Genomic DNA, 56,836 nt, shown 5'->3' on the forward strand with positions numbered 1-56,836 from the left:
GGCGTAGGCCTTGTCCTCGTCGGCCTGCAGCATTTTCTCGCCGATCAGCACGAACAGCAGATTGTTCAGCTGCGGCGAGACCTGGATGCTCATCGACGCCGTTCCGATCCGTCACGGCCGGTGCCCACCGTGGGCATGCTTCCCGTCGGCCGTTCGACCGGGCAACGACCCGAGCGGGCAACCGCGACGAGCGCCACCGCGGGGACGGAGGCCGAAGGGCCGGAACAGTCGGAAGACGCGTGTGCTGGGAACATGGCGGAGTGATCGTCCGCCACATCGGCGACGCGCAGACCAATAAAGATCAACGGATCGATGACGCGAACCGAGCGGTTGACTTCTCGGGCGCGGGCCGTCGACGCCTGGCCTTTCACGTCAGTGACTCGCTCCATCGCTGCCGCTGCCGCTGCCGCCGCTGCCGCTGCCGCAGGCGCGAAGCAGCCGTGGAATACTCGACAGGGCGCCTTCGCGGGCGGGAGCCGGAATCATCCCCGGGGCCGATGCGGGCCCGACGAGGGTGGCGGCGCCCGGCCGGTACCTCGGCGGGTGGCCATGGTTCGCAAGACGGAAGGGCTGGGGCGGCTGCGGAAATGCTGAGACACGTCACCGCCACCCGCTACGTCGAACCCCTGCACTCCGGCGGCTCCGTCCCCGCCGTCGTCGAGGCCGACGACCTCGGAACGTACGTCGTCAAGTTCACCGGCTCCGCCCAGGGCCGCAAGGCGCTGGTCGCCGAGGTGATCGTCGGGGAGCTGGCGCGGGCGCTGGGGCTGCGCTTCCCCGAACTGGTGCTGGTCGACTTCGACCCGGCGATCGCGGAGAGCGAGCCGCACCAGGAGGTCCGCGAACTCCACCGGGTCAGCGCCGGCGTCAACCTCGGCATGGACCATCTGCCGGGTGCCGCGGACTTCACCCCCGAGGCCGCCCGCACCTTCCCGGTCGATCCGCTGGAGGCCGGGCGGATCGTCTGGTTCGACGCCCTCACCGCCAACGTCGACCGTACGGTGCACAGCTCCAACCTGATGATCTGGCCCACCCTGGGCACCGTACCGCCGCGGCTGTGGCTCATCGACCACGGCGCCGCCCTCGTCTTCCACCACCGCTGGGAGAGCGCCGATCCCGGCAAGGCGTACGACTTCCGCCACCACGCGCTGGGCCGCTACGCCCCCGACGTACGGGCCGCCGACGCGGAACTCGCGCCCCGGGTGACCGAGCGGCTGCTGCGCGAGATCACCGCCGAGGTCCCGGACGCCTGGCTGGCCGCCGAGGAGGGCTTCGCCGGCCCCGACGAGGCGCGCCGGGCCTACGTGGACCACCTCCACGCGCGCGTACGGGCGTCCGCCGCCTGGCTCCCCACCGACTTCCCCACCCGGGAGGAACTCGCCGCCGAGGACGCCCGACGCGCGGCCCGTACCCGGCAGGGCCGGCCGGACTGGCTCAAGCGGGTCCCCGACCTGCACGGCAAACCGGCGGCGGCACAGGACTGGTCGGTACACCTCAAGGGAAGCGGCGGATGACGGACGACGTACGGCGCGTGGAGATCGAGTACTGCACCCAGTGCCGCTGGCTGCCCCGGGCGGCCTGGCTGGCGCAGGAACTGCTGACCACCTTCGAGGCCGAGCTGGACGAGCTGGCCCTCAAGCCCGGCACCGGCGGCGTCTTCGTGGTCCGGGCGAACGACGAGGTGGTGTGGGACCGCCGGGAACACGGCTTCCCGGAGCCCACCGCCGTCAAGCGGGCCGTACGCGACCGAGTGGCCCCGGGCAAGACCCTGGGCCACTCGGAGCGCACGGCGTGAGCCTCAGCCCTTGAGCTGCTCGTACGCCGGCAGGGTCAGGAAGTCGGCGTAGTCGTCGTCGAGGGAGACGGTCAGCAGCAGGTCGTGGGCCTGCTGCCAGTTGCCGGACGTGAACGCGTCCTCGCCGATCTCGGCGCGGACGGCGGCCAGTTCCTCGGCGGCGACCTTGCGGGCCAGCTCCGCGGTGACCCGTTCACCGTTGTCGAGGACGACACCGGCGTTGATCCACTGCCAGATCTGGGAGCGGGAGATCTCGGCGGTGGCCGCGTCCTCCATCAGGTTGAAGATGGCGACCGCGCCGAGACCGCGCAGCCACGCCTCGATGTAGCGGATGCCGACCTGGACGGCGTTGACCAGGCCCGCGTACGTCGGCTTGGCGTCCAGCGAGTCGATGGCGATCAGGTCGGCGGCCTTGACGTCGACGTCCTCGCGCAGCCGGTCCTTCTGGTTCGGCTTGTCGCCGAGGACCTTGTCGAAGGACTCCATGGCGATCGGCACCAGGTCGGGGTGGGCGACCCAGGAACCGTCGAAACCGTCGCCGGCCTCCCGGTCCTTGTCGGCGCGGACCTTCTCGAAGGCGACCTTGTTGACCTCGGCGTCCCGGCGGGACGGGATGAACGCCGCCATGCCGCCGATCGCGTGCGCGCCCCGCTTGTGGCAGGTGCGGACGAGGAGTTCGGTGTACGCCCGCATGAACGGGGCGGTCATCGTCACCGCGTTGCGGTCCGGGAGGACAAACCTCTCGCCGCCGTCACGGAAGTTCTTGACGATGGAGAAGAGGTAGTCCCAGCGGCCGGCGTTCAGGCCGGAGGCGTGGTCGCGCAGCTCGTAGAGGATCTCCTCCATCTCGTACGCGGCCGTGATCGTCTCGATCAGGACGGTGGCGCGGACGGTGCCCTGCGGGATGCCGACGTAGTCCTGGGCGAAGACGAAGACCTCGTTCCAGAGGCGGGCCTCCAGGTGGGACTCCGTCTTGGGGAGGTAGAAGTACGGGCCCTTGCCGAGGTCGATCAGCCGCTGGGCGTTGTGGAAGAAGTAGAGGCCGAAGTCGACCAGGGCGCCGGGGACCGGGGTGCCGTCGAGCCGCAGGTGGCGCTCGTCGAGGTGCCAGCCGCGGGGGCGCATGACGACCGTGGCGAGTTCCTCGTCGGCCTTCAGGGCGTAGGACTTGCCCGACCTCGCGTCCGTGAAGTCGATGTTCCGGGTGTAGGCGTCGATCAGGTTGAGCTGGCCGAGGACGACGTTCTCCCAGGTCGGGGCCGAGGCGTCCTCGAAGTCGGCGAGCCAGACCCGGGCGCCGGAGTTGAGCGCGTTGATGGTCATCTTGCGGTCGGTGGGACCGGTGATCTCCACCCGGCGGTCGTTCAGCGCGGCCGGGGCCGGGGCCACCCGCCAGGAGTCGTCCGCGCGGATGGCGGCGGTCTCGGGGAGGAAGTCGAGCGTGGAGGTGCGGGCGATCTCGGCGCGGCGCTCCGCGCGGCGGGCGAGGAGCTCGTCGCGGCGGGGCGTGAACCGCCGGTGCAGCTCGGCCACGAAGGCGAGCGCCGCGTCGGTGAGGACCTCCTCCTGCCGGGGCAGGGGCTCGGCGTCGACGATGGCCAGCGGGGACGGCGCTGGTGCGGACATGAGCTGTCACTTCCTTCAGCGGGCGGCAAGCTTCTGATCTGTGGATAGTAGTTTCCTCATGGTGGAAGTTCAATATTTTGTTGATGTCGAGACACCGCTGCGACGCGTTCACCGGACGCGTTCACCGGACGTGTTCACCTGACGTGTTTCACCGGACGCGTTCACCGGACGTGTTCACCTGACGTGTTTCACCGGACGTGGTCACTCCAGGTGGACGAGGTCCGCCTCGGTGTCGATGTCGTAGGGCCGCGCCACGTCCGCGCACTCGACGAGCGTCAACTCCCGCGCGTGCGCCTTCAGATAGGCGCGTGCCCCCCGGTCCCCGGTGGCAGTCGCGGTGATGCCCGCCCAGTGCGCCGCGCCGAGGAGCACGGGATGCCCGCGTACGCCGTCGTAGGCGGCCGAGACCAGTGACGTCTCGTCCCGGAAGGCGGCGCGGACCCGGGCCAGCGCCTCGGCGCCGATGCCGGGCTGGTCCACCAGGCAGACGAGCGCGGCCCGCGCGCCCGTACCGGCCAGGGAGTCCAGTCCGGCGCGCAGTGAACCGCCCATGCCCTGTTCCCAGTCCGGGTTGTCCACCAGGACGCACCCGTCCAGAGCCGCCCGCGCGCGTACGGTCTCCGCGCGCGCCCCCAGAACCACGTGCACGCGGGCGCAGCCGCCCGCGCGCAGGGCGAGTACTGCATGCTCGGCCAGTGGCCGGCCGCGGTGTTCCAGCAGTGCCTTGGGGCGTCCGCCCAGCCGCCGCCCGCCGCCCGCCGCCAGCAGCAGGCCGGTGACCTGCTCTTCGTACGTCTCCATGCGTCCTGCATACCGGAGTTCGGCGCACGGTGCCCCGGTGAGCGGGGGGTTTCGGGACACTGAATTTCGGCCCCCGCTGTGGCGTGCGCGTACCGGGTGGCGTTTACTGACCCGCATCCCCTCGGCGCCCGACCAGCGCCGTCGGGGGCCAGGGGAGAACGGGATCGCGTGACGGCGCACAACGGGGTGCGAGGGGGAGGGGCTGTGTTGCGTAGCGTGGGGCAGAAGCGAGTGGCCGACGGCGACGAGGACGTGCGGGTCAAGGAACTGCGGACCGCGGTGGCCCGGCTGCGCCGGCGGCTCGCCGCGTTGCCCGCGGAGTTTCCCGACCGGGGCGTCGCCGAGGAGGAGTTGGCCGACCTGGCCGCGATGGCGGCCGCCGGGGTGCCGGAGGTGCCGCGGCTGCGCCGCTCCCTGCTGCTGCTCGCCGGCGCGATCGGCTCGGTCAGCGCCTTGTCGGCCGGCCTGACGGAGGTCCGTCACGCCGTGGAACTCTTCGGGGAGCCGTCGCGACCGTAGCCGGATGACCGCGCGGTCGTAGCCGGGTGGCCGCGACCGTAGCCGGACGGCCGCGCGACCGTAGCCGGATGGCCGCGCGGTCGTAGCCGGACGGCCGCGGTCGGGCCGGCGCGGCGTCAGGCGGCCGAGCCGCCGCCCGAGGCCAGCAGCGTCTGGGAGAGTTCCGCCGCCACCTGCCGCAGTACCGGCACGATCGTGGCGGTCGCCGCCTCGGTGACGCGGCCGGCCGGTCCGGAGATCGAGATGGCCGCGGCGGTGGGGGAGTCGGGCACCGGGACGGCCAGGCAGCGCACGCCGATCTCCTGCTCGTTGTCGTCGATCGCGTACCCCTGGCGCCGCACCTCCTCCAGTGCCGCCAGGAAACCGTCCGGCGTGGTGATCGTCTTCTCGGTGGCGGCGGGCATCCCGGTGCGGGCCAGCAGCGCCCGCACCTCCTCCGGCGGGAAACCGGCGAGCAGCGCCTTGCCCACGCCGGTGGAGTGCGGCAGCACCCGCCGGCCCACCTCGGTGAACATCCGCATCGAGTGCTTGGACGGCACCTGCGCCACGTAGACGATCTCGTCCCCGTCCAGCAGCGCCATGTTCGCCGTCTCGCCGGTCTCCTCGACCAGGCGGGCCAGGTGCGGACGCGCCCACGTGCCCAGCAGCCGGGACGCCGACTCGCCCAGGCGGATCAGGCGCGGGCCGAGCGCGTAGCGGCGGTTGGGCTGCTGACGGACGTAGCCGCAGGCGACCAGGGTGCGCATCAGCCGGTGGATGGTGGGCAGCGGCAGCCCGCTGCTCGCGGACAGCTCGCTCAGGCCGACCTCGCCGCCCGCGTCCGCCATCCGTTCCAGCAGGTCGAAGGCGCGCTCCAGGGACTGGACGCCGCCGCTCGACGTGGATTTGGCGGAGTCGGTGGTGCTGGCGCTGGACGACGGCACGGCACGTTCCTTTCGGGGCGGACGGGAGGGCAGAAGCCTACCCGGCGGCCGGTTGACTCCCCGCTCGTACGTAGCTACGTTCTGCTTGCCGAAAGTATATTTCCACTTTGTGGAAACATCCAGGGGTGTCCGTCGTGCGGGCGGTCCGACCGGGAGCGCCTTTCGGTGGCCGGGGGTGCCTCTTGACGCTGGGGAGGCGGAGGGGGAAGCTCCTTCAACAGTTCGTTGAAGTGTGTTCCATGGCGAAAGAGAGGGGTTCGGGTGTCCGAAGCCGAACTGGTGCTGCGCTCCACGCGGGTCGTCACCCCGGAGGGAACACGCGCCGCGTCGATCCTGGTGACCGACGGCACGATCACCGCCGTCCTGCCGTACGACGCCCCCGTCCCGTCCGGCGCCCGCCTGGAGGACGTCGGCGACCACGTCGTCCTGCCCGGCCTGGTCGACACCCACGTGCACGTCAACGACCCCGGCCGCACCGAGTGGGAGGGCTTCTGGACCGCCACCCGCGCCGCCGCGGCCGGCGGCATCACCACCCTCGTCGACATGCCGCTCAACTCCCTGCCGCCCACCACCACCGTCGGCCACCTGCGCGTCAAGCGGCAGGTCGCCGCCGACAAGGCCCACGTCGATGTCGGCTTCTGGGGCGGCGCCCTGCCCGACAACGTCGAGGACCTGCGCCCGCTGCACGAGGCCGGGGTCTTCGGCTTCAAGGCGTTCCTGTCCCCGTCGGGCGTGGACGAGTTCCCCCACCTCGACCAGGAGCAGCTCGCCCGGTCCCTGGCCGAGATCGCCTCCTTCGACGGCCTGCTGATCGTGCACGCCGAGGACCCCGACCACCTGGCCGCCGCCCCGCAGCAGGGCGGCCCGCACTACCGCCACTTCCTCGCCAGCCGCCCGCGCGACGCCGAGAACAGCGCCATCGCGGCCCTGATCGCCCAGGCGAAACGGTTCGACGCCCGGGTGCACGTCCTGCACCTGTCCTCCGGCGACGCGCTGCCGCTGATAGCCGAGGCCAGGGCCGAGGGGGTCCGGCTCACCGTCGAGACCTGCCCCCACTACCTGACCCTCACCGCCGAGGAAGTCCCGGACGGCGCCAGCGAGTTCAAGTGCTGCCCGCCCATCCGCGAGGCCGCCAACCAGGACCTGCTCTGGCAGGCGCTGGCCGACGGCACCGTCGACTGCGTCGTCACCGACCACTCGCCGTCCACCGCCGACCTGAAGACCGACGACTTCGCCACTGCCTGGGGCGGCATCTCCGGCCTCCAGCTCAGCCTGCCGGCGATGTGGACCGCCGCCCGCGCCCGCGGCCACTCGCTGGAGGACGTCGTGCGCTGGATGTCCGCGGGTACGGCCGCCCTGGCCGGCCTCGACCGCAAGGGCGCCGTCGAGGCGGGCCGCGACGCCGACTTCGCCGTCCTCGCCCCCGACGAGACGTTCACCGTCGACCCGGCCGCCCTCCAGCACCGCAACCGCGTCACCGCGTACGCGGGCCGGACCCTGTACGGCGTCGTCAAGTCCACCTGGCTGCGCGGACAGCGCGTGATGGCCGACGGCGCGTTCACCGCACCGATGGGACGGCTCCTCACCCGGACCCGCTGACCACCGCTGACCACCGCTGACCACCACGGACCGCCATGGGCCGCCATGGGCCGCCATGGACCGCCACGGCACCACTGACGACCACGGCACCACCGACGACCACGGCACCACCGACGACCACCACGTCCGCACACCGCCCGACGACGAAAGGCAGAACTGATCACTGTGACGGCGACCTCGATGTTCACCGGTGACGCGAACCCCTACGCGGGCGGTGACCCGTACGCGGACTACCGCAGCGCGGATCTCCCCTTCACCCACCACGCCGACCTCGCCGACCGGCGGCTCGGCGGCGGGGTCGTCGCCGCCAACGACGAGTTCTTCGCCCAGCGGGAGAACCTGCTGGTGCCCGGACGGGCCGAGTTCGACCCCGAGCACTTCGGGCACAAGGGCAAGGTCATGGACGGCTGGGAGACCCGCCGGCGCCGCGGCGTCTCGGCCGGCCACCCCTGGCCCGCCGACGACGACCACGACTGGGCGCTGGTCCGCCTCGGCGCCCCGGGCGTGATCCGCGGCATCGTCGTCGACACCGCGCACTTCCGCGGCAACCACCCGCAGGCGGTGTCCGTCGAGGGCACCTCGCTGCCCGGCTCCCCGTCCCCCGAGGAGCTCCTCGCCGACGACGTCAAGTGGACGACCCTCGTCCCGCGCACCCCCGTCGGCGGCCACGCGGCCAACGGCTTCGCGGTCGACGTCGAGCAGCGCTTCACGCACCTGAGGGTGAAGCAGCACCCCGACGGCGGCATCGCCCGCCTGCGCGTCCACGGCGAGGTCGTCCCGGACCCGGCGTGGCTCGCCGCCCTCGGCACCTTCGACGTGGTCGCCCTGGAGAACGGCGGCCGGGTCGAGGACGCCTCCGACCGCTTCTACTCGCCGGCCACCCACACCATCCAGCCGGGCCGCTCCCGCAAGATGGACGACGGCTGGGAGACCCGGCGCCGCCGCGACCGGGGCAACGACTGGATCACCTACCGCCTGGCCGACCGCTCCCGCGTCCGCGCGGCCGAGATCGACACGGCGTACCTGAAGGGCAACGCGGCCGGCTGGGCCTCGCTCTCCGTCAAGGACGGCGAGGGCGGCGAGTGGCGCGAGATCCTGCCCCGCACCCGCCTCCAGCCCGACACCAACCACCGCTTCGTCCTCCCCGAGGAGGCCGTCGGCACGCACGCGCGCGTGGACATCTTCCCCGACGGCGGCATCTCCCGCCTGCGCCTGTTCGGCGCCCTCACGGAGGACGGCGCGGCCCGGCTGGCCGCCCGCCACCAGGAACTGGGCGGCTGACCGGGCCGCACGACAGCGCGGCCGGGCGGGCCGGAACGTGTCCGTCCGCCCGACCGCGCCCGCCCCGTGAGGGACGCCGCCGGGCAGCGATGAGTCGCGCGGCCGGGCGGAGTCTGCCCTGATGACAGTGGAACCGCCGCGCGCGAAAGGCAGGCACCCGTCATGGGCAAGCTCGTCCTCACCACCTTCGTCACCCTCGACGGCGTCTACCAGGGCCCCGGCGGCCCCCAGGAGGACACCAGCGGCGGTTTCGGCCAGGGCGGCTGGGCCGTCCCGTTCGACGACGAGGACACCGACCGGTTCATCCACGAGGTCTACGGCCGCGTCGGCGCCTTCCTCCTCGGACGCCGTACGTACGACATCTTCGCCGCGTACTGGCCGAGGGTCACCGACCCCGCCGACCCGATCGCCTCGAAGCTGAACGGACTGCCGAAGTACGTCGCCTCCACCACCCTCACCGACCCCGGGTGGGCCGGTACCACCGTGCTCGGCGCCGACCTCGCCGCGGAGGTCACCGCGGCCAAGGAACGCACGGACGGCGAGATCCTGCTGCACGGCAGCGGCGTCCTCACCCGCTCCCTGTTCGCGCTCGGCCTCGTCGACACCCTCCACCTGCTGACCTACCCCGTCGTCCTGGGCGCCGGGCGACGCCTGTTCGAGGAGGGCGGCGTGCCGACCGCCTTCCGGCACACCGGCGGGCGGATCACGGCGAAGGGCATCGCCATCCAGTCGTACGAGCCGGCGGGCAGCCCCGAGTACGGCACGTACGAGCTGCCGGTGAACGGGTGACGCGGGCGCCGGGCGTATGCCCGGTGCCGGACGCGGGCCGGCCGTGTGAACGGGTTAACCCCGTGAAAACTCATCGGGCGTGACGGGAGAAATCTCCGTCCTTGTCATTGACATGCCATCGTCTACGCGCGTCATCATGGTGGACATGCGATTCCCCCCACACGCCGCCCGCATCGGCGCGGCCGCCGCAGCCCTGACCGCCCTGCTCGTGGGCGGCACCGTCTCCGCGACCACCGCCACCGCCGCCCCCGCGGCGGTCGGCAGCATCTGCTACAGCGACCTGCCGTCCCAGGCGCACGACACCCTCGACCTGATCGAACAGGGCGGCCCCTACCCGTTCACGCAGGACGGGACCGTCTTCCAGAACCGCGAGGGCATCCTGCCCAGCCAGTCCACCGGCTACTACCACGAGTACACGGTGATCACCCCCGGCTCCTCCACGCGCGGCGCCCGCCGCATCGTCACCGGTGAGGAGTACCAGGAGGACTACTACACCGCCGACCACTACGCCTCGTTCGACCTGGTCGATTACGGCTGCTGATCACCGGGTGCCGCGTCCGCCGTCGGCCGCGGCGCACAGGGCGAAGCCCAGTACGAGCAGGGCGACGTTCACGTAGATCCCGTAGCCGTCGAGGAAACCGATCCGCCGCACAAGGCCGATGCGCCAGTCGGTGAACTCGTGCAGCAGACCGGCCGTTCCCTGGAGGACGGCCAGGAATCCCAGTAGTTCCAGCACCTTCTTCATGCCGACAGACCCTCGCCCCGCGGACCCCCCACCCACATCGGCCGCGGGGCGAGACCATGCCGACGGAAGTACCGGCCGCCGGCCGTCCGGACCGACGAAAGTTCCCCGTCGCCGACGAAAGTCTCCCGTCGTGCGACTCAGGTAGGAGATGCGGTCCGCGGGGCGGTGGCGGTGGCCCGCGATGCGTACATTCGTCGTCCGTGACAGTCGGACAGAGCACGCCGTACCCGGCCCGCCAGGAGCGGCGCTGGCTGCTGCCGTCCGCTCTGGCGGAGCAGCTGGACCCGGACCCCGCGCGGCCCGGCGGGCGGCCCCGGCGGACCGCCCGCGACTGGTGCGTCGACTTCGCCTGCTTCCTGCTCGCCGTCGTCATCGGCCTGCTTGCGGCGGACACCCTGGAGAACGAGCCGGGCCTCTCGCCCGCGGCGCAGGCCGCCGACCAGCTCGTCGGCGCCCTCGCCTGCGCCGCCGTCTGGCTGCGGCGCCGCCGGCCGGTCGGGCTCGCCGTCGCCCTGGTTCCGGTCTCGCTGGTCTCCGCCACCGCGGGCGGCGCCGTCCTGGCGTCCCTCTTCACCCTCGCCGTGCACCGGCCCTTCCGGTACGTGGCCTGGACCGGCGGCGCTTTCATCGCGCTCCAGCCGCTCTACTACCGTCTGCGCCCGGACCCCGAACTCTCCTACGCCGGCGCCGTCCTGTTCGGTTTCCTGCTCACCGCCGCGGCGGTGGGCTGGGGCATGCTCGCCCGGTCCAAACGGCAGCTCCTGGTCAGCCTGCGGGACCGGGCCCGGCGTGCCGAGACGGAGGCCCGGCTGCGGGCCGAGCAGGCGCAGCGGCTGGCCCGCGAGGCCATCGCCCGCGAGATGCACGATGTCCTCGCCCACCGGCTCACCCTGCTCAGCGTGCACGCGGGGGCGCTGGAGTTCCGGCCGGACGCGCCCCGCGAGGAGGTGGCGCGGGCGGCGGGCGTCATCCGGGAGAGCGCCCACGAGGCCCTCCAGGACCTGCGGGAGATCATCGGCGTACTGCGGACCGGCGACTCCGACGACGCCGGCCGGCCCCAGCCGACCCTCGCGGCACTCGACGAACTGGTCACCGAGTCCCGGGAGGCCGGCATGAAGGTCACCCTCGCCGGACGGATCGCCGAGCCCGCCGCCGTCCCCGCCTCCGTGGGCCGCACCGCCTACCGCATCGCCCAGGAGGCCCTGACCAACGCCCGCAAACACGCCCCCGGCACGGACGTGTCCGTCTCCGTCACCGGCGCGCCGGGCGACGGACTCACCGTGACCGTGCGCAACGCCCCGCCCGGCCGCGACGTGCCCCCCGTCCCCGGCTCCGGGCAGGGCCTGATCGGCCTCACCGAACGCGCCACCCTCACCGGCGGCACCCTCCGCCACGGCCCCACGGCGGACGGCGGGTTCGAGGTACGGGGATGGCTGCCGTGGGGATGACGCGGAGGTGACGCGGGGAGCGCCCGGCCCCGCCGGAGCGTGATTACGTGACTCCCATGACTGCTGCCACCATCCGACTCCTCCTCGTCGACGACGACCCCTTGGTGCGGGCCGGGCTGTCGCTGATGATGGGCGGCGCCGACGACATCACGGTCGTCGGAGAGGCCGCCGACGGCGCCGAGGCCGAGGCGCTGGCCGACCGCACCCGCCCGGACGTCGTCCTCATGGACATCCGGATGCCGGGGACGGACGGCCTGACCGCCACCGAGCGGCTGCGCGGGCGCGCGCACGCTCCGCAGGTCGTGGTACTCACCACCTTCCACGCCGACGAGCAGGTGCTGCGGGCGCTGCGCGCGGGAGCCGCGGGGTTCGTCCTGAAGGACACCCCGCCCGCCGAGATCGTCGACGCCGTGCGCAAGGTCGCCGCGGGCGACCCCGTCCTGTCGCCCGCCGTGACCCGCCGGCTGATGGCACACGCGGCCGACACCGCCGCCGCCGACCGGCGCTCCCGCGCCCGTGCCCGCGTCGCCGCGCTGGCCGACCGCGAACGCGAGGTCGCCGTGGCGGTCGGCCGGGGCCTGGCCAACGCCGAGATCGCGGCCGCGCTCTTCATGAGCGTCGCCACCGTCAAGGCCCACGTCTCCCGCGCCCTCGCCAAGCTGCGCCTCGACAACCGCGTGCAGCTGGCGCTGCTGGTCCACGACGCGGGACTCCTGGACGGCCCGGAGGACGGCGCGTACTGACCACCGCCCGCCCGCCCGCCCGCCCGCCTGCCCGCCTGCCTGCCGGCCCCGGCACTATGACACGATGTCCGGACAACCGGACAACCTGACTACACGACTTCCCGTCAACAGCTCACAGAGCTACGCTCGCCCCGTGCCCAAACCAGAAGGTGACCCGACCGTGACGCTCGACCTCGGTGTGGACCGGACCAGTCCGGTGCCGCTGTACTTCCAGCTGTCGCAGCAGCTGGAGGCGGCCATCGAGCGCGGCGCCCTGACCCCGGGCAGTCTGCTGGGCAACGAGATCGAGCTGGCCGCCCGGCTCGGACTGTCCCGGCCCACGGTCCGCCAGGCCATCCAGTCGCTGGTCGACAAGGGCCTGCTGGTACGCCGCCGCGGCGTCGGCACCCAGGTCGTCCACAGCCGGGTCAAGCGCCCCCTGGAGCTGAGCAGCCTCTACGACGACCTGGCGGCGGCGGGACAGCACCCCGGTACGAAGGTCCTGGTCAACGACATCGTCCCGGCGACCGCCGAGATCGGCGCCGCGCTTGGGGTGGCCGCGGGGAGCGAGGTCCACCGCGTGGAGCGGCTGCGGCTGACCCACGGCGAGCCGATGGCGTACCTGTGCAACTACCTGCCGCTCGGCCTCCTCGACCTGGACACCGGCCGGCTGGAGGCGACCGGTCTGTACCGTCTGATGCGCGGCGCCGGCATCACCCTGCACAGCGCCCGCCAGTCCATCGGCGCCCGTGCCGCCACCGCCGCCGAGGCCGAGCGGCTCGGCGAGGACGAGGGCGCCCCGCTGCTCACCATGGAGCGCGCCACGTACGACGACGGCGGCCGCGCGGTCGAGTACGGCACCCACACCTACCGGCCGTCCCGCTACTCGTTCGAGTTCCAGCTCCTCGTCCGGTCCTGAGCCGCCGGGCCGCTACCGGCCCCCCGTGCGCCGCGCCCGGTGCCCGTGCCCGACAATAGGGCGTTTGGGTCGGTGAGGTCGCCGGCCCTCACGTAGGACAGAACCACCACAGACCACCGCAAGACAGCACACAGCAAGAAGGGCACCGCCTCGTGGCACGGTTTCGGACCTGGACAGGCATCGCGCTGGCAGGGGCACTGTCACTCTCCCTCGCCGGCTGCAGCAGCACCGGCGGCAAGCGCGCCGAGGACGCCCGCAAGGCCGCCGCGGCCCAGGGGAAGGCGGCGGTGAGCACGCCCCGCTGGACCGTCGCGATGATCACCCACTCGGGCGACGGCGACACCTTCTGGGACATCGTCCAGAGCGGCGCCGAGCAGGCCGCCGTCAAGGACAACATCAACTTCCTGTACTCCCACGACGACGAGGCCCAGCAGCAGGCCCAGCTCGTCGACGCGGCCGTGGACAAGAAGGTCGACGGGATCATCGTCACGCTGGCCAAGCCGGACGCCATGAAGGCCGCCGTCGCCCGCGCGGTGAAGGCCGGCATCCCGGTGATCACCGTGAACTCCGGCTCGGCCGAGTCCAAGGAGTTCGGCGCGCTCACCCACATCGGCCAGGACGAGACGATCGCCGGCGAGGCCGTCGGCGAGGAGCTGAACGAGCGGGGCCGCAAGAGCGCCGTCTGCGTCCTGCACGAGCAGGGCAACGTCGGCCACGAGCAGCGCTGCGACGGCGTGGCGAAGACCTTCGACGGCAAGCTTCAGCGGCTCTACGTCACCGGCACCAGCATGCCGGACGTGCAGTCCGCCATCGAGGCCAAGCTCCAGACCGACAAGAGCGTGGACACCGTGGTCACGCTGGGCGCCCCGTACGCGGACACCGCCGTCAAGGCCAAGCAGGGCGCGAACAGCGACGCCGAGATCGACACCTTCGACCTGAACGCCAAGGTCGCGGCCGGCCTGAAGGACGGCAGCCTCGGCTTCGCCGTCGACCAGCAGCCCTACCTCCAGGGGTACGAGGCGGTCGACCTGCTGTGGCTCTACCGGTACAACGCCGACGTCCTCGGCGGCGGACAGCCCGTGCTCACCGGCCCGCAGATCATCACCGAGGACGACGCCGACGCGCTGGCGGACTACACGGAACGGGGCACCCGATGAGCGCCACCGGAGCGACGGTCTCCGACGAGAGGATTCTGCGGACCTCGCCGCTGCGGAAGCTGCTCGGCCGCCCCGAGCTGGGCTCGGTCGTCGGCGCCGTCGCGGTCTTCGTCTTCTTCGCACTGGCCGCCGACAGCTTCCTGCACGGCTCCAGTCTCAGCACGGTCCTGTACGCATCCTCCACGATCGGCATCATGGCCGTACCCGTGGCGCTGCTGATGATCGGCGGCGAGTTCGACCTGTCGGCGGGCGTCATGGTGACGTCCTCCGCCCTGCTGTCCTCGATGTTCAGCTACCAGATGACCGCGAACGTCTGGGTCGGCGTCGGGGTCTCCCTGCTGGTCACCCTCGCCCTCGGCGCCTTCAACGGCTTCATGCTCAGCCGCACCAAGCTGCCCAGCTTCATCATCACGCTGGGCACCTACCTGATGCTGATCGGCATGAACCTCGGCTTCACCAAGCTGATCGACGGCACCGTCTCCACCAAGACCATCGCCGACATGGAGGGCTTCGCCTCCGCCAAGGACGTCTTCGCCTCCACGATCACCGTCGGCGGCGTCGGCTTCAAGGTCACCATCCTGTGGTGGCTGGCGCTGGTCGCGGTGGCGAGCTGGATCCTGCTGCGCACCCGCGCCGGCAACTGGATCTTCGCGGTCGGCGGCAACCAGGACGCGGCCCGCGCGGTCGGCGTCCCGGTGACGAAGACCAGGATCGGCCTCTACATGGGCGTCGCGTTCGGCGCCTGGATCTCCGGCCAGCACCTGCTCTTCTCGTACGACGTCGTGCAGTCGGGCGAGGGTGTCGGCAACGAGCTGATCTACATCATCGCGGCCGTCATCGGCGGCTGTCTGATCACCGGCGGTTACGGCAGCGCGGTCGGCTCGGCGGTCGGCGCGCTGATCTTCGGCATGACCAGCAAGGGCATCGTCTTCGCCGAGTGGAACCCCGACTGGTTCAAGTTCTTCCTCGGAGCGATGCTGCTCCTCGCGACCCTGCTCAACGCCTGGGTCCGCAAGCGCGCGGAGGCCACCAAGTGACGCGGACATCGAGTCGTACCCCCCTCGTCGAACTGTCGGACGTCAGCAAGCAGTACGGCAACGTCCGCGCCCTGGAGGGGGTGTCCCTGGCGGCGCACGCCGGCGAGATCACCTGTGTGCTCGGCGACAACGGCGCCGGCAAGTCCACCCTCATCAAGATCATCGCGGGCCTCCACCAGCACGACGGCGGCACCCTCACCCTGGACGGCGAGGAGACCCGCCTCTCCTCCCCACGCGAGGCGCTGGACCGGGGCATCGCCACCGTCTACCAGGACCTGGCAGTCGTCCCGCTCATGCCGGTGTGGCGCAACTTCTTCCTCGGCTCCGAGCCGCGCAAGGGCGTCGCCCCGTTCAAGCGCATGGACGTCGACCTCATGCGCCGCACCACCCGCGCCGAGCTGCTCCGCATGGGCATCGACCTGCGCGACGTCGACCAGCCCATCGGCACCCTCTCCGGCGGCGAGCGGCAGTGCGTGGCGATCGCCCGCGCGGTGTACTTCGGCGCCAAGGTGCTGGTACTGGACGAGCCGACCGCCGCGCTGGGAGTGAAGCAGTCGGGGGTCGTACTGAAGTACGTCGCGGCCGCCCGCGACGAGGGCCTCGCCGTCGTCTTCATCACCCACAACCCGCACCACGCCTACCTGGTGGGCGACCGTTTCGTCCTCCTGAAGCGCGGCACCATGGTCGGCAACCACACCCGCGACGAGATCACCCTGGACGAGCTGACCCGCCAGATGGCCGGCGGCAACGAACTGGACGACCTGCGCCACGAACTGCGCCGCCGCCAGCCCTCCGGGGACTGACGTGTCCCCGGACGGCACGGCGGCGTCCCCAGGGGCGCGGGGAACTGCGCGTCCGGCCACGACGTACCCGCACCCGGTGACGATCGGTAACCCCCGCTTCCTGTCCCGCCGGCCCGCCGGGGGCGGACGGTACGGCGGCGTCCCCAGGGACGCGGGGAACCGCGCGTCCGGCCACGGCGTACCCGCACCCGGCGACGATCGGTAACCCCCGCTTCCTGTCCCGCCGTCCCGCCGGGGGCGGACGGTACGGCGGCGCCTCCAGGGGCGTGGGGAACCGCGCGACCGGCCACAAACCACCCGCACCCGACCGACCCCCGACAGCCCCCTCACCCGCGCCGTTCGGCACCCGCCAGGGCCGTACGGCACAATCGCACCCGATGAGCACCTACCGCGACCTCACCGCCCCCATCGGCTCCCGCCGGGCCACCGTGCTGCGCACGGCCGGCACCAGGGAACGCCGCTCCCACCTCACGGCCCCCCGCGTGCCCACCGTGGGCATCGACATCGGCGGCACCAAGGTGATGGCGGGCGTCGTCGACGCGGACGGCACCATCCTGGAGAAGGTCCGCGCGGAGACCCCGGACAAGTCCAAGAGCCCCAAGGTCGTCGAGGACACCATCGTCGAACTCGTCCTCGACCTCTCCGACCGCCACGACGTGCACGCCGTCGGTATCGGCGCGGCCGGCTGGGTCGACGCCGACCGCAACCGCGTCCTGTTCGCCCCCCACCTGTCCTGGCGCAACGAACCCCTCCGCGACCGCCTCTCCGGCCGCCTGTCCGTCCCCGTCCTGGTGGACAACGACGCCAACACCGCCGCCTGGGCGGAATGGCGCTTCGGCGCCGGCCGCGGCGAGGACCACCTCGTCATGATCACCCTCGGCACCGGTATCGGCGGCGCCATCCTGGAGGGCGGCCAGGTCAAGCGCGGCAAGTACGGCGTGGCCGGAGAGTTCGGTCACATGCAGGTCGTCCCCGGCGGCCACCGCTGCCCGTGCGGCAACCGCGGCTGCTGGGAGCAGTACAGCTCGGGCAACGCCCTGGTCAGGGAGGCCCGCGAGCTGGCCGCCGCCGACTCCCCGGTGGCGTACGGGATCATCGAGCACGTCAAGGGCAGCATCGGCGACATCACCGGCCCGATGATCACCGAGCTGGCCCGCGAGGGCGACGCCATGTGCGTCGAACTGCTCCAGGACATCGGCCAGTGGCTCGGCGTCGGCATCGCCAACCTCGCCGCCGCCCTCGACCCGTCCTGCTTCGTGATCGGCGGCGGCGTCAGCGCCGCGGACGACCTGCTGATCGGCCCCGCCCGCGACGCGTTCAAGCGCCAGCTCACCGGCCGCGGCTACCGCCCCGAGGCCCGCATCGTCCGCGCCCAGCTCGGCCCCGAGGCCGGCATGGTCGGCGCCGCCGACCTGGCCCGCCTGGTCGCCCGCCGCTTCCGCCGCGCCAAGCGTCGCCGCGTGGAGCGCCACGAGCGGTACGAACGCTACGCACAGTCCCGCCGTACGGAACGGGAGGCGCTGTGACGGAACCCCTGCTGCTCCAGGACGGGCCCGCGGAGGAGCCCGGAACCCCGGCCGAGGACCGCCGGCACAGGAACCGCCGCAGGGCGCTCACCCTGCTCATCATCGTGCTGCTGATCGGCATCCCGGCCGGCTACCTGCTGATCTCCGCCGAACAGAGCCGCAGCAGCGGCCGGGACAAGGAGGAGAAGTACTCGGCGACCGGGCTGACCGAGGCCTGGCCCTCCAAGCTCCAGCGCCGCCTCTACCAGGTCCCGGTCCCGCACCCCGCCGGCAAGGTCGCGTACTACGAGACCAACAACTGGAAGACGAGCCGCCTGTACGTCCAGTTCGAGACCACCGGCGCCGGTCTGGACGCCTTCCTCGCGGGCATCGGCGTCGACCGCAGCGCCCTGGAGCGGGACGACATCTCCATCAGCGCCCGCGACCAGCGGGTCACCGGCTGGGACTTCTCGGCGCCGGGACAGTGGTGGGGCCTGATCCGGACCCAGAAGAACCCGGCACCGACCCAGGACGTCGTCGTGAACCTGGCCAACCCGGACCTCCCGATGGTGTACGTCGTCTCGCGCACCGTTCCCTGACCGGTCCCTGACCGGTCCCGGACCCGTTCCGGACCCGTTCGGGACCGGTTCCGGACCGCTCCGACCGGTCCCGGCAGGCGTCCGGAGCCGATTGTCAGACCCCGCCCGTAGAGTCGTAGACAGTCGATCCGGCGAACGGGAGGGGAGGTGACAGGACGTATGACGGACACGTACACGGCGGACACGTACACGGAAGGCACGCACGCGGCGGACACGTACGGCGCGGACACGCACGCCGCGGGCCCGGGACCCGGTGCCGGTGTCGTACGGCTGGCCGCCGTCTTCCTGCCCGCCCCGCTGCCGCGCGAGGGGCGCTTCGCCTTCTGGGACCCGGACCCGGCCGACGACACCCCGCCCACCGAGCCCCCCGGGGCCGCCCCGCTCACCGTCGTCCGCCGCCACGGCACCCGCGTGCGCCGCAGGACCGTCCCCGCGGTGACCCTCCCCGTCGAGGAGGCCCTGCCCCTGCTGGTGCGCGCCCGGCACGACCCGGCCGCCCACCCCGCCACCGCCTGCTGGGGCGCCGCCGCCCTGCACGCCCTGCGGCTCGCCGCGCGGGGCCGGCTGCTGCCCGGCCTGACCGCCGACGGCCACGACGCCTGGCGGGCCGGCCCCCTGGACCCGGACGACATCGCCCACCTGCGGGCGATCGCCGCCGCCCTGCCCCCTGAGGGGCACGCGGTCCCGCTGGACGGCCCGGGCCCGCTGCGGCTGCCCGAGCCGCGCGCGCTGATCCGCTCGTTCCTGGACGCGGTCACCGACACGCTGCCCCGCACCCCGGCCGCGCCGTACGCCCTGGGCCTGCCGTTCGCCGCCCGCCCCGCCCAGCGGCTGCCCGGCGCGCGGGACTGGGCCGCCGAGGTCGCCGCCGGCATGGACGCGGGTGTGCGGATCTCGCTCCGCCTGGACCTGTCGCCGTTCGACCTGTTCGACGCCTCGGGGCAGGGCGACGGCGGGGGCACGGGCGACGCCGACAGCGGGCGCGGGCGCGCGGCGGGTGCCGCGGTGGTCCAGGTGCACAGCCTCGCCGACCCCACCCTGGTGGCCGACACCGCGGATCTCTGGTCGGGCGCGGCGGACCCCGCGTTCGGCCCGCGCGCCCGGGTCGACGCGGCCCTCGCGGTGCGGCGCGCCGCCCGGATCTGGCCGCCGCTGGACCGGCTCACCGAGCAGGACGTGCCCGACGTACTGGCCCTGTCCGAGGAGGAGCTGACCGACCTGCTCGGCATCGCGGCCACCCGGCTGGCCACCGCCGGCGTCGCCGTGCACTGGCCCCGTGACCTGGCCCAGGACCTCACCGCGACGGCCGTGGTCCGTCCGGCGCCCGGTTCGGCGACCGACGGCACCGGCTTCTTCGAGAGCGGCGACCTGCTCCGGTTCAGCTGGCAGCTGGCGCTCGGCGGCGACCCGCTCACCGAGGCCGAGATGGACCGGCTCGCCGAGGCGCACCGCCCGGTGGTCCGCCTCCGCGACCGCTGGGTGCTGGTCGACCCGGCCCTGGTCCACCGCGCCCGCAGACGCGACCTGGGCCTCCTCGACCCCGTCGACGCGCTGTCCGTGGCCCTCACCGGCACCGCGGAGGTCGACGGGGAGACGGTGGAGGCGGTGCCGGTCGGCACCCTGGCGGCCCTGCGCGACCGGCTCACCGCCGGCCTCGCCCCCGCCGAGCCGCCGCCGGGACTCGCCGCCACCCTCCGCGACTACCAGCTCAAGGGGCTGGCCTGGCTGGACCTGATGACCTCGCTCGGCCTCGGCGGCTGCCTCGCCGACGACATGGGCCTCGGCAAGACGGTCACCCTCATCGCCCTGCACCTCAAGCGGGCCCGCACCGAGCCCACCCTCGTCGTCTGCCCCGCCTCCCTGCTCGGCAACTGGCAGCGGGAGATCACCCGGTTCGCCCCCGGCGTCCCCGTCCGCCGCTTCCACGGCCCCGACCGCACCCTGGACGGCCTGGACGGCGGCTTCGTCCTCACCACCTACGGCACCATGCGCTCGGCGGCGGCCACCCTGGCCGCACTGCCGTGGGGCATGGTCGTCGCCGACGAGGCACAGCACGTCAAGAACCCGTACTCGGCGACGGCGAAGGCCCTGCGCACCATCCCGGCCCCCGCCCGCGTCGCCCTCACCGGCACCCCGGTCGAGAACAACCTCTCCGAGCTGTGGGCCCTCCTCGACTGGACGACCCCCGGGCTCCTCGGCCCCCTGAAGTCCTTCCGCGCCCGGCACGCCCGCGCGGTGGAGACCGGCGAGGACGAGGAGGCGGTGGCCCGGCTGGCCCGCCTGGTCCGCCCGTTCCTCCTGCGCCGCCGCAAGTCCGACCCCGGCATCGTCCCGGAGCTGCCGCCGAAGACCGAGACGGACCACCCGGTGCCGCTCTCCCGGGAGCAGGCGGCCCTGTACGAGGCGGTGGTGCGCGAGTCGATGGCCGTCATCGAGGCGGCGGAGGGCATCGCCCGCCGGGGGCTGGTGCTGAAGCTGCTGGGCGCGCTGAAGCAGATCTGCGACCACCCCGCGCTGTACCTCAAGGAGGACCACCGGCAGCAGGGCGACGGCGCCGCCGCCCGCTCCGGCAAGCTGGCCCTGCTCGACGAACTGCTGGACACGGTGCTCGCGGAGGACGGCTCGGTCCTGGTCTTCACCCAGTACGTCGGCATGGCCCGCCTCCTCACCTCCCACCTGACCGCCCGCGCGGTCCCCGTCGACCTGCTGCACGGCGGCACACCGGTGCCGGAGCGCGAGCGGATGGTCGACCGCTTCCAGGCCGGCGCCACCCCGGTCCTGGTCCTGTCCCTCAAGGCGGCGGGCACCGGCCTCAACCTCACCCGGGCCGGTCACGTCGTCCACTTCGACCGCTGGTGGAACCCGGCCGTCGAGGAACAGGCCACCGACCGTGCCTACCGCATCGGCCAGACCCAGCCGGTCCAGGTCCACCGCCTGGTCACCGAGGGCACGGTCGAGGACCGCATCGCGGAGATGCTCACCGCCAAGCGGGCACTGGCCGACGCGATCCTCGGCTCCGGTGAGTCGGCCCTCACCGAACTGACCGACCGCGAGCTGTCCGACCTGGTGTCCCTGCGGAGGTCGTCATGACGCCCCGGCCCGCCGACGAGGCCCGCCGCGCCCTGCGCGCGGCACGGGAACGGACGGCGGAACCCGCGCGGGAACGACAGGCCCCGACGGCACCGACGCCGCCGCCCGCGGAGCCGATGCCGACGCCGGCGTCGACCGACCCGGCCGAGGAGCCGTCCGCCGACGGCCCCCGCCCCGCCGACGCCGCCCGCGCGGCGCTGCGCCGTGCGGTGTCCGCCGCGGGGCGCACCGCCCCCACGCCGTCCGCCACCGACGACCCCATGGCGCCGGGTGGGCACGGGGAACCGCGAGTCCGCCACGGGGACGCGTCGGCCGACATCGCCGGACCGGCCGCCCCCGTCGGGGACGGGACGGTCACGTCGGCCGACCGCGGAGGAGACGAGGACATGCCGTCCGCCGACTCCGACTCCGGCTCCGGCTCCGGTCCTGGCTTGAACTCCGGCTCCCATTCCGGCTCCGGTCCCGGCTCCCATTCCGGCTCCGGTCCCGGCTCGGACTCCGGCTCCCACTCCCACTCCGGCTCCCACTCCCACTCCGGCTCCGGTCCCGGCTCCGGCCGCGGCCCCGGCTCCGACGCGGACGGCAGCGTGGGGGCGGTCCCCGCGGCCCGGGGCGCGCACGCGGCACCGCCCACCCCGGCCGACTCCTCCGTCGCCGTCACCGCCGTCACTGCCGCCGTCACCGCCGGTGGTGACGCCACGCGGGCCCGTCCCGGGGACGGCGCGCGAGAGGCGCTGCGGGCCGCCCGCCAGGAGGCACGCCGGTCCCAGGTGCCCGCGCCAGCGCGCGCGTCCGCTGCCGCACGCCGCCCGGCCCGCCCCGAGACCGTCGCCGAAACCCGCGCCCGCACCGTACGGGCCGCGCTGGCGAACGCCTTCCGTCCGCCCGTCGGCGACCTCGACGACGTGGGTGGCTCGGGCGACCCGGGAGACGTGAGCGACCTGGGGCGCACGGCCGGCTCCAGCGCCTCGGGTCACTCGGCTGACTCCGGCGCCCCCAGCCCCAGCACCGCCAGCACCGCCAGCGCCCCCAGCCCCAGCACCGCCAGCGCCCACAGCACCCCCAGCGCCTTGGGCGACCACGGCGTCTCCGGTGACCCTGACCCCGCTCCCCTCCACCACACGCCCCCCGACAGGGGCCGGCCGGCGTCGGCCGCCGAACCGACGTCCACGTCCACGTCCCCACGCACCCCCCGTTCCATGGCCGCCCCGGGCCGGGACGGGGAGCTGCGGCGTACCTTCCCCGCCTTCCCGCCGGGACCGTCGACCGGGCAGGGGTTCGCCGCGAGCTGGTGGGGCAACGCGTGGGTCACCGCGTTGGAGGAGGGCGCGCTGGACGCCGGACGGCTGGCGCGGGGACGCGGGTACGCCGAGCGGGGGCACGTCGACGCCATCACCGTCACGCCCGGACTCGTCCTCGCCTACGTCCAGGGCAGCCGCCCCCGCCCGTACCGTGTGCGGGTACGGCTGCGCACGCTGGACGACGCGGACTGGGAACGGTTCCTCGACGCCGCCGCCGAGCGGCCCGGACACATCGCCGCTCTGCTCGACAAGGAGCTGCCCCACTCCCTGGCCGACTGCGGCGTCCCCCTGCTGCCCGGCCCCGGGGACCTCGCCCCGCAGTGCAACTGCCCCGACTCCGGCCACCCCTGCAAGCACGCCGCCGCCCTCTGCTACCAGACGGCACGGCTGCTCGACGCCGATCCGTTCGTCCTGCTCCTGCTGCGCGGCCGGGGCGAGCGGGAGCTGCTCGACGCCCTGTCCCGGCTGAGTGCCGCCCGCGCGGCCCGCGCAGCCCAGGGCAGGGAGCCGGAACCCCTGCCAGGGATACGCGCCACCGAGGCCCTCGCCACGCGCGTACGCCCGCCCCTTCCGCCGCCGTTGCCCGCGCCCCCGCACCCGGAACAGCCGCCCGCCTACCCGGCGGCCCCCGGCGGTCCCGACCCCTTCGCCCTGGACCAGCTGGCCACCGACGCCGCCGCCCGCGCCCACGCCCTGCTCACCACGGGGCGGGACCCGGTGGACGGGTTCACGCTCTGGCAGGACGCCGTGCGCCTGGCCGCCGCCCGCCCCGGCTCCGGCCTGACCGCCGCGACCCGCGCCCTCTACTCCTCTCTGGCCCGGGCGACCGGCCGGGACACGGCCGAGCTGGCGCGCGCGGTGGCCGCCTGGCGGCAGGGCGGTCCGGAGGGCCTCGGCGTCCTGGAGGAACCCTGGGACCCGCCGGCCGGACGCTTCGACCGGGCCCGGCCCCTGCTGCTCGCCGCCGACCTGCCCGCCTTCCGCCCGTGGCGCAACCGCCTCACCCACCCCAGGGGCCACGTCCAGCTCCGCCTGGGCCGCACCGGCCTGTGGTACGCCTACGAGTCCGAGCCGGACCGCGACGACTGGTGGCCCCGGGGCACCCCCGACCTGGACCCGGTCGGCGCCCTGACCGGCCTCGGGACACTCGAAGACACGGATCCCGGCATGCCGCACAGGTGAGCGGAAGCACCTGTTGACGCCACCCCAGGCCGTCCCTGTCGGGGAGAGCCGAGCACCAGATCCTGAAGTCCCTGGTGATCGCGGACGGACTGCCGCGCACGGCCTCCGGGAAGCCGCTGAGGTCCCGGGTCCGCGCCCGCGTCGGCGGAACTCCTCAGCCGGGGACGCAACATGAGGACGTGTCCGGCTGCCGCGCGCAGCAGCCCTTGCCCCGCCAGGCGTCGCGGCCTTCCCTGACCGCGACGGCCGCGATGACGAGGGCGGCGACGGGGTCGGCCCAGGACCAGCCGAGGGCGAGGTGGGCGAGCAGGCCGACGAGCAGCACGGCGGACAGGTAGGCGCACAGCAGCGTCTGTTTGGAGTCGGCCACGGCGGAGGCGGAGCCCAGCTCCCGTCCGGCCTTGCGCTGGGCCGCGGACAGGAACGGCATGACGGCCAGCGAGAGCGCGGCCAGAACGACGCCGGGGACCGAGTGACCGGCTTCGCCGGTGCCGGTCAGCGCCCGTACGGAGCCGACGGTGACGTACAGGGCGAGCGCGAAGAAGGACGCCGCGACGACCCGGAGCGTGGTCCTCTCCCGCGCTTCGCGGACGGCGTGGTCGCCGGCGGAGAACTGCCAGGCGACGGCGGCGGCGGAGGACACCTCGATCACGGAGTCCAGGCCGAACCCGATCAGGGCGGTCGAGGAGGCGATCGTGCCCGCGGTGAGGGCGACGACCGCCTCGATCACGTTGTAGGTGATGGTCGCGGCGACCAGCAGCCGTATGCGACGGGTCAGCGTGTCACGGCGAGCGGTCCCGGGACCGGAGTCGGGCCCGGCCCCGGCCCCGGCCCGGGGACCGCAACCGGGACAAGGACTGGCAGCGGCACAGGCACAAAGACCGGGGCCGGCGCCGGGACCGGGACCGGTACCGGCCCCGGTACCGAGGGGCAGCGTGGTCATTCAGCAGCAGCCCTTCTCCTCGGCGTCCGCGCAGGTGCGGTCCGCGGCGACGGCCACGACGGCCGTCCGCAGGTCGTCCAGGGCGTGGCCGAGGCGGTCGTCGGCGAGTTCGTAACGGGTGCGCCGGCCGTCCGGGACCGTGACGACCAGGCCGCAGTCGCGCAGACAGGCCAGGTGGTTCGACAGCCGGGTGCGCGAGATCCCCAAGGCGTCGGCGAGGTCGGAGGGGTAGGCCGGGGCCGTACGCAGGGCGAGCAGGATCCGGCAGCGGTTCGGGTCGGCGAGCGCGCGCCCGAACCGTGCCAGGACCTCGATGTCGGAAGCGAGAGTCAGCACGCCCTGACGGTACACGGAAACCTGAATTCAGGAAAACGTGGATCATCCGGTTCCCCGGCACCGGTGACGTCAGGCGCGCGCACGCGCCGAGTCACCCCAGGGGCGCGAACTCGGGCAGAGTGAGGGCCGAGTGGGCCGGTCGTTCCTCCCGGGACGGCAGGGCGCCGAGGCCGCGCAGCATGGCGTTGCGCCGCTCCAGGGCCTGGGCGGTGGTGGGGAAGAGGGCGGCCTCGCCCGCGGCGACCTGGTCCTGGTTCACGGTCACGAACGCGCGGGTGGTGTCCTCGTAGGCCGCGAGGCCCGCGGCGGCGTCCCGGCCGGCCAGGGAACCGGCGAGCATGTACGCGCCGACGAGCGCGAGGCTGGTGCCCTGTCCGGTGAGGAACGAGGGCGCGTACGCGGCGTCGCCCACCAGCGCGACCCTGCCACGGGACCAGCGGGGCATACGGATCTGGCTGACCACGTCGATGAACAGGTCGTCCGCGTCGCGCATGGCGGCGATCATGCCCGGGACCTCCCACCCCGCGTCGGCGAAGACCGCGGCGACCAGGTCCTGCCGGGCCTGCGGGGTACGGATCGCGTCGGACGGCGGTTGCGGGCGGGCGAAGTTCAGGAAGGCGTGCACCTCGTCGTCGTCCCCCACGGCGTAGAGCGCGGCGGCCCTGCCCGGGGTGTTCCACATCGTGATCTCGCGGGAGAGGCCGAGGGTGTTGCGCATGGTGAACACGGCGAAGCAGTACCCGAGGTAGCGGTGGAACCGCTCCTCGGGGCCGAACACGAGCTCCCGGGTACGGGAGTGCAGCCCGTCCGCGCCGAAGACCATGTCGAACGTACGCCTGCCGCCCCCGCGGAAGGTGACGTCGACCCCGTGGGCGGACTGGTCGAGGGTGTCGACGCAGTCGTCGAACAGGAACTCCACGTCGTCCCGGACCGCCGCGTACAGGGCGCCGGTCAGATCCCCGCGCCGCACCTCGATGTCCCGTCCCGCGACACCGCCGACGACGTCCTGCGGGCTGACCGAGGCGACCGTGCCGCCGTCCCCGTCCAGGAAGGTCATCCGGCGCAGGTCGATGTGGGCGTCCCGCAGCCGTGGCAGCAGCCCCATCCTGCGCACGACCTCCAGCGCGGTGCCGCGCACGTCGATGGGGTAACCCCCGTCGCGCGGCGCGGCGGCCTTCTCCACGACCGTGACCGCGTACCCGTGGCGGTTCAGCCAGAAGGCGAGGGCGCAACCCGCGATGCCGGCTCCCGATATCAGCACCTCGCGCCCGCGTGCGGTACGGATGCCCGTCGACGGGCGCGTGGCGGTCATGTCCTGTCCCTCTCGCGTCATTGCTTCTCTCCTCTGTGCCGTTGCCATGTCGTGACTCCTCCGTGTCATGCCTTGGCTTCCTTGTTCATCGCGCGGACGGCGAGCAGGGACAGCGCCGTGACGACTCCGGCGATGACGAAGCCGGTGACGAAGGCCGATTCGGCCGGGGCGTCCGCTCCCGGGAGGGTCCCGGCGGTGAGGAAGGCGCCGCTGACCTGAGCGCCCGCGGCCATGCCGATCACGCGGATCACCAGGACCAGGCTGGTGGCGGTGCCGGTGTCGCCGTGATCGACGGAGGTGGCGGTCTTGACGACCATCGCCGTGACGCAGACACCGCTGGCCAGGGCGACCAGCGTCTTGCCGACGACGAGGTGCCAGACCTCGGCGTGCACGAACGCCATGCCGACCAGCGTGGCCGTCATGACGCCGATCCCCGCGGCGACCGCGGTACGTGCGCCGAACCGCCGCGCCACGACCCCGGCGAGCGGCCCGCTGACCGCCCCCGCGACGGTGCCGGGCAGCAGGTACCGTCCGATGTCGGTGGAGCCGGCCCCGAAGCCGTACCCGTCGGCGGACGCCGCGAACAGCTGCGGGACGAGGAACATCGACACCGACGTGCCCGCGCAGACGGCGAACGTGATCACGTACGAGCTCCAGATCGCGGGCTTCGCCACCATGCGCAGATCGACCATCGGCGCGGGCGACCGGCGTTCGACGGCGGTCCATCCGGTCACGAGCAGGGCCAGGAGCAGGACGAGGGCGCCCAGCAGGAGTGGCCGGCCGCCGAGTTCGGGGGCGGTCGCGAGCCCGAGCATGAGCGTCAGCAGGATGCCGCTCAGGAGGGCCAGGCCGGGCCAGTCGATCCGGGCGTCCGAGCGGCCCGGCGGATCGTCCGGCAGCAGCCGGTGGACGAGCAGGGTCGCCGCGACGATCGCGATCGTCGGTAACGCGAACATCCAGTGCCGGGACAGCCCTTCCGCGACGGGCCCGGCCACCAGCGTGCCCAGCATGCCGCCGCCCACGAACAGCCCGCTGACCACGCCGATGGCCACCTGGGCCGCTCCGGCCGGGAGGTGCTTGCGGACCAGGATGAACGAGAGCGGCATCGCGCCCACCATCGCGCCCTCCAGGACCTGGCCGAGCAGCAGCACCGGCAGGTTGGGGGCCAGCGAGGACACCAGGCCGCCGGCCGCCACCACCGCCATCAGCCGGAGCATGACCCGTTTTCCGCCGTGGCGGTCACCGAGACTGCCCGCGACCGGTGTGACGAGGGCGCCGGTGAGGAGCATCGTGATGCTGAGCAACGCCCCTTGTGCGGGGCTCATCGACAGTTCGCGTTGCAGCAGCGGGAGCGTCGGTGCCACCACCGACTCCAGGGTCCCGGTGGCGGCTGCCAGCAGGCCGAGAGCCCAGACGGCGGGCTTCCCGACGCGAACCGGGGGAGCCAGGGTTGTCGCGGTCATGAACGTCCTTTCCCTCGTCGCCGGCCCGGCGCGGGCCAAGTGGCCGCCGGCGCGGGGCGCGGTGCATCGTCGTTCCACGACTACACTACACCGTGCAGTGTAGAGCGAGTAGGGTTGAGCACATGCCGACCACGAAGACACTGCGCGAGGGGTCCGCGCAGAAGCGGGCCGCGATCCTCTCCGCCGCCCGGGAGTTGTTCCTCGCCAACGGATTCGACCGGTCCAGCGTGGACGCGGTCGCGGCCCGGGCCGAGGTGTCCAAGCGGACGGTCTACGACTACTTCGGCGACAAGCAGACGCTGCTGCACGCGGTCGTCGACTCCGTCGGCCAGTCGCTGATCGGCACGATCCGGCGCATCCTCGACGACACCCTCACCGACCGCACCGAAGCCGCCGGTCTGGAAGACGTCCTGGTCGAGTTCTCGATGCGCATCTCGACCGACATGCTCGGCTCGGCGGAGTACGCCACGCTGCAACGACTGGTCCGCGCGACCCCCGGCCCACTGCCGGACCGGGGCGGGAACCCGATGGCCGACACTCCCGACGAGGCGCTCGCCGAGCGGTTCGCCGCCTTCGCCGGAGCCGGACTGCTCGACGTCCCCGACGCGCGCCTGGCGGCCGACCAGTTCATCGCGCTGACCTTCGGGGTCGCGCTCAACCGGTTCGGTGCCGCCAACGCCGCGGAGGACCCCCGGGTGCGACCGCTCATCGTCGAGGGGGTACGGACCTTCCTCCGGGCGTACCGGGCGGCGTAGGCCGGGTTTCGTGTCGCAGGGGCGGGCTGACCTGCCCCGGTGCCGGGGGCGCTGTCCGGCTGATCACTACCGCTCGTGAACGTTCCGTTACAGCCGAGTGATGTAGATCTCGTTTTGTTGGCGGGTGGCGGGAGGTGTCGTAGATTTTCCGTGATCGGTTTCCGCGGCTTGGCGATGGGGGCGACCCGCGGGGCTGGATTCAGCGCTTGTCGCACGGGGGAGATCAGGTGTTGAGCAAAGGAAATCGGGGTTTTCCGGCATGGGTGCTCAGTGCGTGGAGCGACCGGCTGCGTGACGCTCGACTGCGTGCACACAGCCACCATTTGATGCGCCGGCTCACGCCGCGGCTGCCGTTGAGCGTCGCCGCCCTGTGCGAGGAGATCGGCGAAATGCGCGGCAGGCCGATCAGGCTCATGGAGTGGGATCTGTCGGCCGACGGGCCGTTCGGCGTGCTGATATCCCGTGAACACGAGGATGTCATCGTCTATCAGGCCAAGACGACCAAAGCGCACCAGGCGCACATCATTCTTCACGAGGTCGGACACATCGTCGCGTTCGACCTCGCGGGTGAGCGGCCGTCCGGCACGGTGGAGCGGACCTGCTATTCCGACCGGGACGAGCGCGACGCCGAGATCATCGCGTCGACGATCATGTACCGGGCGATCTCCATGAGCCGGCACATACGGAGTCACGGACTCGACGAGCCCTGGCGTCCCTCGGTCTACAACAGCCTCGTACTCACCGACGGAGCGGTGTGAGCGCGCTCAATCTCATCGCCATCACCACGCTCTTCGGCGGTGCGGTGTGGACGATGCCCGCTCTGATCCGGCGGCGCTTACGTGATCCCATGCGGCTGCACCTCTGTCTGGCCCTGCTGCTCATGGGCGCGGGGAACCTGCTGGCGCAGGCGCCCGTGCTGCGCCTCGTGGACGGCGCCACCTTCGAAGGCTTCTCCAAGGTCGCGTACAACACCGAGGTCCTGATCGGCCTCGCCTGCATGGTCGGCTTCCTGCGCGAACGCCCGGTGCGGCGTCTCATGCCGCCGTGGCCCTGGGAAATAGGCGCCTGTCTCGTCTGCCTGACGGCGATGTTCACCGTGTCGGCGCTTCTTCCGGGTCCATTGCGCGATCACGCGTTGACATCGGCCTACCTCGTCGACTGGCGTGTGCGCACTTTCTACAACTTCGGGAATTTCTATCTGCTGTTCGGATATGCCGCCAGTGCCTATCTGGCCGGGCGGCACGCCCGGCGCGGCGGTCCGCTGCGGCGGACCTCCCTGAGAATCGTCGCCGTCGGGCTGGGCGGACTGGCGCTCACCTGCATTTTCCGATTCCTCTGGGTGAATCTGCCCACCTTGCGGGAGCCCGGCCGGCTCATCGACTACCCCGATGTCTTCTTCTTCGGCCAGGTCGCCGCGATCGTGGTGTGTGCGGGGCTGAGCGTGCCCTTTTTCTTCAGCGTGGTGAAGACGGTGCGGGAGATGCTCGATCACCGCCGCCAGTTCCACGGACTGGAGGAACTGTGGCACCGTCTTGTGGAGGCATATCCCGAACTGGTCCTGGAACAGCGCCGCGGCAGGCGGCACGGCCTTCTGGTGAATTCCTCGTCCGTCTACCGGCGTTATGTGGAGTGCCGGGACGGGCTGACCCGGCTCGGCCCCTACTTGCGGCTCGCGGCCGAGAAGACGGCGAAGCCCGTGTCGCAGGACGACCTGAAGGCGTCCGCGAGCCTGGTCGCGTACGCCCTGCGGCTGCGGCGCGACAGCCCGCCGGACGGCGGTCCGCAGGGAGAGGCGGTCTTCGTCCTCGCGCCGCGCAGCAGGCGCAGTATCGACGGCCACGACTACGAGGAGGACCTGGGCACCCTGATCCGGCTCTCCCGCGAACTGCGCGCTATACGGACCGGTCCGTGCCGGGGCGTGGGCCCGCCGCCGGACGACCGCGCGTGAGCCGCCTCATGCCGTGCCGTCCCCGGGCCCCTCGGAGCCTGTGGCGGCGGGCGGCTTCGCCGAGCTGTCCAGTACGTCCATGATGGACAGCAGTTGCTCGCGCAGCTCGGGGGTCAGCCGGCCGGCCCGCATCGCGATGGACTGCACCTGCCGGTCGGCGAGCGCCTCCGCCCAGCCGTCGTTCGGCTCCGCGGCGTTGGCCGGCGGCGTCTCGTCGATGAGCGCGCTCACCGACACCGGCAGGGTCATGTCCCGGGACTGGAAGTACGTGACGATCGCGGAGAGGACGCTGACCGTCGGATTGGTCTGCGAGCCGTTGCGCAGGGCGGTGAGATAGCTCCGGGAGATCGTCACGTCGTGGCGCGGGTCGTCGGAGATGGCCTTGGCCACCTCCGAGGTGGACGGCTCGCGCAGCCGGCCCACGGCGTCCGGGGTGGCGGCGTCGGCGAACCAGGAGTTGAGGCGTTCCGCCAGCGTAGCCATACGTTGTGACCTCCGTGGGGTGCGGCGACTCGACGGGTCCTCCACCGGGGGAGTGGAGGCGTGGCCTCGCCGGACGGCGTCCTCTTGGGTGCTCGCGTCGCCTGTATATCGACACTTGTGCCGAGTGTAACACGGATGACACGTAGAGCGTCGAGTGGCTAATATAGTCGACACCGCGCCGATAAAGAGTCTATGGTGCTCACGCAATGGCGGCTCACGCTGGAGGAGATATGCGTAGCGGTACGGTCTTCACACAAGGGCTTCGTCAGAGTCTCGGGGGCGACCCGTTCTGGACGGTCGAAGCCGTCCGTCAGGTGCGTTACCACGTCGTCAGCTCCAACGGCCTGTTCGCACCGGGCAACAGCACGCTGCTGACCGGCTGCCCCGACGCCCCGATGTCCCCGGGCGACCGGCGGCTGGTCGTCGTCGACCAGAACGTCGACGCGCTCTACGGCGGCGAGGTGCGCGCCTGGTTCACCGCCAACGGGATCGACGCGACCGTGGTCCCGCTGCGCGCCGACGAGTCGGTGAAGCAGTGGGACGCCGTGTCGCGGGTCGTCGACGCCATGAACGACTTCGGGATCGACCGGCGCCGTGAGCCGGTGCTCGCCGTCGGCGGCGGCGTACTGACCGACATCGTCGGCTTCGCGGCCAGCCTCTACCGGCGCGGCACGCCGTACATCCGCGTCCCCACGACGCTGATCGGCCTCGTCGACGCCGGAGTGGGGGTCAAGACCGGGGTCAACTACGAGCGCGGCAAGAACCGGCTGGGCACCTACGCGCCGGCGACGGCCACCTTCCTGGACCGGTCGTTCCTGCGCAGCCTGTCGCTGCGGCACGTCAGCAACGGCCTCGCCGAGATCCTGAAAATGGCCCTCATCCGCTCCGAGGACCTGTTCGCCCTGCTGGAGTCGCGGGGCGCGGACGTCCGCGCCGACCGCTTCCAGGGGAGCACCGAGGACCTCGCCGGCGCCGCGGACGCCATCATCGCCGAGTCCATCCACCTCATGCTCGAAGAACTCCAGCCCAACCTCTGGGAGTCCGCCCTGGAGCGCTGCGTGGACTACGGCCACACCTTCAGCCCGACGCTGGAGATGCACGCCCTGCCCGAGCTGCTGCACGGCGAGGCCGTGGCCGTCGACATGGCGCTGACCACCGCGCTGGCGACCTTGCGCGGCTTCGTCGCCGAGGACCAGGCCGAGCGGGTCTACCGCGTGATGCGCCGGCTCGGACTGCCCCTGTGGAACGAGGTCCTCGAAGACCCGACGCTGCTCCAGGAGGCCCTGCGGGACACGGTGCGCCACCGCGACGGCCAGCAGCGGCTGCCCCTGCCGATCGGCATCGGACGGCACCGTTTCGTCAACGACGTCACGCCCGCGGAACTGCGCGACGCCACCAGGCTGCTGCGCGAGCACGCCCTCGGGGCCTCCGCGCTCGTGCCCGAGCAGGTCGGCGCGTGAGCCGCCCGGCAGGCGGCCCCGCCAGGGCGGCCGTGGTCGGCGGATCGACCGGGATCGGCCGCGGCATCGCCGACGCCTGGGCCGCCGAGGGCATCGAGACGCACGTCTTCAGCCGCAGCAGGCCGGCCGGCCCCGGCGCCGACCGGCTGGTGTGGCACCGGCTCGACTTCCGGGACCCCGGACAGGCCGAGCGGGCGTTGCGCGCCCACCTGCCGGCCGATGTCTCCCTGGTCTGCTACTCGGCGATCTACTTCACCGCGCGGCGCGAGCCGTTCCTGGAGACCGACGAGACCGACTGGCTGGACCAGTTCGCCATCAACGTGCACGGTCTGGCCCGGACGCTGAAGGCGGCGCTGCCGCTGCTGCGGCCGGCCGCCCCCGGACTGTTCCTGCACATCTCGTCCGAGGTGGTGTACAACGCGGGACCCAACCGGTCCGGGTACGCCGCCACCAAAGCCGCGGCCAGCTCGCTGATCCGGTCCGTCGCGCTGGAGACCGACGCCGACGACGTGACGTTCGTCGAGGCACTGCCGGCCGGCATGGTCGACAGTCCGGGCATCCGGGCCCGCCGGTCACCGGACTTCGACTACAGCGGCTACATGTCCCCGGCGGCGTTCGCCCCCCTGGCCGTCGAACTCGCCCGGACCCGCGGGGTGCCGTACGCGGGCGAGGCCCTCGTCGTGCACGAGGACACCACCTGGACGCCCGTCGCCGCCGGGCTGCCGGTCTCCCAGTCCCGGCCCCTGGACCCCTCCCTCCGATAGTCAGGAACGAACATGCCCGAGCCACAGCCGGCCACCCCGGCGGCACCCCCCGAGGCCCGTTCGCCGCACCTGCGCGCCTCGGTCCTGCTCTTCGACATGGACGGCACGCTGGTGGACTCCACCGCCCTCGTCGAGTCCACCTGGGCGGACTTCAGCGCACGGCACCGGACCGACCTCGCCGAGGTGCTGGCGTACGCGCACGGCCGTCCCACCCGCGAGACGGTCGCCCACTTCGTCGCCGATCCGGAACGGGCCGCCGCGGAGACCCGGCGGCTCGTCGCGCACGAGCAGTCGGAGACCACCGGCATCACCGAGATACCCGGCGCGCGCGCGTTCCTCGCGGCGCTGCCGCGCGGCTCCTGGGCGATCGTCACCTCGGCCGGCCGCAAGCTCGCCGAGGTGCGGCTCGCCGCCGCCGGCCTGCCCCTGCCCGAGGTGCTGGTGAGCGCCGACGACGTGGTCCGCGGCAAGCCGCACCCCGAGGGCTATCTGCGCGCCGCCGCCCGGCTCGGCGTCGCGCCCGGCGACACGGTCGTCTTCGAGGACTCCGGCGCCGGGGTGCGCGCGGGCCTGGCCAGCGGCGCCCGCACCGTGGTCATCGGCGGCCTCGACGACTTCGACGACGTGGCCGAACGCCACGCCGACTTCCGGGGCTTCCGGGTCGTGCCGGGACCGTCCGGGGCCGGCGCGGTGACGGTGACGACGCCCGAGCCGCTCGCCGGCCGGGCCGGGGCACGGCGATGACCAGCGCGACCGCGGCGCCCGGCAGCGCGTCCCGGACGGTGACCGCCTTCGCGGCCGACGTCGGCGGCACCTGGGTGCGGCTGCGGACCGGGGGAGCGGACGGCCCCGTGGAGCGGCTGCGCTCGCCCAGCCGGCTCAACCACCCCGACCGGCCCCTCGCGCTCCTGCGCGAGGACATGGCGGAGCTGCTGTGCGCGGCGGCCCCGCCCGGCGCCCACGCCGCGGTCTCCTTCGGCGCGGCCATCGACCACCTCACCGGCGAGATCCTCGGTTCGGCGCCGCTGTGGGGCGCGGCGGCGCAGCCGTACGACTTGGGCGCCGTACTGCGCGAGCGCCGCCCCGACGTCACCTGGCGGCTGGTCAACGACGTCACCGCCGCCCTGGTGGACTTCGCCGCGGCACACGCCCGGCCCGGCGTCCGGCGCGTCGGATACCTGACCCTCAGCAGCGGCATCGCGATGCGCGTCGCCGACCTGGAACGCCACCGCATCCCGGTCGACGACCGGGGCCTGCAGGGTGAGGTCGGCCACCTGCCGGCCATGACCACCGCCCCGGAGCTGCGGCGGGCCCCCCTGCCGTGCGAGTGCGGCGGGACCGGCCACCTCGCGTCGGTCTCGTCCGGGCCCGGCATCGCGCGCGTGGCCGGACTGCTGGGCATCGCGTGGGGGCCGGCGCTCCCGCAGCGGTTCCCCGACGCCCTCACGGCGGGCGACCCCCGGGCACGCCGGCTGCTGGAGCTGTGCGTCGAACCGGTGGCCCACCTGCTGCGCACCCTGTGGTGCCTCGACCCGCACCTCGACCTGCTCGGGATCGGCGGCGGAGTCGTCGAGGGCCTCGGCGACCACTACGCCGCCGAACTGCGCCGGCAGCTCGGCCTGGCCACCTCCTACGCCGACCGGGGCCGGGAGCCGGACTGGCTCGCCGGCCGGCTGGTGTGGTGCGGTCCCGGCGCGGTCGATCCCCTGCGCGGGGCGGAACGCGTCGGCCGCTGGCTGCCCGGGATCGTGCCGTGAGCGCCGCGACACACCGGGCGCTGGTGCGCCTCCCGGCCGACGCGCGGGGCCGCACCCGTGTCGAGGTCGCCGAGGTGCCGACGCCCCGGCTCGGTCCCGGGGACGTCCTGCTGGCCCCGGTGACCGCGGGGATCTGCGGCACCGACTGGCAGATCCTGCGCGGGCTGCGGGCCGACCCGAGCCGGGTGCTGGGGCACGAGGGCGTGGCCCGGGTCGTCGAGCCCGGCGGCACCGGCCTGCGCGCCGGCTCCCTCGTCACCGTCAACCCCACCCACCCCCGCGACCCCTCGTTCCTGCTGGGGCACAACCTGCCCGGCCTGTGGGCGGAGCGCACCCGCGTCCCCGCCAACGCCGTACGCGCCGGCCTGGTCCTGCCGGTGCCCGAGGGCGCGGACCGCCCGGAGGCGGCCGCCCTGGCCGAGCCGCTCGCCTCGGTGCTGTACGGACTGGAGATCGCCCTCGGCGTGGCGCGGCCGGCCGCCGTGGTCGTGTGGGGCGACGGGATCGTGGGCCGGCTCGCCCTCGAAGCCTGGCGGCGCCGGCTGCCCGGAACACCCGGTCTGCTGGTGGGACACGGCGCCGACGCGGTCGACCCGCGCGCCCCCGGCCTGCCCGAGCGGCTCGCCGAGCTGCCCGCGCCGGTCTGCGCGCTGATCGCCACCCCGCGCACCGGCACCCTGGAGGGACTGGGCGCCGTGGACCGCCACGTGCGGGGCACGCTCCTGGTCGATGTGCACGCCGGCCTGCCGTCGGGCCCCGTCCCGCTGTCCGCGGGCGACATCGACGTGGCGGCACTGCGCGCCGACAACTGCGGGGGCGAGCCCACGCCGCCCCGGGTGCACCGCTTCGACCGGCCGGCCGGCCCTTTGATCCTGTACGGCCACCGCGGCGTCGCCAACCGTCATCTGCGGCAGGCGTTCGACGTCCTGCTGGCCCGGCCGCCGCACGAGCCGCGCGGCGGCGGCGTACTGACCCACGAGGTGGACCTGCCGGGCGCCGCGGACCTCGTCAACTCCGTCCTGGACACGGACCGGAGGGTGGCCGACGGGCGGCGCGTGCTCAAGACGGCGATCCGGACGGGAGTCGGCGATGACGGCTGAGACCGGTGCACCGGGCACGGGGGCGGCACCGGCCCCGGAGTCAGGTACGGCGACGGCGCCCGCGAGGGAGTCGGTGACGACGGCTGAGACCGGCGCACCGGGCACGAGGGCGGAGCCCTGTACGGCGACGGCGCCCGCGGCAGCGGCCGGGCCCACCGTCGTGGCCGCCCCGCAGTGGCGGATCGGTACGGACCGGCCGGCCGCGGCCCGGGCCGCGCTCGCGGCGGGGGCCGACCGGCTCCACCTGGACTTCGGCGGCGCCCACCGCGGGCCACCGCTGAGCGAGCCCGGCGAACTGCGCCGGGCCGTGGCGCTCACCCGGGACGTCCCGGTCCCCGTCCTCGCGGTCAACCACGTCAACGACCTCGGCCTGGCCCACGAGCACGGCGTGGCGAACCCGGCCGCCCTCGACCTGCTGGCGCGTGCCCTGGACTGCGCCCGGAGCCTGGGCGCGGGGGTCCTGCACGTGCCGGGGTTCCGGCGCAGCGCGCCGGTGACCGAGGGGCTGCGGGCGGGCACCGCCGACGCCCTGCGCGCCCTGTGCGAACGGGCCGCGGCGGCGGGCCTGACCGTCGCCTACGAGTCCCCGCTGGGCCCCGTCGAGTCCCTCGCCCTCGCCCGGTCCGTGGACCACCCGGTCCTGCGCCTGGTGCTGGACACCGGCAACCTCCTGGACGCCGGGGAGGACCCCGTCCGCTTCGCCCGCCTCGTCGGGGGCGCGGGGCTGCTCCTGCCGCACCTGCACGTCAAGGACCCCACGACTGCCGCGTCCCCCGCGCCCGCCACCGTCTTCGACACCCTGCCCGCCCTGCTGCGGCACGCGGGCGCGCGCTCGGTGCTCGTGGAGAACGACTACCGCACCTCGCCGACCCGCCTGCGGACCGACATCACGCTGTGCCGTGCCGCGGCCGGATCCAGCCACGCCAAGGACGAACGATGAAAGCCATCCTGCTCACCGGCCCCCGCGCGGTGACGATCACCGAGGTCGATCCGCCCGAGCCCGGCCCGGACGAGGTACTCGTCCGGGTGGGTCTGCTCGGTCTGTGCGGCACGGACCTCGGTTTCTACGACGGCAGCAGCAACTACCTCCGCGAGGGCCTGAAGAGCTACCCCTTCGTCCCGGGCCACGAGTGGGTCGGCACGGTGACCGGGCTGGGCCCCGGCGTCGATCCCGCCCTGGCGGGACAGCGGGTCGCCGGGCACAACTTCCGGGTCTGCGGCCGTTGCCCGCACTGCCGGGCCGGCCGTGTCCGGTACTGCCCGGACCGCAGCGAGATCGGCGTCCTCGGCCCGCGTCCCGGCGCGGGCGCGCAGCTGATCACCGCACCGGTGAGCACCCTGACCCGGATACCCGACGCCCTGTCCGACGCCGCCGGCGTGCTGCTGGAGCCGACCGCCGCCGCGGTCCACGCGGTGGACCGGATCGCCGTGACCCGGCAGGACCGGGTCGCGGTCCTCGGCGCGGGCACCCTGGGGCTCGCCGCGGCCCAGGTCACCCGGGCGCTGGGCGCCCGCACCGTCGTCTTCGACCCCCAGCCCGCGGCGCGGGACCTGGCCCGCCGGCTCGGCCTCACCGCCGTGGCGGCGCCCGGCGCGGACGACGGGGAGGCGTACGACGCCGTGATCGAGGCGTCCGGCAGCGTGGCGGCGGTCCGCTCCGCCGTCCGGCTGGTCGCCTCCGGCGGGCGGGTGGCCCAACTGGGCACGCCGCACCGCGCCGTCGACGGGTTCGACGCGGCGGCCCTGGTCATCCGGGACGTCACGCTGCACGGGGTGCTGTCCGGCATCGGGTACTGGGACCGGCTGGTCGCCCTGGTGGAATCCGGGGCGGTGGACCTGGACGCCCTCGTCGACCGGGTCTTCCCGGTCGACGACCTCGGCGCCGCCTTCGCCCGCCTGGCGGACGCCGGGCGGGCCCGCCCCAAGGTCCTGGTCCGGGTCGGCCCGGTTTCCGGGGACGCGGCGGATCGCCGTACGGCCGCGGGGGACGCCGTGGCCGGAGGGCGCCGGTGAGCGCGGCGCCGCCGACGGCCGCGCCGGACCGGATCGACGCGCCGACCGCCGTACGCCTGGCGGTGCTCGCCGCCGCGACCTTCGTCTACGTCACCTTCGAGGTCTTCCCGGTCGGGCTCATCCACGACATCGCCGCCGATCTGGGGGTCGGCGCCGGCCGGGTCGGACTGCTCGTGAGCGGGTACGCCGTCGTCGCCGGTGCCGTCACCATCCCCACCGTCGCCCTCGCCGGGCGCGTCTCCCGGGGCACGGCACTGGTGGTCTCCCTGCTGGTGCTGGTCGTCGCCGAGCTGCTCACGGCGGCCGCCACGGGGTTCGCCATGATGGTGGCCGGCCGGGTGGCCGCGGCGCTGACCCACGGGGTGCTCTGGTCGCTGATCGCCCCGGCGGCGGCCGGTCTGGTGCCGCGCGGGCGGGTGGGGACGGCGACCGCGGCGGTCTTCGGCGGCTCCTCCCTCGCGGCGATCGTGGGCAGCCCCGGCACCACGTTCGTCGGCGAACTCATCGGGTGGCGGGCCACTTCCCTGCTGCTCGCGGTGGCCACGGCGGCGGTGACCGGGGCGCTGGTGTGGGCCCTGCGCCCCGGTCCGGCGACGGACCCGCCGCCGGCGGAGCCGCCCGCGGCGCGGAACCGGCGGGCGGGGAAGGCCGGCGCGTCCGGGGCGGTGGACTGGCCCGCGGTCCTGACCCTGTGCGCCGTCGCGGTGGTGCTGGTCGTCGCGCACTTCCTCAGCTACACCTACTTCGCCCTCGTCGTCGCCGGGGCCACCGGGACGCCGGGCTCGGTGATCGTGCTGCTGGCCGTCTTCGGCGCGGCCGGGGCGGTGGGGACGTACCTCATCGGCCGTCACAACGACCGGGCCCCGCGGCGCGCGGCGACGGTGACCATGGCGGCCTTCGCGGCGGGGACCGGTCTGCTGGCCCTCTCCTTCGCCCCGGCCCCGGTGGCGGTGTCCTGGACCGTGGCGGGCGTCGCGGTCGCGGTGTGGGGAGGGGCGTTCGCCGCGGCGGGGCCCGTCTTCCAGACCGGGGTGATGCGGCTGGCGGGCGCGGAGGCCGACCGCGCGTCCTCGGTCTACGTCACCGGCTTCCAGATCGGCATCGCCGGCGGTTCCGGCCTCGGGGCGGCGCTGCTCGGCCACCCGGTCGGCGGGCTCCCGCTGGTGTCGGCGGTGCTGGCCGCGGCGGTGCTGGTCGTCGTGGTGGTCCGGCGTCCCGTACCGGAGTCCTGACAGTTCATTTGTGCAGTTCAACAGCAAGCTGCTTGTATAGTGGACAGTAAGCCATTAAAGTACTTCCCAGTCCTTCAGTTCTTCAGTCCTTCAGTTCTTCAGTCCTTCGGTTCTTCGGAGGGCTTCTTGTCCGGTGGGCCGGCCGGGACGCAGCGGCTTCCGGCCGGCCCACCGGCTCCAGTCGCCGGCATCCGGCTTCCCGCTCCCGCTCCGGGCCCGTGGCCCCGTCACCCATGAGAGGCACCTGCATGCGGTCCCGTATGGCTGTCCTGATCCTGGCCATCTTCTGCGTCGGCACGGCCGAGCTCGCGCCGAGCGGCATGCTGGGTGACCTGTCCCGGGACCTGTCGGTGACCATTCCCACCGCGGGCCTCCTGGTGACCGTGTACGCGCTGACCGTGGTGGTCGGCGGGCCGCTCGTCACCGCCGCGACCACCCGGGTCCGCCGCAAGCACCTGCTGGTCGGGCTGCTGCTGGTCTCCGTCGCGGGCAACGTCCTCTCCAGCCTCGCCCCGACCTTCGGCCTGCTGGTCGTGGGCCGCGTGCTGACCGCCGTCATCCACGGCACCTTCCTCGCCGTCTGCGTCGTCATCGCGGGCGGCATGGCCGACGAGGGCAAGGAGGGGTCGGCGATCGCCGGCACCCAGATGGGCATCAACCTGGCCACCGTGCTCGGTGTGCCCCTGGGCACCCTGGTGGCCCAGCACCTGGACTGGCGGGCCACGTTCGGCAGCGTCGCCGTCCTCGCCCTGCTCGCCACCGTGCTGATCCTGCTGGTGATCCCGGACGCCGACGGCGACAGCGGCGCGTCGGCGGCCCACGAGCTGCGCGCGTTCGCCTCCTGGCAGGTGATCGGCACCGTGCTGGCCACCGTCCTGTGCTCGGGCGGCATGTTCACGCTGATCACCTACATGGTGCCGCTGCTCACCGACGTCGGTGACTTCCCGTCCGCCTGGGTGCCCGCCGTGCTCGTCGCCTACGGCCTGGGCTCCCTCGCGGGCAACGCCCTCGGCGGCCGGTGCGCCGACCGGTCCGTCGACGCGGCGGTGCTCGCCCTGTCCACGGCCCTCGCCGCCGTCTGCCTCCTCTACTGGGTCGCCGCCCCCACCCCGGTCGGCGGCGCCGTCTTCCTGATCCTCTTCTCCATCGCGACCTTCGCCCTCATCCCCGGACTCCAGGCCAAGGTGCTCGCCGCCGCGGCCGACGCGCCGACGCTGTCCCTGACCGCCAACATGTCCGCCTTCGGGCTCGGCGCCGCCCTCGGCTCCTGGGCCGGGGGACAGATCATCGACCAGGGCCCCGGCATCCGCGAGGTGACGGTCGGCGCCGCGGCGTTCACCGCCCTGGGCGCCCTGCTGATCGCCCAGACGGTGCACAGCGGTCGGCGCCGCCGCGAGACCCCCGGCGACCCGGCCCGCGACGACGACGCGCGGCGGCCGGCCGCCGACCCCGGAATCACCACGCCCACCTCCCGAACCTGACCCCCTGGCCGGACCTTTCTCACGAGAAAGCCACCCTCATGCCGAGCAGCTCCGCGCCCACCACCAGATCCAGGCTCCCTTCGCTGACCGGACTGCGTTTCATCGCCGCCGCCCTGGTCTTCTTCTTCCACGCCTCCCTGGTCTTCATATCGATGAACCCCTTCGCCGACCCGGACACGGCCGACGGCTTCCGGTGGCTGTTCAGCAAGGCCGGCTGGATGGGGGTGTCGTTCTTCTTCGTCCTCAGCGGCTTCGTGCTGACCTGGTCGGCGCGGCCCGGTGACACGGTCACCGGATTCTGGCGGCGCCGCCTGCTGAAGATCTTCCCCAACCACGTCGTCACCTGGGCCCTCGCCCTGGTCGTGGTCGCCGGCACGGCCACCCCGGCCGGGGTGTGGCTGCCGAACCTGCTCCTGGTGCACTCGTGGTTCCCCGACCCGGCCGTCCACCTGAGCCTCAACGCCCCCGCCTGGTCGCTCTGCAGCGAGCTGCTCTTCTACCTGCTCTTCCCGTTCCTGCTGCGGCCGGTGCTGCGGATCAAGGAGCGCGCCCTGTGGCTGTGGGCGGCGGGCATGGTCGCCGGCATGCTGGCCGTGCAGCTGGTCACCGACTTCCTGGCACCCAGCAGCCCCCCGGCGCCCGGCACCGACGTGACGGTCTGGCAGTTCTGGTTCGGCTACAACTTCCCGCCGGTGCGCATGTTCGAGTTCGTCCTCGGCATGATCCTGGCCAGGCTGGTGCTCGCGGGCGCCTTCCCCCGCGTCGGGATCGTCCCCGCGGCCGTGCTGTGCGTCGCCGGCTACGCCGCCGCGATGGCCGTGCCGTTCCTGTACGGGCTCAACCTGATGACCGTCGTACCGATCTCGCTGCTGATCTGCGCGGTGGCCCGCGCCGACGTGGAGAACACCCCGACGCTGCTGCGCGGCCGCGCGATGCAGTGGCTCGGCGAGGTCTCCTTCGGCTTCTACCTGGCCCAGCAGATCGTGCTGTCCCTCGTGCGGACGAGACTCATGGACAACCGCACCGTGGCCACACCCGCGGGCGTCGCCCTGGTGGCAGCCGAGTTCGCCGCGGCGCTCGCCCTCGGCTGGCTGCTCCTGGTGTGCGTCGAACGCCCCGTCATGCGCCGCTGGGCCCGGCCCCGCCGCAAGCCGGCCGAACCGGCCGAGCCCGCCACGACCCCGCCGCAGCTCACCGCCGCCTCCTGAGGGAAAGGGCACCCATGACCTCGTCGTCCCCCGCTGCCGTCGGCGGCAGCGCGTCCGCGAGCCACCGGACCAAGCTCCCTTCGCTGACCGGGCTGCGCTTCATCGCCGCCGCCCTGGTCTTCTTCTTCCACGCCACCTTCAGCGACCCGCCCCAGAACCCGTTCGCCGACGAGAGCTGGGAGGAGGGCTTCCGGTGGCTGTTCAGCAAGGCCGGCTGGATGGGGGTGTCGTTCTTCTTCGTCCTCAGCGGCTTCGTGCTGACCTGGTCGGCGCGGCCCGGTGACACGGTCACCGGATTCTGGCGCCGCCGCCTGCTGAAGATCTTCCCCAACCACGTCGTCATGTGGGCGCTCGCCATGGTGCTGTTCGCCGGGGCGATGACGCCGGTGTCCGCGTGGCTGCCGAACCTCTTCCTGATCCACTCGTGGTTCCCGCAGCACGCGACCTTCATCAGCGTGAACCCGCCGAGCTGGTCGCTCTGCAGCGAACTGCTCTTCTACCTGCTCTTCCCGTTCCTGCTGCGGCCGGTGCTGCGGATCAAGGAGCGCGCCCTGTGGCTGTGGGCGGCGGGCATGGTCGCCGGCATGCTGGCCGTGCAGCTGGTCACCGACTTCCTGCTGCCGCAGCACCCGCCGACCCCGGAGGGCTTCGGCATCTCCCTGTGGGAGTTCTGGTTCGGCTACAACTTCCCGCCGGTGCGCATGTTCGAGTTCGTCCTCGGCATGATCCTGGCCCGGCTCGTGATGAGCGGAACCGCTCCCCGCGTCGGCATCGTCCCGGCCGCGCTGCTGTGCGTGGCCGGCTACGCCGCCGCGATGGCGGTGCCGTTCCTGTACGGCCTCAACCTGATGACCGTCGTCCCCATCGCCCTGCTGATCTGCGCGGTGGCCCGCGCCGACGTCGAGGGCACCCCCACCGTGCTGCGCGGTCGCGCGATGCAGTGGCTCGGCGAGGTCTCCTTCGGTTTCTACATCGCCCAGTACGTGGTCATGTACTACGGCCGTACGGAGCTGATGGACGAACGGCTCTTCGGACCGGCCGCCGGCATCCTCGTCCTCCTCGGTTTCTTCCTCGCCACCCTCCTGGTCGGCTGGGCGCTCCTGGTCTGCGTCGAACGTCCGGTGATGCGGCGCTGGGGCAGACCGGCCCCGCGCCCCGCCGCACGGGAGGACGAACCGCGCCCCGCCCCCGCCCTGCACTGACCGGCCCGGGCCCCCGTACCACTGCGTCATTTTCCTTCCCCCCATGTAACCCATCCGAAAGAGGAGATCTCCGTGCCCACGATCGACGTCAACGGCACCCCCGTCCACTACACCGCCGAGGGCGACGGGCCGGGACTCTTGTTCGTCCACGGCACGGCCGCCGACGGCGAGAGCAACTGGGGCCACCTGCGTGAGCACTTCACCGGGCGCCACACCGTCATCACCCCCGACTACTCGGGCAGCGGCAAGACCCCGCTGCACGCCGACGACCTGAGCCTGGACGAACTGGTCGACCAGGTGATCGGCGCCGCCCGGGCGGTGACCGACGAGCCCTTCGACATCGTCGGGTTCTCGCTCGGCGCCGTGGTCGCCGCCGCCGCCGCGGCCAAGTACCCGGAGCTGGTCCGCCGCCTGATCGTCATCAACGGCTGGGCCCGCAACGACGACCCGCGCCAGCAGCTCGCCGTCGACCTGTGGCGGCGGCTGCCGGACATCGACCAGGAGGCCTTCGCCGCGTACAGCGCGCTGCTCATCTTCTCGCCGCCGTTCCTGGCCGGCTTCGGCAGCGACGGCGTCAAGAGCACCGTGGCCGGCATCACCGCCGAGGTCGGCACCCTGCGCCAGATCGAGCTGGACCACCGGGTCGACATCACCGACCTCCTGCCCGCCATCGGTGCCCGCACGCTCGTCATCGGATCGACCCGGGACCTGCTGATCCCCGTCGAGCACTCCCGCGAGATCCACCAGACCGTCAAGGACAGCGAGTACGCCGAGCTGGAGAGCGGCCACATGGTCGTGTTCGAGAAGACGGCCGAACTGGTCCAGCTCATCAGCGAGTTCCTCGACCGGGACTGACCCCGGCCGACGGCCGGTGCGGCCGGGGCCGGTCCCGGCCGCACCGGTCCGTCCATTTCCGTCACCATCCGGAGAGCCATCTTGTCCATATCCGCATCAGCCCCGTCCGACGCGATACCCGCCCAGCCCGCCCCCCGGCCGCAGCAGGCCGTGCACGGCCGGCTCCCGTCCCTGACCGGGCTGCGTTTCATCGCCGCGCTGCTGGTCTTCTGCTACCACTCCTCGCTCACCCTGCCCGCCCTCAACCCGTTCTCCGCACCGGACGTCTCGGACGGTTACCGGTGGCTGTCCAGCAACGCGGGCTGGGCCGGGGTGACCTTCTTCTTCATCCTCAGCGGCTTCGTCCTGACCTGGTCGGCCCGGGAAGGGGACCGGCCCCGGCACTTCTGGCGCCGCCGGTTCTTCAAGATCTACCCGAACCACCTCGTCACCTGGGTCCTGGCCCTGGCCCTGCTCTCCGGAGCCGCCACCCAGTGGTGGCAGGCGGTGCCCAACCTCGCCCTGGTGCACGCCTGGATACCGGAGTTCACCGTCTTCCTCGGGGTGAACCCGCCCAGCTGGTCGCTGGCCTGCGAGCTCTTCTTCTACCTGTGCTTCCCGCTGTTCCTGCGCTGGATCAAGAAGATCCCGGCCGCCCACCTGTGGCGCTGGGCCGCCGGGGTCGCGGCCGCGGTGATCGCCGTACCCGCGCTGGCGTACCTGCTGCTGCCCGCGAACCCCCCGATGCCCGAGGGCTCCCCGGCCTCCGTCTGGCAGTACTGGAGCGTGTACATGCTCCCGCCGGTACGCGCCCTGGACTTCGTGCTCGGCATGCTGATGGCGCGCATCCTGCTCACCGGCCGGAAGTTCACCGTTCCGGTGCTGCCCGCCGCGCTCGCCTGCGTGGCCGCGTACGCCCTGTCGCTCCACATCCCGTGGCTGTACGCCCTCGACGCGGTCTTCGTCGTACCGATGGCCCTGCTGATCCCGGCGGTCGCCCGCGTGGACACCTCGGGACGGCCCAGTGTGCTGCGCAGCCGGCCGATGGTCTGGCTCGGCGAGGTGTCCTTCGCCTTCTACATGGTCCATCTCATCCTGCTGAACGTGGTCCGCGACGCCCTGGGCCCCGAGCGGTACTTCGGGACCGCGGCCGGCGTCGGCGTGCTGCTGGCGCAGATGGTGCTGACCCTCGGCGTGGCGTGGCTGCTGTACGCGGCGGTGGAGAAACCGGCCATGCGCCGGCTGGGACGGTCCCGGAAGGCGGCGGCGTGAAAGCGGTGGTCATCGACCGCTACGGTCCGCCCGAGGTCCTCACCGTGGCCGATCTGGCCGAGCCCCGGCCCGGCCCGGGAGAGATCCTGGTCCGGGTGGCGGCGGCGGCCGTCAACCCGGTCGACCTGGCGGTGCGCCGCGGCGACATCCCCTCCCCGGTGCTGCCGGCCGTCGTCGGCTGGGACGTCTCCGGGACGGTCGTCGGGGCGGGCCCCGGCGTCACCCGTTTCCGGGCGGGCGACCGGGTGATCGCCGCCCGCTCCCCGCTCGCCACCGGAGCGGGGACCAGCGCCGAGTACGTGGCCCTGGACGAGACCCTCGCCGCACGGGCCCCCGGGAACATCGCCCTCGCGGACGCCGCGGCCCTGCCCCTGACCGCCCTCACCGCCGCGCAGGCCCTCGCGCGGCTCGGCGCCGGCTTTCGCGGACGCCTCCTGGTGAGCGGCGCCGCGGGCGCGGTCGGCGGTCACCTCGTCCAGCTCGCCGCCCGCGGCGGCCTGCGGCCGGCGGGCCTGGGCCGCGCGTCCGACACGGACACGGTCAGGGCGCTCGGCGCGGCGGAGGTCTTCTCGGACGCGGAGGAGCCCGAGGCCGGTTCGTTCGACGCGGTCATCGACGCGGCGGGCCGTCCGGAGACGATCGCGGCGGTGCGCGACGGGGGACGCTTCGTCTCCCTCACGCCGTTCGCGGTGCCACGGGCCGAGCGGGCCGTCGACGTGGAGGTGTACGGCGTACAGACCGACGGCGTCCTGCTGGACACACTGGCCCGCCATGCGGAGGCGGGCGGGCTGACCGCGCGTGTCGCCCGCGTCCTGCCCTTCGCGGACGCGCCGCGTGCCCACGCCCTGCTCGAAGCGGGCGGCACCCGGGGCAAGATCCTGCTGACCCCGGGCTGACCGCCCCCGCCCGGCCGTTCAGCGGTCCCCGGGGGCGGGATCGCACGGCGGGCCGCTCACCCGCGTCCGGAAGGACGGGTGACCTCCCAGGCGGCTTCGATCATCCGGAAGATCTCGTCCAGCGCCGCCTCGGGATCGGCCGCCTCACGGGCCAGCGCATAGGCGTCGATCGCGAACCTCGCGATGGTCCGGCTCACCGTCGCGGACCGGGAGAGCCCGGGACCGGCGGCGATGGCCGTCGCCGGCGTCTCCGCGTGGCGCAGCCTCATCGTCTCCTGGGGGACCCGCGGAAGGTGATCTCCATCGCCGACCTCGGCGCGCCGGAGCACGGGGTCCGGTTCTCCGGCGTGGCCGGGAGCGTGCCGGACGCGCTCGCCGAGGCCGTCGACCTCATCGCGCGGGGCGCGCTCCACATCCCGGTCGAGCGGTCCTACCCGCTCGCCGAGGCCGCGGCGGCGCACGCCGACATCCAGGCCGGCCACGCGCGCGGACGCCGGGTCATGATCATCTGACCCGCGTCCGGCGCCGCCCGCGCGCTCACCCGCTGTGTCCCGGGAGCCGGACCGGACACCCTGCCCCGGCGTCAGGCGCGGACCGCCCGCCCCGCCCGCATCTCGACCACCCGGTCCGCGAAGTGCCGTACGACCGCCCGGTCGTGGCAGATGAACAGGTACCCGAGCCCCAGTTCGTCCTGGAGGTCGGCGAGCAGGTTCAGCACCCCGGCCCGCACGGAGGCGTCGAGCGCCGACACCGGCTCGTCGAGGACGAGCAGCCGCGGCCCGGAGGCGAGGGCGCGGGCGATCCCGGCCCGCTGGCACTGGCCGCCGGAGAGTTCGTGCGGGCGCCGGTCCCCGTACGACGGGTCGAGGCCGACCCGGTCGAGCAGCTCGGCCACCCGGGCGGGACCGTCGGTCCGGTCCCACATGCCGTGCAGCTTCAGCGGTTCGGCCACCGCGTCGCGGATGCGGTGGCGGGGGCTGAGGGAGCCGTACGGGTCCTGGAAGACGGGCTGCATGCGCGGGCGCAGCGGACGCAGTTCCCGTTCGGTCAGGGACGTCAGCTCCCGCCCCTCGAAGCGGACCTCCCCGCCGTCGGGCCGGCGCAGCTGGAGCACCGCGAGGGCGGTGGAGGACTTGCCGCAGCCGGAGGGGCCGTCGAGGGCGAGGGTCTCACCGGCGTCCAGCGTGAACGACAGGTGGTCCACGGCGGTCACCGGGCCGTAGCGGACGACCAGGTCGCGGACGTCCAGCAGAGGGTGGGTCACACGAACTCCCGCAGCGGGTCGGGCACGTCGACGGCGCGGTGGCAGGCGACCAGCCGGTCGTCCACGGTGCGTTGTTCGGGTTCGTGGTCGTGGCACACGTCCGTCGCCAGCGGGCAGCGCGGTGCGAACGCGCAGCCCGGCCCGAGCGCGTCCGGCGCGGGCGGGGTGCCGGGCAGCGCCGGCAGCCGGCGGCGCCGGGGGCCGTCCTGCGGAAGCGAGGCCAGCAGGCCCGCGGTGTACGGGGCGCGCGGACGGTCCAGGACCTGCCGGACCGCTCCGGTCTCGGCCGCGCGGCCCGCGTACATCACCAGCACGCGGTCCGCGTGGGCCCGTACGACGTCCAGGTCGTGGGTGACGAGGACCAGCGCGGCGCCGACCGCCTCCCGCTGCTCGGCCAGGAGCCGCAGCACCTGCTCGCGGCGCTCCTCGTCCAGCGCGGTGGTCGGCTCGTCGGCGACCACGACATCGGGCTCGTTGACCGTCGCCATGGCGATCACCGCGCGCTGCCGCATGCCGCCCGAGTACTCGTGCGGGTAGGCGCGGGCCCGGCGCGCGGCGTCCGGGATGCCGACCCGGTCCAGCGCCGCCACGGCCAGGGCGCGCGCCTCACCCCGGGAGACCCGCCGCACCGACCGTACGGCGGCGGCGAGCTGGTCGCCCACGGGGTGGACCGGGGAGAGGGCCGACAGGGCGTCCTGCGGAACGAGCGTGATGCGGCGCCCGCGCCCGGCGGCGGGGTCGGCACCGTCCCGCAGCCGTACGCTGCCGCCGGTCGTCGCACCGCGCGGCACCATCCCGAGCAGCGCCCGGGCGGTGAGCGACTTGCCCGCGCCCGACTCGCCGACCACGGCGAACACCTCGCGCGGCCGGACCTCGAAGGACAGCCCGCGCACCACCTCCACCGGGCCGAACGCGATCCGCAGGTCACGCACCGACAGCAGTGCCTCGGACGGCATGGGCGGTCTCCTTTCGTACAGTGCGGCGGCCGGCCCTGCGCCGGGCGCCCCGGCCCTGCGCGTACGACGCCCCCGACACGGCCAGCCCGGCCAGCAGGGCCAGGGCGACGGCCGGGGCCAGGGCGGCCCAGGGGGCGCGTTCGATGTAGGCCCGGGACTCGTCGAGGAGCAGGCCCCACTCGGGGGCGGGCGGCTGGGCGCCCAGGCCCAGGAAGCCCAGGGAGGCCAGGGCGAGGGCGATGCCGGGCAGCCGCAGCAGGGCGTGCCGGGCGACCGGGGCGGCGACGGACGGCAGCACGTGCCGGGTGAGGATCCACCACGGCGGTGCGCCGAGGGCGCGTTGGGCGGTCAGGAACGCCGACGCCCGCACCTCCTGCACCAGCGCCGCCGCGTGCGCCGCCAGCGGCGGCCAGGAGATCAGCGCGACGGCGAGGGCCGCGCCGCCGGTGCCGGGACCGGCCGCCGCCGCGACCAGGATGCCGACGATCACCGGCGGCAGGGCGTTGGCGATGTCCGCCGCGCCCGCCGCCACACCGGGCAGGAAGCCCAGCGCCAGCCCGGCCAGCAGGCTCAGCAGGCAGACGGCCGCCGCCGTGCCGACCGTCGAGGCGGCCCCGTGCCCGAGCCGGGCCAGCACGTCACGGCCGAGCCCGTCGGTGCCCAGCGGGTTCGCCCACGAGGGCGCCGCCAGCCGGGCCGTGGTGTCCACCGCGTACGGGTCGCGCAGCAGGCCCCAGCCGATCACCACCAGCAGCACGGCGGCGAGGAGGACCGGCAGCGCCGGGTGCGCCCGGACCGGGCGGGCCGGCGGCAGCACCAGCCCGGCCTCGCGCAGGGCGGGCCCCAGCATCCGGCGCCGTACGAGGGCGGCCAGCGCGCCGGTGACCAGGCCCAGGGCGAGCAGGGCGAGGACCGAGCCCTGCAGCAGCGGCAGGTCCTGCGACTTGGCCGCGCCCAGCGCGGTACGCCCGATGCCGGGCACGGCGAACACGGCCTCCACCGCGACCGCCCCGCCGGTCAGACCGACGGCGACCATCCCGAATTGCGGTACCAGCGGCGGCAGTACGCGGCGCAGCGCGGCGGCCGAGACCCGGGCAGGGCCCACTCCCGCTCCCCGCCACAGCTCCACCCACCGTTCGTCCAGCACGGCGGGGAGCGCGTCCGCCATGAGCCGGCCGAGCAGGCCGCCCGCGGGGACGCCGAGCGCGAGGGCGGGCAGCACCATGTACGCGGGACCCTGCCAGCCGGACGTCGGCAGCCACCCCAGCCACACCCCGCACACCAGCAGCACCACGGTGGCCAGGAGGAACTCCGGCACGGCGGCGGCCATGGCGGCGAACGCCCCGCCCGAGCCCCGCCCCCGCACCAATACAGGCGCCACCAACGCCATGGCCAGCAGCACCGCCACGGTCAGCGCGGCGGCCATCAGCCCCAGGGACACCTGGAGCCCGGAGACGACCGACGGCAGGATCTCCGTCCCCGACACCCACGAGGTGCCGAGGTCGCCGCGGACCAGCCCGGTCGCCCAGTCGCCGAGCAGGGAGAGCGGTCCGGCGTCCAGGCCGAGATCCCGGCGGATCGCGTCCAGGGCCTCCTCGGTCGGCTCCTGCTCGGCGGACCGGGCGCGCAGCACGGTCAGCGCCGGGTCCCGGCCCGAGAGCCAGGGGAGCAGTCCGACGGCGGCGAGGACCGCGGCCAGACAGACGGCGCGGGTCACGCCCGCTGCGGACGGCCTCACTTGACGTGGGTGTCGAGCGTGACCAGCTCCCGCTCGCGCGGGTCGTGGGCCGCGCCGACCACGTCGGCCGCGTCGCCCTGGATCACGCGTTCGTGGAGCATCGGCACGGCCGCGTCGGTGGCGAGCACGGCGGCTTCCGCTTCGACGACGGCTTGGCGCCGGGCGTCACCGGTCGGCGTCGTGCCGGCCTTGTGCAGGGCCTTGTCCACGGCCGGGTCGGCGAGCTGGGAGATGTTGAAGGAACCGTCGGAGGCGAAGTCGCTGTAGAGGTACGCGGCCGGGTCGCCGGAGTCCAGGACGGTGGCCCGGGAGAGGATGAAGGCGTCGAAGGCGCCCGCCAGGGCGTCGGACTCGATGTTGGCGTACTCGCGGACCTCCAGCTTCACCTCGAAGCCGGCCTTCTGGAGCTGCTGTTGCAGCGCGGCGGCCACCTCGGGCAGTTCGGCCCGGTCGGTGAAGGTGCCGATGGTGACGGTCCGGCCGTCCGGGTCGCCCGCCTCGGCGCGGCTCACCGGCTCGCGCAGGTCCGCCGCCCACGGCAGCGCGGGCCCGAGCAGCCCTTCGGCCACGTCGGCCCTGCCCTCGTAGACGCCCTTCACGATCGCCTCGGCGTCGATCGCCTCCCGGGCCGCCGCCCGCAGCGCGGGGTCCTTGAAGGCGCCCTTCTCCGTATTGAGGTAGAGGGTGTTGGTGCGCGGCATCGGGACCTCGGTGATCAGCTCCTCGTCCAGCAGCGCGGCCTGCGAGACGGGCACGGCCTCGACGATGTCGGCCTCCCCGCTGCGCAGCGCGGCGGCGCGGGCGGTGCCGTCGGGCACGAACGTCACGTCGATGCCGGGTGCCTTGGCCGTGCCGCCCCAGTAGTCGTCGTAGCGGTCGAGGGCGGCCGAGGAGGTGCCGTTGACCTCGGTCAGCTCGAACGGGCCGGTCCCGGTGCCGACCGGGTCGACCGTCTTGCCCCGGTACGCCTTCGCCGCGAGGATCGACAGCTGCGGGGAGCTGAGCCGCTGCGGGACCAGGGGGTCCTCCTCGGCGGTGGTGACGACCACGGTCCCGGCGCCCTTCGCCGCCACGGTCAGCTCGACGCCGTCGAGGATGCGGGGCTTGGGGGAGGCGGTGGCCGCCTTCGTGAGGGAGCGGACGACGGCCTCGGCGGTCAGCTCGGTGCCGTCGTGGAAGGTGACGTCGTCGCGGAGCGTGAAGGTCCAGGCCCGGCCGGACTGCTTCCACTCGGTGGCCAGGGCGGGTTCGGCGTCGCCGTCCGCGTCCAGTTTCACGAGCGTCTCGGCCGTCGACCAGCGGGACAGCTTGAACGCGTCGTCGGAGAGGGGGGACAGGCCCGAACGCGGCGGCTGCATCATCGCGACGCGGATGCGCTCGCCGCCGCCGGTGCCGGTGCCGGTGGCCTCCGTGGTCGCGAAGCACCCGGTGAGCAGGGCGGAGGAGGCGAGAACCGCGGGGACGGGCAGGAAACGGGCAGGGACGCGCACGGGGTCACTCCGGGTAAAGAGCGGGTCAATGGTTGAGCGTGCGACGACCGTAGCACGATGACAATCGTTTTCAGAGTCTCGGGTGAGGGTGCCTGACGAGGGAGAACGTCCCCGGACGGCGCGGGCGTCAGTCCCGGCCGGCCCGCGCGGCACCCTCGCCGGCGGCCTCGGGGACGGCCTCGGGGGCGGCCTTGCGGGTGGCCTCGGGGGTGGCCTGCGGGGCGGCCTCGGGGGTGGCGCGCTCGCCGGTGGCCTGGGCGAGCAGGGCGAGGGCGGCCCGCGACGGCGAGTCCGCCTCCGTGGTGGCGACCACGACGGCGGGACCTCGCCCGCTGCTCATGGTCTGCTGGATGACGGTCAGCGGCCCGACCAGCGGATGGCGCATCTCGTAGCCGGCCATGGCGCAGGCCCGGACCCGGTGGTCGGCCCACATCGAGGCGAACTCGCCGCTCTTCGCGGACAGTTCACCCAGCAACGCGTGCAGCGCCGCGTCCTCCGGGTGCCGGGCCGCCACCAGGCGCAGATTGCCGACCATGGCCCTGGCCTTGCTCTGCCAGTCCGCGTACAGGTCACGGACGTGGCCGTCGAGGAACAGCAGCCGGGCCATGTTGGGACGCCGCCCCGGCTGGTCGGGGGCGGTGAAGTCCAGGTGCCCGGCGAACAGGGCGTGGCCCAGCCGGTTCCACGCCAGCACGTCGGTGCGCCGGCCGAGCACGAGCGCGGGGACGTCGCCGAGCACGTCCAGGAACTGACGTGTCTCCTCCGGTACCCGCTCCGGCGCCGGACGCCGGCCCCGGGGCCGCTGCCGGTCCACCCGGGCCAGGTCGTGCAGGTACCGCCGCTCGGACTCGTCCAGCCGCAGGGCCCCGGCGATCGCGTCCAGCACCTCGGGCGACGCGCTCAGCGACTGCCCCTGCTCCAGCCGCGTGTAGTAGGAGGCGCTCACCCCCGCCAGCAGCGCCAGCTCCTCGCGCCGGAGCCCCGGCACCCGCCGGCGCTCCCCGTAGGTGGGTACCCCGACGTCCGCCGGGCGCAGCTGGGAACGCCGCGTCCGCAGAAACTCTCCGAGCTGTGTCTTTCCGCCCATGACTCCGAGTATGGGCCGCCTCGTCGCACCGAGCCTGACCCGGCTGTGGATAGGAAAGGGCGGGTCTGGTGCCGCGCCCGCGTCCTCGATGAAGTCGGAGGCAGCGCCCGGGCCCTCACCGGGCGCCACTCGGACCGGCGTCCGCGCGGTGCCGTACGTCCGGCCGAGTGCGCCTCCTGCGACCGACCAAGGACACCCCATGCAGCAGATCACCCTCGGCGACGTCTCCATCACCCGGGTATGGGAATACTTCGGCCCCGTCGACATGACGCCGGACGTGTTCTTCCCGGACAGCCCCGCCGACATCTGGGAAGCCGACTGGCTCGCCCCGCACTTCCTGGATTCCGGGACCGGCATCGTGAATTCGGCGATCCAGACCTGGCTGCTGCGCAGCGAGGGCAGGACGATCCTCGTCGACACCGGCGTGGGCAACCACAAGGAGCGTCCCTACTCCCCGGTCTGGAGCCACCTCGAAACGGACTACCTGGCCGCCCTCGCCCGGGCCGGCGTCCGCCCCGAGGACGTGGACGTCGTCGTCAACACGCACCTCCACGTCGACCACGTCGGCTGGAACACGTACCTGGACGGCAGGCAGTGGGTCCCCACCTTCCCCAACGCCACCTACCTGATGCCCAAGGCCGACTTCGACTTCTGGAACCCCGAGAACGGCCACCGGCCGCTGCTCGGGCGCGGCAACCAGAACGTCTTCGAGGACAGCGTGGCCCCCGTCCACCGGGCCGGCCTGACCCGGCTGTGGGAGGACAGCCACCGGATCGACGCCAACCTGCGCCTGGACGCGGCCCCCGGACACACCCCCGGCTCCTCCGTACTGACCCTCACCTCCGGCACGGACCGCGCGGTGTTCGTCGGCGACCTGCTGCACAGCCCGGTACAGATCCTGGAGCCGGACGCCAACAGCTGCTTCTGCGAGAACCCGGCCGAAGCCCGCGCCACCCGCCGCAAGGTGCTGGGCTGGGCCGCCGACAACAACGCCCTGCTGATCCCGGCCCACCTGGGCGGCCACGGCGCCACCGAGGTCGTACGCGACGGAAGCACCTTCGCCGTCAAGGGCTGGGCGCCCTTCACCCCGTACTCCGAGCAGCGCTGAAGCCCACGGCACGAGGAAGGCACGAAAGATGAACCACCACCCCGTAGTGACCACCGGGCAGGGCGCCGTCCGCGGCCTGCGCCAGGAGGACGGCACCGCCGCCTTCCTGGACATCCCCTACGCCGCCCCGCCCCGCGGAGCCGGCCGGTTCGCCCCGCCCCGGCCGCACGAGCCCTGGGACGGCGTACGGGACGCCACGGCCCCCGGACCCAACGCGCCGCAGTCCGAACGCGGGCTCGGCGCCCTCGACATGACCCCCTACTTCGGCACCGGCTGGAGCCGCGGCGAGGACTACCTCACCGTCAACGTCTGGACACCCGAGGCCGCGCGCGGCGGCCTGCCGGTCATGGTGTTCGTGCACGGCGGCGGATTCGTCGCCGGTTCGACGCGGTCCGCGCTGTACGACGGGTCCGCCTTCGCCCGGGACGGAGTCGTCCTCGTCACGCTCAACTACCGGCTCGGCATCGCCGGTTTCCTCGATCTGCCCGGTGCCCCCGCCAACCGCGGCCTGCTCGACGTCGTCGGCGCGCTGCGCTGGGTGCGGGAGAACATCGCCGGCTTCGGCGGTGACCCGGACAACGTCACGCTCTTCGGCCAGTCGGCCGGTGCCACCATCGTCGGCGGCGTCCTCGCCACGCCCGGGGCCGCCGGACTGTTCCGCCGGGCGATCGTGCAGAGCGGCAGCGGCCTGGGCGCGTTCACCACCGAGCAGGCCGCCCGCGTCACCTCGGCGGCCGCCGAGATCCTGGGCGTCGAGCCGCACGCGGACGCCTTCGCGGACCTCTCCGACGACCGCCTGGTGGCGGCCGTCCCCCGGCTCGCGGGAATCGACCTGCGCACCGCCGCCCACCACGACCCGCTGATCGGCCTGAGCCCCTTCAGCCTGGTCCTGGACACCCAGCCCGCCGACGCCGTCGCCGCCGGGCACGGCTGCGGCGTCGACCTGCTCATCGGCACCACCACCGAGGAGGGCCGCCTCTACCTGGTCCCCGTGGACCGGTACGCCTCCTCGACGGCCGGGGACGTGGCCGACACGGCGGCCCGCTCGCACCCGGACCCGGCGCGGCTCGTCGCGACGTACCGCGAGACACGCCCCGGGGCGTCCCACGGCGAACTGCGCTCCGCCGTCATGGGCGACGCGCTGTTCGGCGCGGGCACCCGCGCCCTGGCCACCGCCCACGCCGCCCACCCCGGGTCCGCGACCTTCGCCTACGAGTTCGCCTGGCGCTCGCACGCCCTGGACGGACAGCTCGGCGCCGCGCACGCGGTCGAGCTGCCCTTCGTCTTCGACCGCACGCACCTGCCGCGGCTGCACGGCCCCGCCGGGCTGCTCGGCCCCGACCGGCCCCCGGCGGATCTCGCGGCCCGCGTCCACGCCACCTGGATCCGGTTCGCCACCACCGGCGACCCCGGCTGGGACCCGTACGACACCGGGCGCCGGGCCACGATGCGCATCGACGCCGAGTGGACCCGGATCGACGACCCCCGCGGCCGGGAACTGCGGGCCTGGGACCCGGCGCCTCGGCCGGCGGGGCGGGGCCGGGTCACCGGGACGCCGTCGTCCGCGGCGGCGGGGGAGGGACGCGGGCGCGGGCCGGCTTCGGAAGGGGAGCCCGGTCCGGCGCAGTAGACGGTCGTGCTGAGGCCGGGTTCGGCGGCCGGGCCGAGCGACTTGGCCGCGCGCGGCCGGCTTCGGTGCCGAGGCCGACGTCACCAGCCGTAGAGCGTCGCCGGGTTGTCGACGAGGACGTGCCGCAGGCGGGACGCGTCGAGGTGGGCGCGAAGACGGGTCAGGGAGAGGCCGTCGTCGACGGGCAGGAAGGGCTCGACGCGGTCGGGGTGCCGGGTGGCGGGGGAGCCGCCGGTGTGCGGCCAGTCGGAGCCCCACAGGGCCCGGTCGGCGCGCGTGTCGAGGAGGGCTGCCAGGGCCGGCCCGAGATCGTCGTAGCTCCCGCCGGCGGCGGCACGGTACGGCGCGGACAGTTTCACCCACACGCGGCCGGTCTCCAGCAGCCGGCACGTCCGCGCCAGGCTGCCGGTGCCGTCGTCGGTGCCGGCGCCGGGCTTGATGCCGGCGAAATGGTCGAGGACCACCGGGACGGGAAGCCGGGGGAGGAGGTCGTCGACAGCCGCCAGGGCGGCGGCGTCGAGGTGCAGGTCCAGGTGCCAGCCGAAGGGCGCGATCGTCCGGGCCGTGGCACGGATGCGCTCGCGCGCCCGCTCCAGGTCGTTGGAGGTGTTGGCGCCGAGGTTGACGCGGACGCCGCGCACGCCGGCCCGGTCCATGGCCCGCAGTTCCCGGGAGCCGGCGCCGGGGTCGATGACCGCGACGCCGCGCGCCGCTTCACCCAGCGTGCGCAAGCCGTCCAGGAGCCGGGTGTTGTCGGTGCCGTAGGGGCTGGGCTGGACCAGCACGGTCCGGGTGATCCCCAGGTGGCGGTGGAGGGCGCGCAGGTCGGCGGGGAGGGCGTCGGGCGGGAGGTAGCCGCGGTCGGCCGCGTACGGGTGGCGGTGGGCGGGGCCGAAGACGTGCACATGGGTGTCGCAGGCGTGGTCGGGGAGGTCCGGTCCCGGACTGTGCCGGGTGCCGAGGACCTGGACGGCGCGGCCTTCGGACGGTGGTGCGGACAACGCTGGCTCCTCGCGTGAGCTGGGGGGACGCGCGGCGAAGGTGCCGTCGCGTGAACCGGGGGACACGCGGCGGACTCGTCGCGTTCGGACAGTACTCCCGGCCGCGTTTTGGTACAACGGTCTTCCAAAAAACCAAGGGTTGTGCTTAACGTATCCGCAGCAGGGGCCTGCCGGGGCGCGGCGAAGCCCACTGCTCACCTCGGCGATCACTCGCCACGGACGGTCCGGACAGCCGCCTCACCCGTCCGGGACCGACCGCCTC

51 protein-coding genes and 2 pseudogenes are annotated in these 56,836 nt (G+C 73.8%); 37 read left to right on the top strand and 16 right to left on the bottom strand.

Features of this window, described 5'->3' with window-relative positions; all coding sequences use genetic code 11:
- Positions 1-587: 587 nt before the first annotated feature.
- Both ACIQR3_RS31155 and ACIQR3_RS31160 read left to right on the top strand, forming a co-directional pair.
- The gene (locus tag ACIQR3_RS31155; RefSeq protein WP_403543973.1) at positions 588-1,514 is read left to right on the top strand and encodes a HipA family kinase; all 927 of its coding nucleotides are present in this window, start codon (positions 588-590) and stop codon (positions 1,512-1,514) included.
- Positions 1,511-1,795 carry a SelT/SelW/SelH family protein gene (locus tag ACIQR3_RS31160; RefSeq protein WP_403543974.1) on the top strand — a complete coding sequence of 95 codons (285 nt, stop codon included), beginning with the start codon at positions 1,511-1,513 and terminating at the stop codon, positions 1,793-1,795. Before ACIQR3_RS31155 ends, ACIQR3_RS31160 begins: the two co-directional genes overlap by 4 nt.
- 3 nt (positions 1,796-1,798) lie before the next feature.
- Here ACIQR3_RS31160 and aceB read toward each other — a convergent pair whose 3' ends face one another.
- Positions 1,799-3,421 carry a malate synthase A gene (gene aceB / locus ACIQR3_RS31165; protein ID WP_403543975.1) on the bottom strand — a complete coding sequence of 541 codons (1,623 nt, stop codon included), beginning with the start codon at positions 3,419-3,421 and terminating at the stop codon, positions 1,799-1,801.
- A gap of 201 nt (positions 3,422-3,622) precedes the next feature.
- Positions 3,623-4,222: an NTP transferase domain-containing protein gene (locus tag ACIQR3_RS31170; RefSeq protein WP_403543976.1), complete on the bottom strand. Its 600-nt coding sequence runs from the start codon at positions 4,220-4,222 to the stop codon at positions 3,623-3,625.
- Positions 4,223-4,426: 204 nt separating this feature from the next.
- Between ACIQR3_RS31170 and ACIQR3_RS31175 the strand changes: the two genes are divergently transcribed.
- Positions 4,427-4,741 (top strand): DUF5955 family protein, encoded by a 315-nt coding sequence (locus ACIQR3_RS31175; RefSeq protein WP_403543977.1) that lies wholly within the window; start codon positions 4,427-4,429, stop codon positions 4,739-4,741.
- 116 nt (positions 4,742-4,857) lie between these two features.
- On the opposite strand, the gene ACIQR3_RS31180 is transcribed toward ACIQR3_RS31175, so the two are convergent.
- Positions 4,858-5,664, bottom strand: a complete 807-nt coding sequence (locus tag ACIQR3_RS31180) for an IclR family transcriptional regulator (protein WP_403543978.1) — start codon at positions 5,662-5,664, stop codon at positions 4,858-4,860.
- Positions 5,665-5,925: 261 nt separating this feature from the next.
- On the opposite strand from ACIQR3_RS31180, the gene allB reads away from it, so the two are divergent.
- The 4 genes from allB (at position 5,926) to ACIQR3_RS31200 (ending at position 9,874) form a co-directional block, all read left to right on the top strand.
- Positions 5,926-7,263, top strand: coding sequence for an allantoinase AllB (gene allB / locus ACIQR3_RS31185; RefSeq protein ID WP_403543979.1), 1,338 nt, complete (start codon positions 5,926-5,928; stop codon positions 7,261-7,263).
- 165 nt (positions 7,264-7,428) lie between these two features.
- Positions 7,429-8,544: an allantoicase gene (alc, locus tag ACIQR3_RS31190; RefSeq protein ID WP_403543980.1), complete on the top strand. Its 1,116-nt coding sequence runs from the start codon at positions 7,429-7,431 to the stop codon at positions 8,542-8,544.
- 162 nt (positions 8,545-8,706) lie between these two features.
- Entirely contained in the window at positions 8,707-9,333 is a 627-nt protein-coding gene (locus tag ACIQR3_RS31195; RefSeq protein WP_403543981.1) for a dihydrofolate reductase family protein, read from the top strand.
- A gap of 145 nt (positions 9,334-9,478) precedes the next feature.
- Positions 9,479-9,874, top strand: a complete 396-nt coding sequence (locus tag ACIQR3_RS31200) for a ribonuclease domain-containing protein (RefSeq protein ID WP_403543982.1) — start codon at positions 9,479-9,481, stop codon at positions 9,872-9,874.
- Here ACIQR3_RS31200 and ACIQR3_RS31205 read toward each other — a convergent pair whose 3' ends face one another.
- A complete protein-coding gene (locus tag ACIQR3_RS31205) occupies positions 9,875-10,078 on the bottom strand; it encodes a hypothetical protein (protein WP_403543983.1) in 204 nt (67 codons plus the stop codon).
- Between the two features lie 200 nt (positions 10,079-10,278).
- Here ACIQR3_RS31205 and ACIQR3_RS31210 point away from each other — a divergent pair, with 200 nt between their 5' ends.
- From ACIQR3_RS31210 to ACIQR3_RS31255, 10 genes are all read left to right on the top strand, one after another.
- Positions 10,279-11,526 carry a sensor histidine kinase gene (locus tag ACIQR3_RS31210; protein WP_403543984.1) on the top strand — a complete coding sequence of 416 codons (1,248 nt, stop codon included), beginning with the start codon at positions 10,279-10,281 and terminating at the stop codon, positions 11,524-11,526.
- A 56-nt stretch (positions 11,527-11,582) separates the two neighbouring features.
- Positions 11,583-12,269, top strand: coding sequence for a response regulator (locus ACIQR3_RS31215; protein WP_403543985.1), 687 nt, complete (start codon positions 11,583-11,585; stop codon positions 12,267-12,269).
- A gap of 160 nt (positions 12,270-12,429) precedes the next feature.
- Positions 12,430-13,167, top strand: a complete 738-nt coding sequence (locus tag ACIQR3_RS31220; RefSeq protein WP_403544090.1) for a GntR family transcriptional regulator — start codon at positions 12,430-12,432, stop codon at positions 13,165-13,167.
- Positions 13,168-13,319: 152 nt separating this feature from the next.
- Positions 13,320-14,324: a sugar ABC transporter substrate-binding protein gene (locus tag ACIQR3_RS31225; RefSeq protein ID WP_403543986.1), complete on the top strand. Its 1,005-nt coding sequence runs from the start codon at positions 13,320-13,322 to the stop codon at positions 14,322-14,324.
- Positions 14,321-15,361: an ABC transporter permease gene (locus ACIQR3_RS31230; RefSeq protein ID WP_403543987.1), complete on the top strand. Its 1,041-nt coding sequence runs from the start codon at positions 14,321-14,323 to the stop codon at positions 15,359-15,361. The genes ACIQR3_RS31225 and ACIQR3_RS31230 overlap by 4 nt, the downstream gene beginning before the upstream one ends.
- Entirely contained in the window at positions 15,358-16,164 is an 807-nt protein-coding gene (locus tag ACIQR3_RS31235; protein WP_403543988.1) for an ATP-binding cassette domain-containing protein, read from the top strand. The genes ACIQR3_RS31230 and ACIQR3_RS31235 overlap by 4 nt, the downstream gene beginning before the upstream one ends.
- 377 nt (positions 16,165-16,541) lie before the next feature.
- Complete coding sequence (locus ACIQR3_RS31240) at positions 16,542-17,690, top strand: ROK family glucokinase (RefSeq protein WP_215168471.1); 1,149 nt, start codon at positions 16,542-16,544, stop codon at positions 17,688-17,690.
- Entirely contained in the window at positions 17,687-18,268 is a 582-nt protein-coding gene (locus tag ACIQR3_RS31245; RefSeq protein ID WP_403543989.1) for a sugar kinase, read from the top strand. The genes ACIQR3_RS31240 and ACIQR3_RS31245 overlap by 4 nt, the downstream gene beginning before the upstream one ends.
- 159 nt (positions 18,269-18,427) lie before the next feature.
- Positions 18,428-21,358 carry a DEAD/DEAH box helicase gene (locus tag ACIQR3_RS31250; RefSeq protein ID WP_403543990.1) on the top strand — a complete coding sequence of 977 codons (2,931 nt, stop codon included), beginning with the start codon at positions 18,428-18,430 and terminating at the stop codon, positions 21,356-21,358.
- Positions 21,355-23,841 carry an SWIM zinc finger family protein gene (locus tag ACIQR3_RS31255; RefSeq protein ID WP_403543991.1) on the top strand — a complete coding sequence of 829 codons (2,487 nt, stop codon included), beginning with the start codon at positions 21,355-21,357 and terminating at the stop codon, positions 23,839-23,841. Before ACIQR3_RS31250 ends, ACIQR3_RS31255 begins: the two co-directional genes overlap by 4 nt.
- A gap of 154 nt (positions 23,842-23,995) precedes the next feature.
- Here the strand turns inward: ACIQR3_RS31255 and ACIQR3_RS31260 are convergent, their stop codons facing one another.
- The 4 genes from ACIQR3_RS31260 to ACIQR3_RS31275 form a co-directional block, all read right to left on the bottom strand.
- Complete coding sequence (locus ACIQR3_RS31260; RefSeq protein ID WP_403544092.1) at positions 23,996-24,619, bottom strand: cation transporter; 624 nt, start codon at positions 24,617-24,619, stop codon at positions 23,996-23,998.
- 165 nt (positions 24,620-24,784) lie between these two features.
- Entirely contained in the window at positions 24,785-25,120 is a 336-nt protein-coding gene (locus tag ACIQR3_RS31265) for an ArsR/SmtB family transcription factor (protein ID WP_403543992.1), read from the bottom strand.
- 91 nt (positions 25,121-25,211) lie between these two features.
- Positions 25,212-26,432 carry an FAD-dependent monooxygenase gene (locus tag ACIQR3_RS31270; RefSeq protein WP_403543993.1) on the bottom strand — a complete coding sequence of 407 codons (1,221 nt, stop codon included), beginning with the start codon at positions 26,430-26,432 and terminating at the stop codon, positions 25,212-25,214.
- 65 nt (positions 26,433-26,497) lie between these two features.
- Positions 26,498-27,895, bottom strand: coding sequence for an MFS transporter (locus ACIQR3_RS31275; protein WP_403543994.1), 1,398 nt, complete (start codon positions 27,893-27,895; stop codon positions 26,498-26,500).
- A 122-nt stretch (positions 27,896-28,017) separates the two neighbouring features.
- Between ACIQR3_RS31275 and ACIQR3_RS31280 the strand changes: the two genes are divergently transcribed.
- From ACIQR3_RS31280 to ACIQR3_RS31290, 3 genes are all read left to right on the top strand, one after another.
- Entirely contained in the window at positions 28,018-28,650 is a 633-nt protein-coding gene (locus ACIQR3_RS31280) for a TetR/AcrR family transcriptional regulator (protein ID WP_403543995.1), read from the top strand.
- A 230-nt stretch (positions 28,651-28,880) separates the two neighbouring features.
- Positions 28,881-29,408, top strand: a complete 528-nt coding sequence (locus tag ACIQR3_RS31285; protein ID WP_403543996.1) for a hypothetical protein — start codon at positions 28,881-28,883, stop codon at positions 29,406-29,408.
- Positions 29,405-30,598 carry an MAB_1171c family putative transporter gene (locus ACIQR3_RS31290; RefSeq protein WP_403543997.1) on the top strand — a complete coding sequence of 398 codons (1,194 nt, stop codon included), beginning with the start codon at positions 29,405-29,407 and terminating at the stop codon, positions 30,596-30,598. Before ACIQR3_RS31285 ends, ACIQR3_RS31290 begins: the two co-directional genes overlap by 4 nt.
- A gap of 6 nt (positions 30,599-30,604) precedes the next feature.
- Here ACIQR3_RS31290 and ACIQR3_RS31295 read toward each other — a convergent pair whose 3' ends face one another.
- On the bottom strand, positions 30,605-31,081 hold the full coding sequence (locus ACIQR3_RS31295; RefSeq protein WP_403543998.1) for a hypothetical protein: 477 nt from the start codon (positions 31,079-31,081) through the stop codon (positions 30,605-30,607).
- 230 nt (positions 31,082-31,311) lie between these two features.
- Here ACIQR3_RS31295 and ACIQR3_RS31300 point away from each other — a divergent pair, with 230 nt between their 5' ends.
- The 14 genes from ACIQR3_RS31300 to ACIQR3_RS31365 all read left to right on the top strand — a co-directional run bounded on the left by ACIQR3_RS31300 (position 31,312) and on the right by ACIQR3_RS31365 (position 46,300).
- Positions 31,312-32,541 (top strand): sedoheptulose 7-phosphate cyclase, encoded by a 1,230-nt coding sequence (locus ACIQR3_RS31300; protein WP_403543999.1) that lies wholly within the window; start codon positions 31,312-31,314, stop codon positions 32,539-32,541.
- Positions 32,538-33,305, top strand: a complete 768-nt coding sequence (locus ACIQR3_RS31305) for an SDR family NAD(P)-dependent oxidoreductase (RefSeq protein ID WP_403544000.1) — start codon at positions 32,538-32,540, stop codon at positions 33,303-33,305. The genes ACIQR3_RS31300 and ACIQR3_RS31305 overlap by 4 nt, the downstream gene beginning before the upstream one ends.
- A 12-nt stretch (positions 33,306-33,317) precedes the next feature.
- Entirely contained in the window at positions 33,318-34,049 is a 732-nt protein-coding gene (locus ACIQR3_RS31310) for an HAD-IA family hydrolase (RefSeq protein ID WP_403544001.1), read from the top strand.
- Entirely contained in the window at positions 34,046-35,062 is a 1,017-nt protein-coding gene (locus ACIQR3_RS31315; RefSeq protein ID WP_403544002.1) for an ROK family protein, read from the top strand. Before ACIQR3_RS31310 ends, ACIQR3_RS31315 begins: the two co-directional genes overlap by 4 nt.
- Positions 35,059-36,162 carry an alcohol dehydrogenase catalytic domain-containing protein gene (locus tag ACIQR3_RS31320; protein WP_403544003.1) on the top strand — a complete coding sequence of 368 codons (1,104 nt, stop codon included), beginning with the start codon at positions 35,059-35,061 and terminating at the stop codon, positions 36,160-36,162. Before ACIQR3_RS31315 ends, ACIQR3_RS31320 begins: the two co-directional genes overlap by 4 nt.
- Before the next feature lie 73 nt (positions 36,163-36,235).
- Positions 36,236-37,102: a sugar phosphate isomerase/epimerase family protein gene (locus tag ACIQR3_RS31325; RefSeq protein ID WP_403544004.1), complete on the top strand. Its 867-nt coding sequence runs from the start codon at positions 36,236-36,238 to the stop codon at positions 37,100-37,102.
- Positions 37,099-38,175 carry a zinc-binding dehydrogenase gene (locus ACIQR3_RS31330; RefSeq protein WP_403544005.1) on the top strand — a complete coding sequence of 359 codons (1,077 nt, stop codon included), beginning with the start codon at positions 37,099-37,101 and terminating at the stop codon, positions 38,173-38,175. Before ACIQR3_RS31325 ends, ACIQR3_RS31330 begins: the two co-directional genes overlap by 4 nt.
- Positions 38,172-39,407: an MFS transporter gene (locus ACIQR3_RS31335; RefSeq protein WP_403544006.1), complete on the top strand. Its 1,236-nt coding sequence runs from the start codon at positions 38,172-38,174 to the stop codon at positions 39,405-39,407. The genes ACIQR3_RS31330 and ACIQR3_RS31335 overlap by 4 nt, the downstream gene beginning before the upstream one ends.
- 260 nt (positions 39,408-39,667) lie before the next feature.
- Positions 39,668-40,888 carry an MFS transporter gene (locus ACIQR3_RS31340; protein WP_403544007.1) on the top strand — a complete coding sequence of 407 codons (1,221 nt, stop codon included), beginning with the start codon at positions 39,668-39,670 and terminating at the stop codon, positions 40,886-40,888.
- Between the two features lie 38 nt (positions 40,889-40,926).
- On the top strand, positions 40,927-42,096 hold the full coding sequence (locus tag ACIQR3_RS31345; protein WP_403544008.1) for an acyltransferase family protein: 1,170 nt from the start codon (positions 40,927-40,929) through the stop codon (positions 42,094-42,096).
- Between the two features lie 14 nt (positions 42,097-42,110).
- Entirely contained in the window at positions 42,111-43,298 is a 1,188-nt protein-coding gene (locus ACIQR3_RS31350; protein WP_403544009.1) for an acyltransferase family protein, read from the top strand.
- Positions 43,299-43,370: 72 nt separating this feature from the next.
- On the top strand, positions 43,371-44,153 hold the full coding sequence (locus tag ACIQR3_RS31355) for an alpha/beta fold hydrolase (protein WP_403544010.1): 783 nt from the start codon (positions 43,371-43,373) through the stop codon (positions 44,151-44,153).
- An 81-nt stretch (positions 44,154-44,234) separates the two neighbouring features.
- Positions 44,235-45,404, top strand: a complete 1,170-nt coding sequence (locus ACIQR3_RS31360) for an acyltransferase family protein (protein ID WP_403544011.1) — start codon at positions 44,235-44,237, stop codon at positions 45,402-45,404.
- Positions 45,401-46,300, top strand: a complete 900-nt coding sequence (locus ACIQR3_RS31365) for an NADP-dependent oxidoreductase (RefSeq protein ID WP_403544012.1) — start codon at positions 45,401-45,403, stop codon at positions 46,298-46,300. The genes ACIQR3_RS31360 and ACIQR3_RS31365 overlap by 4 nt, the downstream gene beginning before the upstream one ends.
- A 56-nt stretch (positions 46,301-46,356) precedes the next feature.
- Here ACIQR3_RS31365 and ACIQR3_RS31370 read toward each other — a convergent pair.
- Positions 46,357-46,578 (bottom strand): annotated as a pseudogene (locus tag ACIQR3_RS31370) (TetR/AcrR family transcriptional regulator); the annotation flags it as partial.
- Between ACIQR3_RS31370 and ACIQR3_RS31375 the strand changes: the two are divergent.
- Positions 46,573-46,812: pseudogene (locus ACIQR3_RS31375) on the top strand (zinc-binding dehydrogenase); the annotation flags it as partial. The pseudogenes ACIQR3_RS31370 and ACIQR3_RS31375 overlap by 6 nt on opposite strands.
- 71 nt (positions 46,813-46,883) lie before the next feature.
- Here ACIQR3_RS31375 and ACIQR3_RS31380 read toward each other — a convergent pair.
- The 5 genes from ACIQR3_RS31380 to ACIQR3_RS31400 form a co-directional block, all read right to left on the bottom strand.
- A complete protein-coding gene (locus ACIQR3_RS31380; protein WP_403544013.1) occupies positions 46,884-47,564 on the bottom strand; it encodes an ATP-binding cassette domain-containing protein in 681 nt (226 codons plus the stop codon).
- A complete protein-coding gene (locus ACIQR3_RS31385; protein WP_403544014.1) occupies positions 47,561-48,520 on the bottom strand; it encodes an ABC transporter ATP-binding protein in 960 nt (319 codons plus the stop codon). The genes ACIQR3_RS31380 and ACIQR3_RS31385 overlap by 4 nt, the downstream gene beginning before the upstream one ends.
- The gene (locus ACIQR3_RS31390; protein ID WP_403544015.1) at positions 48,489-50,258 is read right to left on the bottom strand and encodes an ABC transporter permease subunit; all 1,770 of its coding nucleotides are present in this window, start codon (positions 50,256-50,258) and stop codon (positions 48,489-48,491) included. The genes ACIQR3_RS31385 and ACIQR3_RS31390 overlap by 32 nt, the downstream gene beginning before the upstream one ends.
- On the bottom strand, positions 50,255-51,748 hold the full coding sequence (locus tag ACIQR3_RS31395) for an ABC transporter substrate-binding protein (RefSeq protein ID WP_403544016.1): 1,494 nt from the start codon (positions 51,746-51,748) through the stop codon (positions 50,255-50,257). Before ACIQR3_RS31395 ends, ACIQR3_RS31390 begins: the two co-directional genes overlap by 4 nt.
- Before the next feature lie 127 nt (positions 51,749-51,875).
- A complete protein-coding gene (locus ACIQR3_RS31400) occupies positions 51,876-52,835 on the bottom strand; it encodes a helix-turn-helix domain-containing protein (RefSeq protein ID WP_403544017.1) in 960 nt (319 codons plus the stop codon).
- 199 nt (positions 52,836-53,034) lie between these two features.
- Here ACIQR3_RS31400 and ACIQR3_RS31405 point away from each other — a divergent pair, with 199 nt between their 5' ends.
- Together ACIQR3_RS31405 and ACIQR3_RS31410 are read left to right on the top strand one after the other, a co-directional pair.
- Positions 53,035-53,943 (top strand): MBL fold metallo-hydrolase, encoded by a 909-nt coding sequence (locus ACIQR3_RS31405; RefSeq protein ID WP_403544018.1) that lies wholly within the window; start codon positions 53,035-53,037, stop codon positions 53,941-53,943.
- A gap of 28 nt (positions 53,944-53,971) precedes the next feature.
- On the top strand, positions 53,972-55,573 hold the full coding sequence (locus ACIQR3_RS31410) for a carboxylesterase/lipase family protein (RefSeq protein ID WP_403544019.1): 1,602 nt from the start codon (positions 53,972-53,974) through the stop codon (positions 55,571-55,573).
- 80 nt (positions 55,574-55,653) lie between these two features.
- On the opposite strand, the gene ACIQR3_RS31415 is transcribed toward ACIQR3_RS31410, so the two are convergent.
- Entirely contained in the window at positions 55,654-56,574 is a 921-nt protein-coding gene (locus tag ACIQR3_RS31415; protein WP_403544020.1) for an amidohydrolase family protein, read from the bottom strand.
- Positions 56,575-56,836 lie beyond the last annotated feature (262 nt).

Origin of the sequence: Streptomyces sp. NPDC090994, assembly GCF_044768905.1 — a bacterium.
GTDB lineage: Bacteria > Actinomycetota > Actinomycetes > Streptomycetales > Streptomycetaceae > Streptomyces.

Excerpts from the sequence above, each read along its gene's own strand:
- ACIQR3_RS31155 (WP_403543973.1), top strand. The coding sequence starts at position 588 with ATGCTGAGACACGTCACCGCCACCCGCTACGTCGAACCCCTGCACTCC.
- ACIQR3_RS31160 (WP_403543974.1), top strand. The coding sequence starts at position 1,511 with ATGACGGACGACGTACGGCGCGTGGAGATCGAGTACTGCACCCAGTGC.
- aceB (WP_403543975.1), bottom strand. The coding sequence starts at position 3,421 with ATGTCCGCACCAGCGCCGTCCCCGCTGGCCATCGTCGACGCCGAGCCC.
- ACIQR3_RS31170 (WP_403543976.1), bottom strand. The coding sequence starts at position 4,222 with ATGGAGACGTACGAAGAGCAGGTCACCGGCCTGCTGCTGGCGGCGGGC.
- ACIQR3_RS31195 (WP_403543981.1), top strand. The coding sequence starts at position 8,707 with ATGGGCAAGCTCGTCCTCACCACCTTCGTCACCCTCGACGGCGTCTAC.
- ACIQR3_RS31200 (WP_403543982.1), top strand. The coding sequence starts at position 9,479 with ATGCGATTCCCCCCACACGCCGCCCGCATCGGCGCGGCCGCCGCAGCC.
- ACIQR3_RS31205 (WP_403543983.1), bottom strand. The coding sequence starts at position 10,078 with ATGAAGAAGGTGCTGGAACTACTGGGATTCCTGGCCGTCCTCCAGGGA.
- ACIQR3_RS31215 (WP_403543985.1), top strand. The coding sequence starts at position 11,583 with ATGACTGCTGCCACCATCCGACTCCTCCTCGTCGACGACGACCCCTTG.
- ACIQR3_RS31230 (WP_403543987.1), top strand. The coding sequence starts at position 14,321 with ATGAGCGCCACCGGAGCGACGGTCTCCGACGAGAGGATTCTGCGGACC.
- ACIQR3_RS31240 (WP_215168471.1), top strand. The coding sequence starts at position 16,542 with ATGAGCACCTACCGCGACCTCACCGCCCCCATCGGCTCCCGCCGGGCC.
- ACIQR3_RS31250 (WP_403543990.1), top strand. The coding sequence starts at position 18,428 with ATGACGGACACGTACACGGCGGACACGTACACGGAAGGCACGCACGCG.
- ACIQR3_RS31255 (WP_403543991.1), top strand. The coding sequence starts at position 21,355 with ATGACGCCCCGGCCCGCCGACGAGGCCCGCCGCGCCCTGCGCGCGGCA.
- ACIQR3_RS31270 (WP_403543993.1), bottom strand. The coding sequence starts at position 26,432 with ATGACCGCCACGCGCCCGTCGACGGGCATCCGTACCGCACGCGGGCGC.
- ACIQR3_RS31275 (WP_403543994.1), bottom strand. The coding sequence starts at position 27,895 with ATGACCGCGACAACCCTGGCTCCCCCGGTTCGCGTCGGGAAGCCCGCC.
- ACIQR3_RS31280 (WP_403543995.1), top strand. The coding sequence starts at position 28,018 with ATGCCGACCACGAAGACACTGCGCGAGGGGTCCGCGCAGAAGCGGGCC.
- ACIQR3_RS31295 (WP_403543998.1), bottom strand. The coding sequence starts at position 31,081 with ATGGCTACGCTGGCGGAACGCCTCAACTCCTGGTTCGCCGACGCCGCC.
- ACIQR3_RS31300 (WP_403543999.1), top strand. The coding sequence starts at position 31,312 with ATGCGTAGCGGTACGGTCTTCACACAAGGGCTTCGTCAGAGTCTCGGG.
- ACIQR3_RS31310 (WP_403544001.1), top strand. The coding sequence starts at position 33,318 with ATGCCCGAGCCACAGCCGGCCACCCCGGCGGCACCCCCCGAGGCCCGT.
- ACIQR3_RS31315 (WP_403544002.1), top strand. The coding sequence starts at position 34,046 with ATGACCAGCGCGACCGCGGCGCCCGGCAGCGCGTCCCGGACGGTGACC.
- ACIQR3_RS31330 (WP_403544005.1), top strand. The coding sequence starts at position 37,099 with ATGAAAGCCATCCTGCTCACCGGCCCCCGCGCGGTGACGATCACCGAG.
- ACIQR3_RS31340 (WP_403544007.1), top strand. The coding sequence starts at position 39,668 with ATGGCTGTCCTGATCCTGGCCATCTTCTGCGTCGGCACGGCCGAGCTC.
- ACIQR3_RS31345 (WP_403544008.1), top strand. The coding sequence starts at position 40,927 with ATGCCGAGCAGCTCCGCGCCCACCACCAGATCCAGGCTCCCTTCGCTG.
- ACIQR3_RS31350 (WP_403544009.1), top strand. The coding sequence starts at position 42,111 with ATGACCTCGTCGTCCCCCGCTGCCGTCGGCGGCAGCGCGTCCGCGAGC.
- ACIQR3_RS31385 (WP_403544014.1), bottom strand. The coding sequence starts at position 48,520 with ATGCCGTCCGAGGCACTGCTGTCGGTGCGTGACCTGCGGATCGCGTTC.
- ACIQR3_RS31400 (WP_403544017.1), bottom strand. The coding sequence starts at position 52,835 with ATGGGCGGAAAGACACAGCTCGGAGAGTTTCTGCGGACGCGGCGTTCC.
- ACIQR3_RS31405 (WP_403544018.1), top strand. The coding sequence starts at position 53,035 with ATGCAGCAGATCACCCTCGGCGACGTCTCCATCACCCGGGTATGGGAA.
- ACIQR3_RS31410 (WP_403544019.1), top strand. The coding sequence starts at position 53,972 with ATGAACCACCACCCCGTAGTGACCACCGGGCAGGGCGCCGTCCGCGGC.